General features: G+C 66.1%; 53 protein-coding genes (2 of these 53 running past the window's edge). 33 read left to right on the forward strand and 20 right to left on the reverse strand.

Annotation, left to right across the window (positions count from 1 at the left end; all coding sequences use genetic code 11):
* Positions 1-519, forward strand: partial view of a hypothetical protein gene (locus DNX69_RS18220; RefSeq protein WP_133256027.1) — the 3' portion only. 372 nt of this gene lie to the left of the window's left edge; the window shows 519 of its 891 coding nt (coding positions 373-891); its start codon lies off the left edge, out of view; it ends in the stop codon at positions 517-519.
* A gap of 629 nt (positions 520-1148) precedes the next feature.
* On the opposite strand, the gene DNX69_RS18225 is transcribed toward DNX69_RS18220, so the two are convergent.
* The 5 genes from DNX69_RS18225 to DNX69_RS18245 form a co-directional block, all read right to left on the reverse strand.
* Entirely contained in the window at positions 1149-2435 is a 1287-nt protein-coding gene (locus DNX69_RS18225) for an ArgE/DapE family deacylase (protein WP_110787327.1), read from the reverse strand.
* 69 nt (positions 2436-2504) lie between these two features.
* Positions 2505-3821 carry an aspartate aminotransferase family protein gene (locus tag DNX69_RS18230; protein WP_110787328.1) on the reverse strand — a complete coding sequence of 439 codons (1317 nt, stop codon included), beginning with the start codon at positions 3819-3821 and terminating at the stop codon, positions 2505-2507.
* Between the two features lie 5 nt (positions 3822-3826).
* Positions 3827-4885, reverse strand: a complete 1059-nt coding sequence (locus DNX69_RS18235) for a phosphotransferase (protein ID WP_110787329.1) — start codon at positions 4883-4885, stop codon at positions 3827-3829.
* A 329-nt stretch (positions 4886-5214) separates the two neighbouring features.
* Positions 5215-5910, reverse strand: coding sequence for a GntR family transcriptional regulator (locus DNX69_RS18240; RefSeq protein WP_110787330.1), 696 nt, complete (start codon positions 5908-5910; stop codon positions 5215-5217).
* A 329-nt stretch (positions 5911-6239) separates the two neighbouring features.
* Complete coding sequence (locus DNX69_RS18245) at positions 6240-7559, reverse strand: MFS transporter (protein ID WP_110787331.1); 1320 nt, start codon at positions 7557-7559, stop codon at positions 6240-6242.
* Between the two features lie 452 nt (positions 7560-8011).
* On the opposite strand from DNX69_RS18245, the gene DNX69_RS18250 reads away from it, so the two are divergent.
* The 21 genes from DNX69_RS18250 to DNX69_RS18350 all read left to right on the forward strand — a co-directional run bounded on the left by DNX69_RS18250 (position 8012) and on the right by DNX69_RS18350 (position 28323).
* On the forward strand, positions 8012-9013 hold the full coding sequence (locus DNX69_RS18250) for a HupU protein (protein ID WP_110787332.1): 1002 nt from the start codon (positions 8012-8014) through the stop codon (positions 9011-9013).
* Entirely contained in the window at positions 9010-10455 is a 1446-nt protein-coding gene (locus DNX69_RS18255; protein WP_110787333.1) for a nickel-dependent hydrogenase large subunit, read from the forward strand. Before DNX69_RS18250 ends, DNX69_RS18255 begins: the two co-directional genes overlap by 4 nt.
* A gap of 239 nt (positions 10456-10694) precedes the next feature.
* Entirely contained in the window at positions 10695-11816 is a 1122-nt protein-coding gene (locus tag DNX69_RS18260) for a hydrogenase small subunit (RefSeq protein ID WP_110787334.1), read from the forward strand.
* 18 nt (positions 11817-11834) lie between these two features.
* The gene (locus tag DNX69_RS18265) at positions 11835-13628 is read left to right on the forward strand and encodes a nickel-dependent hydrogenase large subunit (RefSeq protein ID WP_110787335.1); all 1794 of its coding nucleotides are present in this window, start codon (positions 11835-11837) and stop codon (positions 13626-13628) included.
* Between the two features lie 22 nt (positions 13629-13650).
* Positions 13651-14376 (forward strand): Ni/Fe-hydrogenase, b-type cytochrome subunit, encoded by a 726-nt coding sequence (gene cybH, locus DNX69_RS18270; protein ID WP_110787336.1) that lies wholly within the window; start codon positions 13651-13653, stop codon positions 14374-14376.
* Between the two features lie 240 nt (positions 14377-14616).
* The gene (locus DNX69_RS18275; RefSeq protein ID WP_207803159.1) at positions 14617-15228 is read left to right on the forward strand and encodes a HyaD/HybD family hydrogenase maturation endopeptidase; all 612 of its coding nucleotides are present in this window, start codon (positions 14617-14619) and stop codon (positions 15226-15228) included.
* Between the two features lie 13 nt (positions 15229-15241).
* A complete protein-coding gene (locus DNX69_RS18280) occupies positions 15242-15826 on the forward strand; it encodes a HupE/UreJ family protein (RefSeq protein ID WP_110787337.1) in 585 nt (194 codons plus the stop codon).
* Between the two features lie 16 nt (positions 15827-15842).
* Positions 15843-16145 (forward strand): HypC/HybG/HupF family hydrogenase formation chaperone, encoded by a 303-nt coding sequence (locus tag DNX69_RS18285; RefSeq protein WP_110787338.1) that lies wholly within the window; start codon positions 15843-15845, stop codon positions 16143-16145.
* A gap of 235 nt (positions 16146-16380) precedes the next feature.
* Positions 16381-16785, forward strand: coding sequence for a hydrogenase accessory protein (locus tag DNX69_RS18290; RefSeq protein ID WP_110787339.1), 405 nt, complete (start codon positions 16381-16383; stop codon positions 16783-16785).
* Positions 16782-17648, forward strand: a complete 867-nt coding sequence (locus tag DNX69_RS18295; protein WP_110787340.1) for a hydrogenase expression/formation protein — start codon at positions 16782-16784, stop codon at positions 17646-17648. The genes DNX69_RS18290 and DNX69_RS18295 overlap by 4 nt, the downstream gene beginning before the upstream one ends.
* The gene (locus DNX69_RS18300; RefSeq protein ID WP_110787341.1) at positions 17645-17857 is read left to right on the forward strand and encodes a rubredoxin; all 213 of its coding nucleotides are present in this window, start codon (positions 17645-17647) and stop codon (positions 17855-17857) included. Before DNX69_RS18295 ends, DNX69_RS18300 begins: the two co-directional genes overlap by 4 nt.
* Positions 17847-18368, forward strand: a complete 522-nt coding sequence (hybE, locus tag DNX69_RS18305) for a [NiFe]-hydrogenase assembly chaperone HybE (RefSeq protein ID WP_110787342.1) — start codon at positions 17847-17849, stop codon at positions 18366-18368. Before DNX69_RS18300 ends, hybE begins: the two co-directional genes overlap by 11 nt.
* Positions 18365-19552: a nickel-dependent hydrogenase large subunit gene (locus tag DNX69_RS18310; RefSeq protein ID WP_110787343.1), complete on the forward strand. Its 1188-nt coding sequence runs from the start codon at positions 18365-18367 to the stop codon at positions 19550-19552. Before hybE ends, DNX69_RS18310 begins: the two co-directional genes overlap by 4 nt.
* Positions 19545-19886: a hydrogenase maturation nickel metallochaperone HypA gene (hypA, locus tag DNX69_RS18315; RefSeq protein ID WP_110787698.1), complete on the forward strand. Its 342-nt coding sequence runs from the start codon at positions 19545-19547 to the stop codon at positions 19884-19886. The genes DNX69_RS18310 and hypA overlap by 8 nt, the downstream gene beginning before the upstream one ends.
* Positions 19886-20818, forward strand: a complete 933-nt coding sequence (gene hypB / locus DNX69_RS18320; RefSeq protein WP_110787344.1) for a hydrogenase nickel incorporation protein HypB — start codon at positions 19886-19888, stop codon at positions 20816-20818. The genes hypA and hypB overlap by 1 nt, the downstream gene beginning before the upstream one ends.
* A gap of 4 nt (positions 20819-20822) precedes the next feature.
* Complete coding sequence (gene hypF, locus DNX69_RS18325) at positions 20823-23069, forward strand: carbamoyltransferase HypF (RefSeq protein ID WP_110787699.1); 2247 nt, start codon at positions 20823-20825, stop codon at positions 23067-23069.
* 5 nt (positions 23070-23074) lie between these two features.
* A complete protein-coding gene (locus DNX69_RS18330) occupies positions 23075-23308 on the forward strand; it encodes a HypC/HybG/HupF family hydrogenase formation chaperone (protein ID WP_110787345.1) in 234 nt (77 codons plus the stop codon).
* Positions 23305-24447, forward strand: a complete 1143-nt coding sequence (gene hypD / locus DNX69_RS18335) for a hydrogenase formation protein HypD (RefSeq protein ID WP_110787346.1) — start codon at positions 23305-23307, stop codon at positions 24445-24447. Before DNX69_RS18330 ends, hypD begins: the two co-directional genes overlap by 4 nt.
* Positions 24444-25490 carry a hydrogenase expression/formation protein HypE gene (hypE, locus tag DNX69_RS18340; RefSeq protein WP_110787347.1) on the forward strand — a complete coding sequence of 349 codons (1047 nt, stop codon included), beginning with the start codon at positions 24444-24446 and terminating at the stop codon, positions 25488-25490. Before hypD ends, hypE begins: the two co-directional genes overlap by 4 nt.
* A gap of 39 nt (positions 25491-25529) precedes the next feature.
* Positions 25530-26978, forward strand: coding sequence for a sigma-54-dependent transcriptional regulator (locus DNX69_RS18345; RefSeq protein ID WP_110787348.1), 1449 nt, complete (start codon positions 25530-25532; stop codon positions 26976-26978).
* A complete protein-coding gene (locus DNX69_RS18350; protein WP_110787349.1) occupies positions 26971-28323 on the forward strand; it encodes a sensor histidine kinase in 1353 nt (450 codons plus the stop codon). Before DNX69_RS18345 ends, DNX69_RS18350 begins: the two co-directional genes overlap by 8 nt.
* A gap of 45 nt (positions 28324-28368) precedes the next feature.
* On the opposite strand, the gene DNX69_RS18355 is transcribed toward DNX69_RS18350, so the two are convergent.
* Complete coding sequence (locus tag DNX69_RS18355; protein ID WP_110787350.1) at positions 28369-29085, reverse strand: glutamine amidotransferase; 717 nt, start codon at positions 29083-29085, stop codon at positions 28369-28371.
* Between the two features lie 224 nt (positions 29086-29309).
* Here DNX69_RS18355 and DNX69_RS18360 point away from each other — a divergent pair, with 224 nt between their 5' ends.
* Both DNX69_RS18360 and DNX69_RS18365 read left to right on the forward strand, forming a co-directional pair.
* Entirely contained in the window at positions 29310-29849 is a 540-nt protein-coding gene (locus DNX69_RS18360; RefSeq protein ID WP_110787351.1) for an RBBP9/YdeN family alpha/beta hydrolase, read from the forward strand.
* A gap of 1 nt (position 29850) precedes the next feature.
* Entirely contained in the window at positions 29851-30498 is a 648-nt protein-coding gene (locus DNX69_RS18365) for a LysE family translocator (protein WP_110787352.1), read from the forward strand.
* Between the two features lie 17 nt (positions 30499-30515).
* Here DNX69_RS18365 and DNX69_RS18370 read toward each other — a convergent pair whose 3' ends face one another.
* A complete protein-coding gene (locus tag DNX69_RS18370; protein ID WP_110787353.1) occupies positions 30516-31889 on the reverse strand; it encodes a PLP-dependent aminotransferase family protein in 1374 nt (457 codons plus the stop codon).
* A 137-nt stretch (positions 31890-32026) separates the two neighbouring features.
* Between DNX69_RS18370 and DNX69_RS18375 the strand changes: the two genes are divergently transcribed.
* A complete protein-coding gene (locus DNX69_RS18375) occupies positions 32027-33109 on the forward strand; it encodes a LysR family transcriptional regulator (RefSeq protein ID WP_234826999.1) in 1083 nt (360 codons plus the stop codon).
* Between the two features lie 21 nt (positions 33110-33130).
* On the opposite strand, the gene DNX69_RS18380 is transcribed toward DNX69_RS18375, so the two are convergent.
* The 3 genes from DNX69_RS18380 to DNX69_RS18390 are packed head-to-tail and all read right to left on the reverse strand — an operon-like array spanning position 33131 to position 34444.
* Positions 33131-33421, reverse strand: coding sequence for a DUF1330 domain-containing protein (locus DNX69_RS18380; protein WP_110787701.1), 291 nt, complete (start codon positions 33419-33421; stop codon positions 33131-33133).
* Positions 33422-33473: 52 nt separating this feature from the next.
* Positions 33474-33866 (reverse strand): nuclear transport factor 2 family protein, encoded by a 393-nt coding sequence (locus DNX69_RS18385; RefSeq protein WP_110787354.1) that lies wholly within the window; start codon positions 33864-33866, stop codon positions 33474-33476.
* The gene (locus DNX69_RS18390) at positions 33863-34444 is read right to left on the reverse strand and encodes a LysE family translocator (protein WP_234827000.1); all 582 of its coding nucleotides are present in this window, start codon (positions 34442-34444) and stop codon (positions 33863-33865) included. Before DNX69_RS18390 ends, DNX69_RS18385 begins: the two co-directional genes overlap by 4 nt.
* 222 nt (positions 34445-34666) lie before the next feature.
* On the opposite strand from DNX69_RS18390, the gene DNX69_RS18395 reads away from it, so the two are divergent.
* Together DNX69_RS18395 and gltA are read left to right on the forward strand one after the other, a co-directional pair.
* Positions 34667-35137, forward strand: coding sequence for a PaaI family thioesterase (locus tag DNX69_RS18395; RefSeq protein ID WP_110787356.1), 471 nt, complete (start codon positions 34667-34669; stop codon positions 35135-35137).
* A gap of 300 nt (positions 35138-35437) precedes the next feature.
* Complete coding sequence (gene gltA / locus DNX69_RS18400) at positions 35438-38422, forward strand: NADPH-dependent glutamate synthase (protein WP_110787702.1); 2985 nt, start codon at positions 35438-35440, stop codon at positions 38420-38422.
* A gap of 23 nt (positions 38423-38445) precedes the next feature.
* On the opposite strand, the gene DNX69_RS18405 is transcribed toward gltA, so the two are convergent.
* Together DNX69_RS18405 and DNX69_RS18410 are read right to left on the reverse strand one after the other, a co-directional pair.
* Positions 38446-40479, reverse strand: coding sequence for a YgiQ family radical SAM protein (locus DNX69_RS18405; RefSeq protein WP_207803160.1), 2034 nt, complete (start codon positions 40477-40479; stop codon positions 38446-38448).
* 66 nt (positions 40480-40545) lie between these two features.
* Positions 40546-41148, reverse strand: coding sequence for a TetR/AcrR family transcriptional regulator (locus DNX69_RS18410; RefSeq protein ID WP_234827001.1), 603 nt, complete (start codon positions 41146-41148; stop codon positions 40546-40548).
* 161 nt (positions 41149-41309) lie between these two features.
* Here DNX69_RS18410 and DNX69_RS18415 point away from each other — a divergent pair, with 161 nt between their 5' ends.
* Genes DNX69_RS18415 through DNX69_RS18425 form a run of 3 tightly spaced genes read left to right on the forward strand, consistent with a single transcriptional unit; the run spans position 41310 to position 46182 of the window.
* Positions 41310-42341 (forward strand): HlyD family secretion protein, encoded by a 1032-nt coding sequence (locus DNX69_RS18415; protein WP_110787705.1) that lies wholly within the window; start codon positions 41310-41312, stop codon positions 42339-42341.
* A complete protein-coding gene (gene rbbA, locus DNX69_RS18420) occupies positions 42338-45052 on the forward strand; it encodes a ribosome-associated ATPase/putative transporter RbbA (protein ID WP_110787357.1) in 2715 nt (904 codons plus the stop codon). The genes DNX69_RS18415 and rbbA overlap by 4 nt, the downstream gene beginning before the upstream one ends.
* Positions 45053-45054: 2 nt before the next feature.
* The gene (locus DNX69_RS18425) at positions 45055-46182 is read left to right on the forward strand and encodes an ABC transporter permease (protein ID WP_110787358.1); all 1128 of its coding nucleotides are present in this window, start codon (positions 45055-45057) and stop codon (positions 46180-46182) included.
* Between the two features lie 6 nt (positions 46183-46188).
* Here the strand turns inward: DNX69_RS18425 and DNX69_RS18430 are convergent, their stop codons facing one another.
* Positions 46189-47478 (reverse strand): PepSY-associated TM helix domain-containing protein, encoded by a 1290-nt coding sequence (locus DNX69_RS18430; protein WP_110787359.1) that lies wholly within the window; start codon positions 47476-47478, stop codon positions 46189-46191.
* 171 nt (positions 47479-47649) lie between these two features.
* Complete coding sequence (locus DNX69_RS18435; RefSeq protein WP_110787706.1) at positions 47650-47832, reverse strand: hypothetical protein; 183 nt, start codon at positions 47830-47832, stop codon at positions 47650-47652.
* A 153-nt stretch (positions 47833-47985) separates the two neighbouring features.
* On the opposite strand from DNX69_RS18435, the gene DNX69_RS18440 reads away from it, so the two are divergent.
* The 3 genes from DNX69_RS18440 (at position 47986) to DNX69_RS18450 (ending at position 51279) form a co-directional block, all read left to right on the forward strand.
* Entirely contained in the window at positions 47986-48861 is an 876-nt protein-coding gene (locus DNX69_RS18440) for an IclR family transcriptional regulator (RefSeq protein ID WP_110787360.1), read from the forward strand.
* 163 nt (positions 48862-49024) lie between these two features.
* Entirely contained in the window at positions 49025-49999 is a 975-nt protein-coding gene (locus DNX69_RS18445) for a Bug family tripartite tricarboxylate transporter substrate binding protein (RefSeq protein ID WP_110787361.1), read from the forward strand.
* 59 nt (positions 50000-50058) lie between these two features.
* Positions 50059-51279, forward strand: coding sequence for an ABC transporter substrate-binding protein (locus tag DNX69_RS18450; protein ID WP_165825279.1), 1221 nt, complete (start codon positions 50059-50061; stop codon positions 51277-51279).
* A 193-nt stretch (positions 51280-51472) separates the two neighbouring features.
* Here DNX69_RS18450 and DNX69_RS18460 read toward each other — a convergent pair whose 3' ends face one another.
* The 6 genes in view from DNX69_RS18460 to DNX69_RS18485 are tightly spaced (at most 20 nt apart) and all read right to left on the reverse strand, a layout consistent with a single transcriptional unit that may run on beyond the window.
* Positions 51473-52120 carry a pyridoxamine 5'-phosphate oxidase family protein gene (locus DNX69_RS18460; protein ID WP_110787364.1) on the reverse strand — a complete coding sequence of 216 codons (648 nt, stop codon included), beginning with the start codon at positions 52118-52120 and terminating at the stop codon, positions 51473-51475.
* Complete coding sequence (gene phnN / locus DNX69_RS18465) at positions 52101-52685, reverse strand: phosphonate metabolism protein/1,5-bisphosphokinase (PRPP-forming) PhnN (RefSeq protein WP_110787365.1); 585 nt, start codon at positions 52683-52685, stop codon at positions 52101-52103. The genes DNX69_RS18460 and phnN overlap by 20 nt, the downstream gene beginning before the upstream one ends.
* A complete protein-coding gene (locus DNX69_RS18470; RefSeq protein WP_110787707.1) occupies positions 52682-53836 on the reverse strand; it encodes an alpha-D-ribose 1-methylphosphonate 5-triphosphate diphosphatase in 1155 nt (384 codons plus the stop codon). Before DNX69_RS18470 ends, phnN begins: the two co-directional genes overlap by 4 nt.
* A 20-nt stretch (positions 53837-53856) precedes the next feature.
* Complete coding sequence (gene phnL, locus DNX69_RS18475) at positions 53857-54561, reverse strand: phosphonate C-P lyase system protein PhnL (RefSeq protein WP_110787708.1); 705 nt, start codon at positions 54559-54561, stop codon at positions 53857-53859.
* A 5-nt stretch (positions 54562-54566) separates the two neighbouring features.
* Positions 54567-55385, reverse strand: a complete 819-nt coding sequence (gene phnK, locus DNX69_RS18480) for a phosphonate C-P lyase system protein PhnK (RefSeq protein ID WP_110787366.1) — start codon at positions 55383-55385, stop codon at positions 54567-54569.
* Positions 55378-55469: the end of an alpha-D-ribose 1-methylphosphonate 5-phosphate C-P-lyase PhnJ gene (locus tag DNX69_RS18485; protein ID WP_110787367.1), read on the reverse strand. 787 nt of this gene lie beyond the right edge of the window; the window shows 92 of its 879 coding nt (coding positions 788-879); its start codon lies off the right edge, out of view; it ends in the stop codon at positions 55378-55380. The genes phnK and DNX69_RS18485 overlap by 8 nt, the downstream gene beginning before the upstream one ends.

The following is a 55469-nucleotide window of genomic DNA, read 5'->3' on the forward strand; positions in this document are numbered from 1 at the left end:
TTCTCAATAGATGACGTCGTCAAGGTCCGCAGTGTTTTGGGCTATGAAGGCCAGCATGTTCCAGGAATGGATGGTGATGCCCTCATTGTCGGAGTGGGGTATGATCACGGACTGATGTCGCGCGTCATTCTGGAGAAGGAGAGTGCGCGGCTGATTCAGTTGCACTGCTTTCCCTCGCTTAGTGCAGACATGTATCACGAAAGCATATTGCGTCTCGATCGCGTCGCGTCCGCCAGTAAGGCTCGTGATCATGAGTATGTGATATTCAGCAGTGCAAACGACCCGTTTGTTACCGCGGCCGAATTGTCACGTGCATACGCGAAATTGAAGGGTGCCGGTCTCTCGAATCTGTATCTCAGCCCCCTCGCAACGAAGCCGCATACCTTGGGCTTTGGCTTGTTCTACCTGAGAGAGCTTGAAGGAACGGCGTCTAGCCTCATCTTCCCGTTTTCAGCCCGATACTCTCGGGAGACTGGAAAGGGACTCGGTCGATCTTGGGTTTATCCGATCATCTTTTGAGTGCCAGTCAGACAAGATAGGGCACAACGATTGAGTGCGACTGCGCTAAATCGAGGCGCTAGGGGCAACAGCACGAAGGCTACTCATGCTTGTCTACAAGAGGACAAAGCGCTCTGCGTACTGAGGCGATAGCTGCGCCGCCCTGTACCACGTCCGAAGGGCCAGCTTTCGAGCTTTCCGTGAGTTGCCCTGCCTTCGACCTGTTGCCCAGAGACCATATCCAGGATTCGTTGGCCGACCCGCGTCCATTCACGCAGACAGACCTTCGGTCGGCTCCCCACTGCCGCTGCAAGGCGCGGCCATCCATCTTCGGAGACCGTCGCAAATGAATGCCTGGAGAGCGTCATCCTCATGTATATCGGTTTGCAGGCCAAGAATGTGACACCACGGTGTCGCCGGTTTCCGGAGACACCGCCAATGGACGGCTTTGCGAGCTTCTGCCTCTTCACAACGAATCCATGCGTCGACGCAGGGTTCGTATCGAGCATATTCTTTCCTTGGCACCCGTGCAGCCGCGCGCTCTAGGACGTAGCGTCTCAAACGGGCCACTTTCGAAGCTATCGCCATCTCAGACGGGAGCTGGGGTCAGCGAGTTATCTGGTGCCGGCGTAGCTGACGGGTGCCGAGCTTCAGGGCTGCGCCGCTCGCGCTTCGAGGCCGCACCAATCGGCGACGAAGAGAGCCAGCGTCTTCGTCACCTTGCGGAGCGACTCCAGATCGACGCATTCGTCGAACGCGTGCGGATTCTTGCAATACGGCCCGTAGACCAGCGTCGGGCAATTGCCGTACAGGCCGAAGGCGCGCGCGTCGGTCGTCGCCGCAAAGGCGTGCTCTTCGAGCTGCTGGTCCCAGATCTCGGAGTGACACCGACGCAGGACCTCTTCCTGCGCATCGGCTCCGGTCAGATGGTAGCCTTCCTGCATGAAGCCCGGATAGCTGATCTTCGGCGGGTTGTGCTTGAGATAGGGATTGCGCGACGCCGCTTCCGCGACGTGCCGCTCGAAATCCTTGCACGCCTCCGCCGGCGACTGTCCCGGATAGACTGCGACACGGACCTCGAAGGTGCAGGCCGACGGCGCGCTCGACGTCCACTCTCCGCCCTGAATGCGACCGACGTTGAAGTTGATCGGATGCGGATGGTTCTGGAACGGCTGGTACTGCGTCTTGCGCGCATTCCACTGCTTCTCCAGCTCCCGCAGCGACTGGATCAGTTCGATGGCATTGGCGATCGCGTCCGCGCCGAGGCCGAAGTCGCCGGACGCATGTCCCGGGGCTCCGGAGACTTCGACCCTGATCCAGATCGGCCCGATCTGGCCGCGCAGCAGCTTCGGTTCGAGCGGCTCCGGAATGAAGGCCGCGTCGGCGGTGTAGCCGCGCACGACGGCCGCGAGCGCGCCGTTGCCGGTGCACTCCTCCTCGACGACGGACTGCACATACACGGTCGCCGACGGTTGCAGGCCGATGTGGTGCAGCGCCTTGAGCGCGTAGACGTTGGCGATCAGCCCGGCTTTCATGTCGCCGGCGCCGCGGCCGTACATCCAGCCGTCCTTGATCACCGGCTCATACGGACCATAGGTCCACGATTCGGCCTTCCCGACCGGGACGACATCGACGTGCCCGTTCAGAACCAGCGATCGCCCCCCCTGTTCGCGGGAACGATGCGTCCCCACCACGTTCCAGGAGTTCTCGTAGGAGATCGACACCGGGCAGAAGCCGGGATGATCCTTGATGGCCGCCTCGTCGATCACCCATTTGTCGACATCGAGGCCGATGCCGGCCATCAGCTCCGCCATGAACTCCTGCGCCGCGGCCTCCTCGCCGCGCTGCGAGGGAATACGCACCAGCTTCTGCAGGCATTCCAATTGCTCGTCGAACAGCGCATCGACCGCGGCGGCGATCTTCGATCTGGTTTCCATTGGTGCATTCATCGAATGTGAGTCCCGTTCAATGCGGAGTTCGTTGCAGGCGTCGTTTCGCGGCGGCCGTTACAAGGCCTTCAGGACGTCGTGGAGTCCCGTCAGGAACGTGTCGGCGTTGTCGCGCGAGAAGACCAGCGGCGGCCGGATCTTCAGGACATTCGCGCCCGGACCGGAGGCGCTGATCAGGATGCGGCGGTCGCGCAGGCCGTTGACGATCTTGGTGGTCACGGCGGCCGCCGGCGTTTTTGCCGCGCGGTCGGCGACGAGTTCGACGCCGATGAACAGACCGGCGCCGCGGACGTCGCCGATCTGCGCAAACTCCTTCGCAAGACGGCGCAGGCCGTCCTGAAGATAATTGCCGACGTCGCGGGCGTTCTCGACCAGCTTCTCGTCCTTGATGACGTTCAGCACCGCCATGCCGGCCGCAGCCGCCACCGGGTTGCCGCCGAACGTGTTGAAGTAGCGCGCGCGTGCGCCGAACTCCGCCACCACCTCGGGACGCAGGATCACGCCCGCCATCGGGTAGCCATTGCCCATCGGCTTTCCGATCGTGACGATATCGGGCTTCACGTCGTGGCGCAGGAAGCCCCACATCGCATCGCCGGTACGGCCGAAGCCGGGCTGGACTTCGTCGGCGACGAACAATCCGCCGGCCCGATGGATCGCATCGACAGCCTGCTTCAGAAAGCCCTGCGGGCCTGCGACGACGCCGTCGCTGGAGAAGATCGTGTCGACGATCAGCAGCGCCGGTTTGATGCCGCGGCGCTTCAGATCATCGATCGCCGCCTGGACGTCGTCGTGAAAGCGCTGGGCGACGGTCTCGGGCGGATTCCGATACGGGTCCGGCGCCGCGACGGTCCGCACATGGACACCGAGATCGACGAACTCGCCGAGCGACGGCGAGAACTCGGCGACCGCGCTGGTGAGGCCGTGATAGGCGAGCTTGGTGGCGATGATGCCGGTGCCGCCGGTCGCATGCCGGGCGATGCGCACCGCCAGATCGTTCGCTTCGCTTCCTGTGCAGGTGAACATGACCTGGCTGAGGTCGGACGGAAACGTCGCCGTCAGGTCTTCCGCATAGGCGATGATCGATTCATGCAGGTAGCGCGTGTGCGTGTTCAGCGTGCGGGTCTGCGCCACGATCGCGTCCACCACCTTGGGGTGGCAGTGGCCCATCGACGCGACGTTGTTGTAGACGTCGAGATAGCGATTGCCCTCGGCGTCTTTCAGCCAGACGCCTTCGCCGCTGACGATGTGCAGCGGTCGCTCGTAGAACAGCCGATAGGCGGGGCCGAGCACACGCTGGCGGCGCTCGATCAAGGCCTGCTCGGCGCTGGGCAGCCGCGCGAAGTCGTCCGCCGTGAAAGCATTGACCATCGCCATCTTGCTTAGTCCTTACAATGTGAGGAAACGAACCGTTCGAGCTCGGCGTCCGGCAGCGCCGCCAGGGTCTGCAGTCCGAGCCACGCGGCCCGATGATTGCGCATGATGTAGTGGCGGTTGTCGGGCCGGCTTGCCGCGCGATATTCCGGAATGATGATGCTGATCGCGAGCCGTGCCTTGAGCAGCACAGGGAGGAGAGCGACTTCCCGCTCCTCCAGCCGGGTGACTTCGCTGTAGCCCTTCAGCATCGCCCCGAGGAGGCTGCGCCAGTCGACGGTGTCGACGTGATAGGCCAAGGCGACCGCGAGATCGTTCACGCGCGGCGCGAACACCATGTCGCCGAAGTCGATCACGCCCGCGACGGCGCTCGGCGATGCGGGATCGATCAGGATGTTGTGCAGGTTGAAGTCGTTGTGGATGACCTGCCTGGGCAGCGCGTCCATCACCGGTGCAGCGCGACGCTCGAACTCGGCCAAGACGCCGAGCACGAGGTCGCGTCGGCCGGCGTCGACATGGTCGATCAGATTGGCAAGATCGAGCGTATGCGAAATATCCCACAGCAGCTTGCCGGAAGGCGGACGGCCGTCGAAACCGGCCAGCCCCTGTCCGAGCGTCGCCAGCGATCGGCCGATATTCCGGTTGCGATCGGCGCAGGGCCGAAGCCGATACGCCGGCTCGCCCGCCAGATAACTCAGCAACCGGACCGTTCGCACGCCGCCCTCGTCGGGCTCGAGATCGTAGTCGGTGTTGCCGTGCTTGGTTCTGACCAGACGCGGCAGCGGCACTGGCGAAGCGACCGTCTCCAGATGGGCCAGCGCGGCGTCCTGGAAGCGAAGCGATGCGACATCCTCGGACGGGTTGGCGATCTTGAGGATATAGGCGTCGCCCGAGCGCGCCGTGAACTTGAAAGTCTCGTCGCGTTCGCTCGACAGACGGGTGACGTTGCCCTGAATGCCGTACACCTGCGCGACGAGGTCCTCGACTTGCCCGAGCGGCAGCAGGGTCCAATGCGTCGAGAGTGCGTCACCGATTGGGGTCGCCGCGAGAGGTGCTGTTGCAGTCATTCAGTGTGATCTAACCCAAGCTCGAGAGCGATCAGTCGCGCCGGTTCGCTGTTCCTACTCAAAGGCCGAGCCCTGTCCCTTGACGGGGCTAAGGCCCTCGCTCAAATCGACGTGTCCCAGCGACCTTCACTCAATCTCTTGCCGCGATGTCGGCGGCATGTCCTCAAAATCATATTTTTTGATGCATCATGCGTCAAGTAGTTTTGCCCGATGCATGCGGCTGCAAGCGGCGCAAATCTCTCGGCGTCGCGCATGGATGTACCACGATGCTCACCGTCACCGTGGCGGCGCCATCGAATTCAAGAAGACGATCGAGTGTACCGAAGCGACTAACCGGCTTGAGCCTGCGGTTCGGCGTCCGCATCGGCGGATTTGAGAATCCCGGCAGCGAGGACGATCTTCGCGGTCGCGTTGATGTCGGCCTTGATGGCGGCCTCGGCGGCGGCGGCATCCTTGTTCTTGATGGCGTCGAGAATCTCGTAGTGGAACGAGATCATCGTCTGACCGCCCCTGACATACACGGCCGCGATGATCGGGCCCATGCGGAGCCACATATTCTCGACCAAGCCGCAGAGCACCGGCAGCCCGGAGCATTCGCCGATCTTCGAGTGAAACAGCCGATTGAGCTTGAGCGCGAGCGCGACATCGCCCTTGGTGCGGGCCTGTTCGTTCTGGCTGAGGATGTCGCCGAGCATATCGATGATCTCGGGGGTCGACTTCTCCGCGACCAGCCGCGCCGCCAGTCCCTCGAGCTCCAGACGAATGAGGCGGATTTCCTGAAACTGATCGACCTGCATGCGCGGGACACGGATGTCCTTGAGACCGCGCATCTCCAGCGCATGCTCTCGCACCAGGCGAAGCAGCGCATCGCGGACCGGCGTGACGCTGACGCCCAATTGTTCGGCGAGGGTACGGATACGCACCTTGTCGTCGGGCTGCAGCCGGCCTTCGACCAGCGCCAGTGAGATCTGCGAGTAGACAGTCTCGTAGAGGCTGCTCCTGTCCAACTGTTCGAAGATCTGCACGCGAAAGCCTCATCCCAGAGAGTATCGAACGTGTTCGATGCCACAACCCGACATCGACAGCAAACTGCGAAACCAGTCTGCCGTGCAATGGGGGTGGGATGATTGTTGTCGATGCTCCCGGCTGTCAAGAACTCCGACGGGCGATGGTCGGCTCAACCGAACAGGCGGCCGTCTTCGACGAGGAGAGGCTTTACGCACCTCCTCGCCCTACCACCAGGAGTGCGTGTGCCGGAACTCGCAGTGCCCGGCGCGCCTGTGACGATTTCCGCAATCGATCATCGGATAGTCCTGCCCCGCGACAGTGCAACGACATCGCAGGGCAGAACAGGTCAGCCGTTCAAGGCGTAGTTCGGCGCACCGACTGCGGCAGCAGTTTCGGCCGTCGCCTCTTCATCGTCGATCGGCAGGAAGTAGATGCTCGCGCATGCGCCGCCGGCGATCAGCGCAAACAGGCCGGCGAGCGGCGCCCACTGCAGGCCGTAGGTGTGCGCCAGCCAGACGCCGACGATCGGGGTCGTGCCACCGAAGATCGCACCGCAGAGCTGGAAGCTCAGCGAAATGCCGGTGTAACGCATCCGGACTGGGAACGCCCGCGGCAGATAGGCAGCGATCACCGCGTAGTACATGCCGATCAGGAACGTCGCCACCAGCACCGCGGTCGCGATCTTCGGGATTTCACCGGTGATCACGAGCATCATCATCGGAACCGACCACAGGAAGGCGCCGCCCGTGGCGATCAGCAGCAAGCGACGTTCGCCGATCTTGGAGGCGATGAACGAGCCGGTGACGGTCGCGAACAGTTGGACGACGCCGATCCACGAGATGACGTCGAGGATCTGGCTCTTCTGGACCTTGAGATAGGTGGTGGTGTAGCTGATCATGAAGGTGGTGATGAAGTAGAAGCCGGCGATGCCGAGCAGGCTCAATCCGATGCCGAGCACGACCGCCTTCTTCTTGGTCTTGAGCACCTCGCGCACCGGAACCATCTCGTGGCTCCGGTCCTTTTCGAGCTGCGCCACCATCTCCGGGCTCTCGTTCACGCCGGCGCGCACGATGAAGGCGACAATGACCAGCAGCCCGCTCAGGATAAAGGGAATGCGCCAGCCCCAAGACTGGAAATCTTCCTGCGGAAGCGACGAGACGGCCCGGAACGCCAGCGTCGAGAGAATGAGGCCGATCGGGCTGCCGTATTGCGGGGCGGCCGCGAGGAAGGTCCGCCATTTCTCGGGCGCGTGCTCGGTCGCGATCAGGACCGCGCCGCCCCACTCACCGCCGACCGCGACGCCTTGTGCGAGCCGGAGGATCACCAGAGCAACGGTGGCAGCGACACCGATCGAATGATAGCTCGGCAACAGGCCGATTAGCGTCGTCGCACTTCCCATCAGTAACAGCGTGATGACCAGGCTCTTCTTGCGACCGACCTTGTCGCCGAGATGCCCGAACACCAGCGCGCCGAACGGCCGTGCCACGAAGCCGACCGCGAAAGTGGCCAACGAAGCCAGCACGCCCATGAACGGGTCGTTGGTAGCGAAGAACACGTCGCCGAACACCAGCGCGGCGGCGGTGCCGTAAATATAATAGTCGTACCACTCGATGGCCGTTCCGAGGAACGCAGCCAGTGCCGCTCTAATGGGTTGAGCCTGAGCCATTTCCAATCGTCTCCCTGAATGTCGGGTACTTTCAGCCTGTGCCGCGTCCGACCGGGCGAACGTAAGGAGACGACGGACAAACCGTCAATAATTTTGATGCATCAAACATCATAAAGTGCAGGCATTTCGTGCTGAAACTGTGCGCGTCGTGATAGCTCCTTGATCAAAAAGGTGGTTGTTCATTGTTTGTTCGATGCGATGCACGCAGTGATGAGCGCTCTGATAGGGCGGCGCGTCCCCTTCGTCGGCCGTCTAGCGCAGCCGTTTCGCAACCAAGATGGGCTGCCTATCGACCGGCCTCATCGCCGAGCCGCGTCGTCAGCTCGCGGTCCAAACTGGATCATTTTCGTATCCGCCCCGGCGGTACGTTCGTCCGGCCTCGCTTGCCGGCTCGGTCGAACTTGGCTTAATTCGGTGATCGGGGTGGGGACGTTCAGCGGGAGGCTTCGGGCATGCAGCCGTTCAATGTGCTGTGGCTGCAGGGCGGGAGTTGCGGCGGGTGCACCATGGCGGCGCTCGACAACGGCACTTCCGGCTGGTTCGCCGAGCTGGCCCGGTTCGGCATCGATCTGCTGTGGCATCCGTCGCTGAGCGAAGCGACCGCGGACGAGGTGGTCGAGATCTTCGACCGGATCGCGGCCGGCGCGCTGCGGCTCGATGCGCTGGTGCTGGAAGGCTCGGTACTGCGTGGCCCTAACGGCACCGGCCGGTTCAACATGCTCGGCGGCACCGGCCGTTCAATGCTGCATTGGGTGAACGCGCTGGCGCCTTATGCGAATTACGTCGTCGCCGCTGGAAGCTGCGCGGCGTTCGGCGGCGTGCCGATGGCGGGGACCAACCCCACCGACGCCAGCGGCCTGCAATATGCGGGCGCCGAAGCCGGCGGCGCGCTCGGTGCCGGGTTCCGTTCCCGCGCCGGCCTGCCGGTGATCAACATCGCCGGCTGCGCGCCGCATCCGGGGTGGATCTCGGAGACGCTGGCGGCGCTGGCGCTCGGCGGGTTCGACGGCGAGGCCCTCGACGATTTCGGCCGGCCGCGGTTCTATGCCGATCACTTGGCGCATCACGGCTGCGCCCGCAACGAGTATTACGAGTTCAAGGCCAGCGCCGAAGAGCTGTCGCAGCAGGGCTGCATGATGGAGCACCTCGGCTGCAAGGCGACCCAGGCGGTCGGCGACTGCAACCAGCGCGGCTGGAACGGCAACGGCTCCTGCACCAGTGGCGGCATGGCCTGCATCGCCTGCACTTCGCCCGGTTTCGAAAGCGCGCAGAACTTCCTGGAGACCGCCAAGCTCGGCGGGATTCCGGTCGGGCTGCCGCTCGACATGCCGAAGGCCTGGTTCGTGGCGCTGGCGGCGCTGTCGAAATCGGCGACCCCGAAGCGGGTGCGCGCCAATGCCACCTCCGACCACGTCATCGTGCCGCCGCGCACCGACAGCGGACGCCGCAAATGACGCGGCGCGTCACCGTCGGGCCGTTCAACCGCGTCGAAGGCGATCTCGAAGTCCGGCTCGACATCGATGACGGCGTGGTGAGTTCGGCGGAAGTCACCGCGCCGTTGTATCGCGGCTTCGAGCAGATTTTGCGCGGCCGTCCCGCTCTGGATGCGCTCACCCTGGCGCCGCGGATCTGCGGCATCTGCTCGGTGTCGCAGTCGCTCGCCGCGGTGGCGGCGCTGCGCGCCGCCGAGGGCATTCGCGCGGCCGACAACGGCGTGCTGGCGGCCAATCTGTGCCACGCCGCGGAAAACGTGGCCGACCATCTGACCCACTTCTATCTGTTCTTCATGCCCGATTTCGCTCGCGACGCTTACGCGGCGCGGCCGTGGCACGGCGAGATCGCAGGCCGGTTCAAGGCGGTGCGCGGCAGCGCCGCGCAGGCGATGCTGCCGGCACGGGCGCGGCTGTTGCAGATCATGGGGCTGCTCGCCGGCAAATGGCCGCACTCGCTGGCGTTCCAGCCGGGCGGCACCACCCGCGCGATCGACCTCGGCGAGCGGGTGCAACTGCTCTCGGTCATCGGCGACGTTCGCGACTTCCTCGAACGCGATGTGTTCGCCGACAGTCTCGACAATGTGCTGGCGCTGGACAGCGCAGCGGCGCTGGCAACCTGGCGTGACGGCCGCGCCGGCGATTTCGCCCGCTTCCTCGGTGTCGCCGACGATCTGGCGCTGGACCGGCTCGGCCGCATCGCGCTGCCGCTGATGAGCTACGGCGCCTATCACGAGGAAAGTGCCTCGCTGTTTGCACGCGGCGTGTTCGATCCGGCTGCGGCGCAGCTTGCTGCGCTCGATCCGGATGAGATTTCCGAAGACGTCGCCCATGCCTGGATGCGCGACACCGCGCTGCGGCCGGCGGAGGCCGACACCGAGCCGGATGCCGACAAGCCCGCCGGCTATAGCTGGTGCAAGGCGCCGCGCTATGCCGGCGGCCCGGTCGAGGTCGGCGCGCTGGCGCGCCAGGCGGTTCACGGCGATGCGTTGATCCGCGATCTCGTCGCACGCAGCGGGCCGAACGTCACCAACCGGGTGATCGCCCGGCTGCTCGAGACTGCCAAGATCGTGCGCGCGATGCAGGGCTGGGCACGCCGGCTCGATCTGCGCGCGCCGTTCCTGGAACGCGCGGCGCGTCGCGGCGAAGGCGCCGGCATCGGGCTGGTCGAAGCGGCGCGCGGCAGTCTCGGCCATTGGATCGATCTGTCGGGCGACAAGATCCGCCGCTATCAGATCGTGGCGCCGACCACCTGGAATTTCTCGCCGCGCGATCAAGGCGGCGTTCCGGGGCCGCTCGAACAGGCGCTCGCGGGCACCGAGGTCGGCGACGACGGCGCCAGGTCGGTCGCCGTGCAGCACGTCGTGCGCTCGTTCGATCCCTGCATGGTGTGCACCGCACACTGAGTCCGATCGCGCCCATCGCCTGCGGTCACGCGCTTATCAGCATCGCAACCGGCTTATCACCTGAGGCGCTCGCGCGAGGTGATCGCGCGGCGCGTGAGCTTGGTATCTTTACCGGTGCTTTCAAACACTTGCGCGCTGACCAGAGCTGCTGAGCAGCGCTGGCATGGTTCTTGCGAACACCTCTCGAACAGCGAAGCCGACACAGACTTCGCACGCGGCGAGGACACCAAGGAGCCATCATGGGCGCAGCGACCGAAACCTTTTACGAGGTGATCAGGCGGCAGGGCATCACCCGCCGAAGCTTCATCAAGTTCTGCAGCCTGACGGCGACCAGCCTCGGCCTCGGTCCGATCGGCACCAGCCAGATCGCCAACGCGCTCGAAACCAAGCCGCGGATTCCGGTGATCTGGATGCACGGGCTGGAATGCACCTGCTGCTCGGAGAGCTTCATCCGCTCGGCGCATCCGCTGGTGAAGGATGCGGTGCTGTCGATGATCTCGCTCGATTACGACGACACCATCATGGCAGCCGCCGGCCATCAGGCCGATGCGATCCTGCAGGAGACCCGTCAGAAGTACAAAGGCCAGTACATCCTCGCGGTCGAAGGCAATCCGCCGCTCAACGAAGACGGCATGTTCTGTATCGACGGCGGCCGCCCCTTTGTCGAGAAGCTGAAGGAGATGGCCGAGGACTCGATGGCGGTGATCGCCTGGGGCGCCTGCGCCTCGTGGGGCTGCGTGCAGGCCGCCAAGCCGAACCCGACCCAGGCCACCCCGATCGACAAGGTGATCAAGAACAAGCCGATCATCAAGGTGCCGGGCTGTCCGCCGATCGCCGAAGTGATGACCGGCGTGGTCACCTTCGTCACCACGTTCGGCCGGCTGCCGGAGCTCGACCGCCAGGGCCGGCCGAAGATGTTCTACTCGCAGCGCATCCACGACAAATGCTACCGCCGGCCGCATTTCGATGCCGGCCAGTTCGTCGAGGAATGGGACGACGACGCTGCGCGCAAGGGCTACTGCCTGTACAAGATGGGCTGCAAGGGTCCGACGACCTACAACGCCTGCTCGACGGTGCGCTGGAACGGCGGCGTGTCGTTCCCGATCCAGTCCGGCCACGGCTGCATCGGCTGCTCCGAAGACGGCTTCTGGGATCAGGGCTCGTTCTACGACCGGCTCACCACCATCAATCAGTTCGGCATCGAAGCCAACGCCGACAAGATCGGCGCGACCGCGGCCGGCGTGGTCGGCGCCGCGATCGCGGCGCACGCCGCCGTGACGACCGTGCGCAACCTGTCGCGGCGCAAAGAGGTGCCGACCAACGGCGCGTCGAACGGTTCCTCCAACGGCGCCTCCGCGTAAGCCCGGGAAAGCACGATCATGACCAACGTCACCACTCCCAACGGCTTCAAACTCGACAATGCCGGCCGCCGCGTCGTGGTCGATCCGGTGACCCGGATCGAGGGCCACATGCGCGTCGAGGTCAATGTCGACAGCAACAACGTGATCCGCAACGCGGTGTCGACCGGCACGATGTGGCGCGGCATCGAGGTGATCCTGAAGAACCGCGACCCGCGCGACGCCTGGGCGTTCACCGAGCGGATCTGCGGCGTCTGCACCGGCACCCACGCGCTGACCTCGGTGCGCGCGGTCGAGAACGCGCTCGACATCAAGATCCCCGAGAACGCCAACACCATCCGCAACATCATGCAGCTCACGCTGCAGGTGCATGATCACGTCGTGCACTTCTATCATCTGCACGCGCTCGATTGGGTCGACATCGTGTCGGCGCTGTCGGCCGATCCGAAGGCGACCTCGACGCTGGCGCAGAGCATCTCGTCGTGGCCGCTGTCGAGCCCGGGCTACTTCAAGGATCTGCAGACCCGGCTGAAGAAATTCGTCGAGAGTGGTCAGCTCGGCCCGTTCAAGAACGGCTATTGGGGCCATGCGGCCTACAAGCTGCCGCCGGAAGCCAATCTGATGGCGGTGGCGCATTATCTCGAGGCGCTCGATTTCCAGAAGGAAATCGTCAAGATCCACACCATCTACGGCGGCAAGAATCCGCATCCGAACTGGCTGGTCGGCGGCGTGCCGTGCGCCATCAACATCGACGGCACCGGCGCGGTCGGCGCCATCAACATGGAACGGCTCAATCTGGTCTCCTCGATCATCGACCAGATGGTGACTTTCGTCGATCAGGTCTATCTGCCGGACGTGCAGGCGATCGCCTCGTTCTACAAGGACTGGACCTACGGCGGCGGCCTGTCGGGCAAATCGGTGATGAGCTACGGCGACATCCCCGAACACGCCAACGACTATTCGGATGCATCGCTGAAGCTGCCGCGCGGCGTGATCCTCAACGGCAATCTCAAAGAAGTGCTGCCGATCGATCTGGCCGATCCCAATCAGGTGCAGGAGTTCGTCACCCACTCCTGGTACAAATATCCGGACGAGACCAAGGGGCTGCACCCCTGGGACGGCGTCACCGTGCCGCATTACGAGCTCGGCCCGAAATCCAAGGGCACCAAGACCCGGATCGAAGCGCTCGACGAGGAGGCGAAATACTCCTGGATCAAGTCGCCGCGCTGGAAGGGCAACGCCGTCGAGGTCGGCCCGCTGGCGCGCTACATCATCGGCTACGCACAGAACAAAGCGGAGTTCAGGGAGCCGACCGAGAAGCTCTTGACCGATCTCGGCCTGCCGGTGACGGCGTTGTTCTCGACGCTGGGCCGCACCGCGGCGCGCGCGCTCGAGGCGCAATGGGCCGCGCATCAGCTGCGCTACTTCCAGGACAAGCTGATCGCGACGCTGAAGGCCGGCGACAGCTCGACCGCCAATGTCGACAAATGGAAGCCTGAGACCTGGGCCAAGGACGTCAAGGGCGTCGGCTTCACCGAGGCGCCGCGCGGCGCGCTTGGCCACTGGGTCAAGATCAAGGACGGCAAGATCGACAACTATCAGGCGGTGGTGCCGACCACCTGGAACGGCAGCCCGCGCGATCCCAAGGGCGGCATCGGCGCGTTCGAGGCGTCGCTGCTCGATACCCCGATGGCCGATCCGAACCAGCCGCTGGAAATCCTGCGGACGCTGCATTCGTTCGACCCGTGCCTGGCCTGTTCGACGCATGTGATGAGCGAAGACGGCCGCGAGATGAGCAAGGTCACCGTGCGCTGAGCGCCAGCCGGAGGAACAGACGATGACCACGGAGATTGCTCGGGTCCAGGGCGCGCTCGATTCGGCCGGCGAACGCGCGCGCTCGCTCCAGACCGTCTATGTCTACGAGGCGCCGGTGCGGCTGTGGCACTGGGTCAACGCGCTGTTAATCCTGGCGCTGTGCGTCACCGGTTATTTCATCGGCTCGCCGCCGCCCTCGGTGCCGGGCGAGGCGTCGGCCAACTTCCAGATGGGCTACATCCGCTTCGTGCATTTCGCCGCCGGGCAGTTGTTGATCGTGTTCTTCCTGATGCGGGTGTATTGGGCGTTCGTCGGCAACAAATACTCCCGGCAGCTGTTCATGCTGCCGCTCACCAACAAGACCTGGTGGTGGGGGATGCTGTACGAGTTCAAGTGGTATGCGTTCCTGGTCAAGGATCCGAAGAAGTACATCGGCCACAACCCGCTGGCGCACATGGCGATGTTCTCCTTCATGATATTCCTGGTGCTGATGATTATCAGCGGCATGGCGCTGTATTCCGAGGGGCAGGGCATCGACAGCTGGCAGTACGGGTTGTTCGGCTTCATGTTCTCCATCTTCACCAGCCAGACGCTGCACACGTTGCATCATCTCGGGATGTGGGCGATCGTGGTGTTCGTGATCATCCACATCTACGCCGCGGTGCGTGAGGACATCCTCAGCCGCCAGAGCATGATCTCGTCGATGGTCTCCGGCGAACGCCTGTTCCGCGACGACCTGCCGGATTGAGTAGAGAAATTGACGGTCACGCCGCGTGCCATCAGTTGTGAGTACTTCACCCTCCCCTGGAGGGGGAGGGTCGCTCGCTTTAGCGAGCGGGGTGGGGTGGCGAAGAGTTCATCCGCCGTGCCCGCAGCTCACCCCACCCCGTCACGCACTCCGCTTCGCGGACTGCGCGCCGACCCTCCCCCTCCAGGGGAGGGTGAACAGAGCTCCGCTGCAACAGCCTTCGCCGAGGACACCCACGACATGACCGAGCATCCGGCGATATCGCAGCCTCCCCGCATCCTGATCCTCGGCATCGGCAACATTCTGTGGGCCGACGAAGGGTTCGGCGTGCGTGCTGTGGAGGCGTTTCATCGCGCGTTCGAGGTGCCGGGCAACGTCACCGTGCTCGATGGCGGCACCCAGGGGCTGTATCTGGTGAACTTCCTGCAGGAGCACGATCATCTCCTGGTGTTCGACGCGATCGACTACGGCCTGCCGCCCGGAACGCTGAAGCGCATCGACGGCGACGAGGTGCCGAGATTCACCGGCGCCAAGAAGATGAGCCTGCACCAGACCGGCTTTCAGGAAGTGCTGAGCGCCGCCGATCTGCTCGGCGCGGCGCCGCAGCGGCTGACACTGATTGGCTGCCAGCCGCAGGATCTCGAGGATTGGGGCGGGGCGCTGACGCCGCCGGTGAAGGCACGGATCGCCGACGCGCTGGCATTGGCGTGCGAGGTTCTCGGCGAATGGGGCATCACTGTCGCGCCGCGCGCGGTCCCGCTCGATCCGGCACAGGGCCTGCTCGGCAACGATATCGATCACGACAGCTACGAGCGGCGCGCCGATCCGGCCAATGCCGCAGTCCAAGGATGAGGGAGGAGATGTCATGACCCGATTGATCCGCGCTGCCGCGCTTGCGAGCCTCGCTGTGTGCGTGCCCGGCCTCGCCGAAGCGCACACCGGAGTCCACCTGCTGAGTTCCGAGGGGGCGGCAGCCGGCTTTGCGCATCCGTTTCTCGGCCTCGATCATCTGCTGGCGATGGTTGCGGTCGGCCTGTGGGCCGCTTCGCTCGGGGGGCGGGCGCGCTGGCTGGTGCCCGGCAGTTTCATCGCGCTGATGACGCTCGGTGCGATCGGCGGCGCGAGCGGCATTACGCTCCCGGCAGTGGAGCCGATGATTGCGCTGTCGGTGATCGCGCTCGGCGTACTGGTGGCGCTGGCGGTGCGGGTGCCGACCGGCGCGGCTGCCGCGATGGTGGCGCTGTTCGGGGTCTTCCACGGCGCTGCGCACGGCGCCGAAATGCCGGCGATGGCCTCGCCGCTCGCCTACGGCCTCGGCTTCGTCGCCGCCACTGCGCTGCTGCACGGCGCGGGTGTGGCGCTCGGCGGACTGCGTTCGCGCCTGCCGACGTTCAGGCTGGCCGGCGGCGCGATTGCGCTCGCCGGGGTCGCGCTGGCGCTGCCGTTGTAACGCCGGACAAAGTACAATGTGCGTCGGCGTCCCGATGACCGTGATCCGTGCCGACGGCGCGACGGCGCTGTGCGAGCGCCGTGCCGAGCAACGTCTCGTCTCGACCGCGCTGATCGGCGAGGTCGTGATCGGCGACCGGCTGCTGGTGTTCATCGACAGCGCGATCAGGAAGCTCGATCCGGACGAGGCGCAGCAGATCGACGATGCGCTCGACGGCCTCGCTGCGGCGATCGAAGGACGTCCGTTCGAACATCTGTTCGCCGACCTGATCGACCGCGAGCCCGAACTCCCGCCGCACTTGCGGACCGAGCGGCACTGAGCACCGCCGACGGCGGTCGATCGCTCGCCGCTGGGCGCTTGGAAATTAAGCGTCCAGTTTCCGTGAAAAGTATGTTTCCATGTGGTTCTGACATCTCCGCCGGTTCGGTCGGAAATCGCCTGGTTTGACGGTAAATTCGACGCCGTTGCTTGGTGAGATCGATTGGCACGTGGCTTGCTGAATATCCGGTCAAGCAAGTCACGACCGATGAGAGAGATCGGGACTGGGAGGAAACATGGGCTCTTCGCTCGCGCCCGCCGCGGCGCACAGGAATGCGTTGCCGATCGTCGATCAGGCCACCGTCGACGATTTCATCGCCGCCGCATCGGACAAGATCACCGTGTTGTTCTTTCGCGGCGACACCGCGCGGTTTCCGGAAGCTACCGATATCGCGGTGGTGCTGCCGGAACTGATCACCGCGTTTGCCGGACGACTGGTCGGCGCCGAGATTGCTGCCGGCGATGAGGAAGCCTTGATGCCGCGGTTCGGCGTCAAGGTCTGTCCCGGCATCGCGCTGGCGCGGCCGGGCCGCAGCCTCGGTGCCATTTCCAAGATCCAGGACTGGTCGGTTTATCTGGCGCGCATCAACGTGCTGCTCGACGCCGACGCTCGCATCCTCGCGCAGGAGGCCTCGGCATGAGAGTGGGGTACACCAGCGTCGAGGGCGGCGACGATATCGAGATGCTCGTGCTGCCGGTCGGCCATGACGGCGGTGAACGGCGCGGCCTGACCGGGGCCGGCACGATCGCGGCGCTCGCCACCCGCAGCGGCGCCGAGCTGCTGGAGCAGTGCCCGCGGCTCGCCGATCTCCTTGCCCAGCTCCGCCAGGCGCTCGCTGTGCAGCGTGCCGATGCGGCGCCGACGCGGGTGCGGATCGATGGGCTCGACGGGGCCGAGCGCAAACTACTCGCCGACGTTCTCGGCGAGGGCGAAGTCTCCGGCATCGTTGCGCTGCCGGATCGCCGCGTCGCGCAGATCCAGGAGTCCGTGTTCGCCGGGCTGTGGCGGGTGCGGATCGAGGGCGAAGCCGGCCAGCGCGCCTACGACTATCTGGAGGTCGGTGCAGTCCCCGAGATCGCGGCGCGCGCTGCGCTGGACTTTCCAGCTGCCGAGATCGCCATCACCGAGCCGCCCGCGGGCGCGATGAACGTAATGCCGGTGCTCGCCGAAATCGGTGAACGCATGGCGGCGCATCGCGCCGGCCAGCCGCCGCACGTCATCAACTTCACGCTGCTGCCGATGAATCCGGCCGATATGGAGCATCTGGTGGCGACGCTCGGCAGCGGGCCGCTGCAGCTGTATTCGCGCGGCTACGGCAGTTGCCGCGTGCTCGCGACCGGCGCCCGTCACGTCTGGTCGGTGCAGTATCTCAACGCGATGGACACGCCGATCCTCGACACCATCGAGGTCGGCGACGTGCCGGCGGCCGTACGCGCCGCCGACGAAGATTTTCACGACTCCGCCGAGCGGCTAGGCGACATTATCGAGGCGTATTTCGCATGAGCAGCTTCGAGAATTTCGGGCGCGTCGAAGCCAGCTCACACGCCCGGATGGAATGCGGCGTGTGTTGGACGGTGTACGACCCGGCCGAAGGCGACAGCCGCGGCCGCGCCGAGCCCGGCACGCCGTTCGCCGCGCTGCCGGAGGATTGGTGCTGCCCGACCTGCGACGCACCGCCGAGCAAATTTCTCAAGGTGGATGATGACCGCTGAGCCCGCCCCCGATCGCGATGCCGAGGCGCGCGCGTCAGGCGAGGCGATCGCTGCGGTGTATCGCGTCGCCGATCGGGCGATGCAGGACCTGCCGATCTACAATCCTGTGCTCGAGGTCGCGACGATCGGCTTTCGCGCGGTGGGCGACGCCGCGCTCGGCGTGGTGGTGACGCCGTGGTTCATGAATCTGGTGCGGGTGCCCGCGGATCGCGGCACTGAGGTTAGCCAGGGTGCGACGGTGGCCCGGGCGATGCCGGCCGGCGTGATGGATTTCACCGTCGGTGTGCTCGACGGCTTCGGCGTGATCGAAAGCTGCTCGCTGGCGTCGCCGATGTTCGGCTTCGCCGATCAGCAGATCGCGGAGAGCACCGCTCTGGCGGCGCTTGCGGCGGTGCTCGATCCGGATTTTGTTGTCGATGCCGTGCCCGAAGCCGCCGCGGTCCCGCAGCCGGCCCCGGCGCTCGACCGTCGCCGCTTTCTGCGCGGCGTCCTGACGGAGCGGCGGCCATGAACGCCCTGCCGCGCGAGCATCGCATTGCCGTCAGCGTGGAGCTGGCGCAGGGCCGCGTCGCGCGGCTCGAGATCAGCGCGCGCCGTCCGGTCGGCGTCGGCCGATTGGCGTTCGGCAAGCCGGCCGACGGGGTCGTGGCGCTGGTGCCGCGGCTGTTCGCGCTGTGCGCCTCGGCGCAACGCGCCGCCGCAAGCTGCGCGCTCGCCGCCGCCCGCGGCGAAATCATGCCGCGGGAGCAGATGGCCGCGCAGGCCGGTGCCGTGCTCGCCGAACGGCTGATCGAGCTGCTCCGCGGCACCATCACCTCGTTCGCCGGTGATCGACTTCCGGCCTTCATGCCACAGCTCCGCGACCTGATCGCCGCCGCGCGCCGATTCGATGGTCGCAGCTTGCTGGAGGCCGAGGCGATCGCCGCCCTCGCGCAAGGCCTGGACGCGCTCGGCCTGCCGGCAGGTAGTTTCGACGATGCCGGCGCCTATCACACTTGGCTCAGATCCGTTTCTCCCCTCGCCCAACTGCATAGCGCCCGCGCTCCCTCTCCCCGCGTGCGGGGAGAGGGCCGGGGTGAGGGGGCGTCTCCCCAAAGCCGAGCATTCCCGATCCCAGCACCGGGCCAGCCCGATTTCGCCGCCATCGCCGTCGATCCACTCACCGCGGACGATGACAGTCTCGTCGGAGAACAACTCCTGAGGCACGGCGCCTGCTTCGCGACGCGGCCCGATCTTGCGGGTCGCATCCCCGAAACCGGCGCGCTGGCGCGGCTCGCGGATCATCCGCTGATATGCTCAGTCGGAACGGGCGTTGCCGGCCGCCAGCTCGCCCGGCTTGTCGAGGCGCAGGCCACTCCGCGGCTTCTGCACGCGCTGCGCCGTGGCGATGCCGATGCTGCCGCCATCCTGCAGGCGACGCGGCTCGGCGATGGCGTCGGGCTCGGCGCGGTCGAATGCGCGCGCGGGCGGCTGCATCATCTGATCGCGCTGGATTCGACTGGCCGCATCGCCCGTTACGAGATTCTCGCCCCGACCGAATGGAATTTCCATCCGCAGGGGCCGCTTGCCCGCGCGCTGATCGGCGCGCCGCTCTCCGCCACCGAGGCCGACCGGCAGCGCGTCGTGTCGCTGGTCGCGGCATTCGATCCTTGCGTCGGCTACGACGTTACGTTGCGTGAGGCCGCCGATGCATGAAATGTCGCTGTGCGAAGGGCTGATCGAGATCATCGAGCGCGAGGCCAAGGCGCAGAATTTTTCGCGGGTGCGGACGGTCTGGGTCGAGATCGGCGCGCTCAGCCATGTCGAGCCGGAGGCGATGCGGTTCTGCTTTTCCGCGGTCGCCCATGCCGGGATCGCCGCCGAGGCGCGGTTCGAGGTGGTTACCGTGCCGGGCGAAGCCTGGTGCATGAGCTGCGCCAAGACGGTGCCGCTGACGCAGCGGGCCGAGCCGTGTCCGGACTGCGGCGGCTATCAATTGCAGGTCACGGCGGGTGACGAGTTGCGGATCAAGGAATTGGAGGTCGATTGATGTGCACGGTTTGCGGATGCGGAGACGCCAGCGTGGCCCCTGGGCAAGCGCACGGCCATGCCCACCAGCATGGTCATGATCACAGCCACGACCATGATCATGCGCATGATCACGGTCATGGCCACAGCCACGCGCATCATCACCACGACGATCATCATCACCATGATGATCATGACCACGCGCATCCGGCCGAGGACGGCAGCATCGATTTCGGCGGAGGCATCGCCGGCGTCCATGTGCCGGGCCTGACGCAAGCGCGCGTGGTGCAGATCGAGCAGGATATTCTGTCCAAGAACGACGGCTATGCGGCCGAAAACCGCGCCCGCTTCGCCGCCGCCGGCACCTTCGTGCTCAATTTCGTGTCCAGTCCCGGCTCCGGCAAGACGACGCTGCTGGTGAATACCATCACCGATCTGAAGGATCAGCATCCGATTGCGGTGATCGAAGGCGATCAGCAGACCGCCAACGACGCCGAGCGGATCCGCGCAACCGGCGCGCCGGCGATCCAGATCAACACCGGCAAGGGCTGCCACCTCGACGCCCATATGGTCGGCCATGCCCTCGATCAGTTGCCGTCGGCGCAGGGCGGCCTGCTGTTCATCGAGAATGTCGGCAATCTGGTCTGTCCCGCCGCGTTCGATCTCGGCGAGGCGCACAAGGTGGCGGTGCTGTCGATCACCGAGGGCGAGGACAAGCCGCTGAAATATCCGCATATGTTCGCGGCGTCCGATCTGCTACTGCTGAACAAGATCGACCTGCTGCCGCATCTTGATTTCGACCTCGCGGCGACGATCGAATACGCCCGCCGGGTCAATCCGAAGATCGAGGTGCTGACGGTGTCGGCCAAGACCGGCGAGGGGATGCCGGCGTTCTACGCCTGGATCGCCAAGCGTGCCGCGGCTTCCCGCGCCGCCGCGAACGCGGCCGAGTAGTGCGATGCAGCCCGCCGTCGCCTTGTTTCCCGATGCCACTCGCGCGCGTGTGCGCGTGCGCGGCGCGGTGCAGGGCGTCGGCTTCCGCCCGTTCGTGTATCATCTGGCGCAGCGCTACCGGCTCGGCGGCTTCGTCGTCAACGACGCCGAAGGCGTGCTGATCGAGGTCGAAGGCGCATCGCTGCCGGAGTTCATCGCGGCGCTGCGCAACGAGGCGCCGCCGCTGGCGCGGGTCGACGCGATTGAGACCGAAACGCTCCGCGCCTGTGGCGAGCGCGATTTCGACATCGCCGAAACGCGCGGCGGCGCGGTGACGACGCGGATCGGCGCGGATGCGGCGACCTGCGAGGCGTGTCTCGACGATCTGTTCGATCCCGCCAGCCGCTTCCACCTCTATCCGTTCGTCAACTGCACCCATTGCGGCCCGCGCTACACGCTGACGCAGCGCCTGCCTTATGATCGTGACAACACCTCGATGGCGCGCTTTGCACTGTGTGCCGACTGCGGGCGTGATTATCGCGATCCCTCGAACCGTCGCTTCCACGCCGAGCCGGTCGCCTGCCCGGCCTGCGGGCCGCGGCTCGATCAGCCGATCGCCGAGATCGTCGCGCGGCTGCGCGCCGGCGGTATCGTCGCGCTGAAGAGCCTCGGCGGCTATCATCTGCTGTGCGACGCATCGAACGAATCCGCCGTTGCCGAGCTGCGCCGCCGCAAGGGCCGCGACGCCAAGCCGTTCGCCGTGATGGTGGCGTCGGAGGCCTCGCTCGATCGTATTGCCGATGCGAGCGCGGCCGAGCGGTCGCTGCTGAGCTCGGTTGCGCGGCCGATCGTGCTGCTACGGCATCTCGGCGCGCTGGCGCCGTCGATCGCGCCGGGCCTCGCGGCGCTCGGCGTGATGCTGCCCTACACGCCGCTGCATCATCTGATCTTCCATGCCGCCGCCGGCTCGCCGCCGGGGCGCGACTGGCAGCGCGCGCCGGTCGATCTGGTGCTGGTCGCGACCAGCGCTAATTGCGGCGGTTATCCGATCGTGATCGACGATGCCGAACGCAAGCTCGCCGGCGTCGCCGATCTCATCGTCGGGCATGACCGCGATATCGTGGTGCGCGCCGACGACAGCGTTGCGGCGGTCATCGACGGCGCGCCGTCCTTCGTGCGCCGGGCGCGCGGCTTCGCGCCGCAGCCGATCGTGCTGCCGCACGCGGTGCCGCCCGTGCTGGCGGTCGGCGCTTACTTGAAGACGACGGTCACGCTGACGCGCGGGCATGAAGCATTCGTGTCGCAGCACATCGGCGATCTGGCGAGTGCCGACACCGTGCGGTTCTTCGAACACACCATCGCGCATCTGACGCGCTTGGTCGGCGCCGCGCCGGTCGCGGTCGCGCATGATCTGCACGCCGATTTCGCTTCGACGCGTTTCGCGGAAAGTCTCGCTCTGCCGCTGGTCGCCGCGCAGCATCATCACGCCCATGTCGCCTCGATCGCCGCCGAGCACGGCGTTGCCGCGCCGCTGCTCGGGATCGTGCTCGACGGCCACGGCCAGGGCAGCGACGGCAGCGCCTGGGGCGGCGAATTGCTGCGAGTCGAGGGACCGCGCTTCACGCGGCTCGGCCATCTGGCGCCGCTGGCGCTGCCGGGCGGCGATGCGGCGGCGCGCGAGCCGTGGCGGATGGCGGCGGCAGCGTTGCAGGCGCTCGGACGCGGCACCGAGATCGCGGCGCGCTTTTCCGATCAGCCGCGCGCGGCGGCGCTGGCCGCAATGCTCGCCAGTCATGGTTGCGCGACGACCACCAGCGCCGGCCGGCTGTTCGATGCTGCCGCCGGCCTGCTCGGGGTTTGCGCGACACAGAGTTACGAAGGCCAGGCGGCCATGCAGCTCGAAGCGCTGGTGAGACACCCGCGCGTGCTGGGCGGCGGCTGGGAGATCGGCGCCGGCACGCTCGATCTCTCGCCGCTGCTCGCGCACCTTGCCGAACGACCCGATGCGCAGGACGGCGCCGAGCTGTTCCACGGCACGCTCGCCGCCGCGCTCGCCGAATGGGCCGTGCAGGCGGCGGAGCAGACCGGACTGACGACCGTCGCGCTCGGCGGCGGCTGTTTCCTCAATCGCGTGCTGAGCGAAGATCTCGCCGCGCGGCTGCGCGCGGCCGGGCTGACGCCGCTGCTGGCGCGGCAACTGCCGCCGAACGACGGTGGCCTCAGTCTCGGCCAGGCGTGGATCGCCGGTCAACTCATAGCCGAAACGGAGTAGCGCCGATGTGCCTCGCCATCCCCGCCGAAGTCGTCGAACTGCTGCCCGACCAGATGGCGCGGGTGTCGCTCGACGGCGTCAGCAAGGTGATCTCTGTCGCGCTGGTCGAGGGCGTCGCGGTTGGCGACTACGTCGTCGTCCATGTCGGTTTCGCGTTGACGCGGATCGATCCGGAGGAGGCCAAGCAGACGCTGGCGCTGCTCGCCGAGATGGGACAGCTCGCGGAGGCCGCGCAATGAAATACGTCGACGAATATCGCGACGGCGACGTCGCGCGGCGGATCGCGGCGGCGATCGGGCAGGCGGCCGATCCGGCGCGCAGCTACCACTTTATGGAGTTCTGCGGCGGTCATACGCACGCGATCTCGCGCTACGGCCTCGAAGACCTGCTGCCGGCGAACGTGCGCATGGTGCACGGCCCCGGTTGCCCGGTCTGCGTGCTGCCGGTCGGCCGCATCGACATGGCGATCCAGCTGGCGATGCGGCCGGAGGTGACGCTGTGCACCTATGGCGATCTGATGCGGGTGCCGGGTTCGCACAGTGCCTCGCTGCTACGCGCCAAGGCGGCCGGTGCCGACATCCGCATGGTGTATTCGACGCTGGATGCGCTCGCCATCGCGCAGGCCGAGCCGGAGCGCCAGGTGGTGTTCTTCGCCATCGGGTTCGAAACCACCACGCCGCCGACCGCACTGGCGATCAAGCTGGCAAGAGCGAGGGCGCTCGGCAATTTCACGGTGTTCTGCAATCATGTGCTGACGCCGCCGGCGATCCGCGGCATCCTCGAACACCCGGATCTCGACGGCCAGCCCGGCCCAAAGCTCGACGGCTTCGTCGGTCCGGCGCATGTCAGCGCGGTGATCGGCTCGGATGCATTCGCGCCGTTTGCCCGCGAGTTTGAAAAGCCGGTGGTGGTGGCCGGCTTCGAACCGCTCGACGTGATGCAGGCGATCCTGATGTTGATCCGCCAGGTCAATGACGGCCGTCACGAGGTCGAGAACCAGTACATCCGTGCGGTGACGCCGGAGGGCAATACGATCGCGCAGGCCGAAGTCGAGGCGATCTTCGAACTGCGCGACAGCTTCGAGTGGCGCGGCTTTGGCGCGGTGCCGCTCAGCGGGCTGCGGCTGCGCGACGCCTATCGTGACTTCGACGCCGAGCGGCGGTTTGCGATGGCGGAGATCTCCGCCGCCGACAATCCGGCCTGCGAATGCGGCACCATCCTGCGCGGCATCAAGCGGCCGACCGATTGCAAGCTGTTCGGCACGCTGTGCACGCCGGAGACGCCGATGGGCTCCTGCATGGTGTCGTCGGAAGGCGCCTGCGCGGCGCACTGGACCTATGGCCGCTTCCGCGACCATGCGCAGAGGAACGTGGCATGAGCAGCGAAATCCGGCGGCGCAAGCTCGACCTCAAGAACGGGCGGGTGGATCTGTCGCACGGCGCCGGCGGCCGGGCGATGGCGCATTTGATCGGCGAGATCTTCCACGCCGCGTTCGACAATCCGATGCTGCGCGCCGGCAACGATCAGGCGGCGTTCGAAGTCGGTAGCGGCCGGATGGTGATGACCACCGACGGCTATGTGGTGTCGCCCTTGTTCTTCCCCGGCGGCGACATCGGCTCGCTGGCGGTGCACGGCACCATCAACGACGTGGCGATGGCCGGCGCCAAGCCGCTGTATCTGTCGGCCGGCTTCATCATCGAGGAGGGCTTCGCGTTCGCCGATCTGAAGCGGATTGCCGACAGCATGGCGGCGGCGTCGCGCGCCGCCGGCGTGCCGATCGTCACCGGCGACACCAAGGTGGTCGAGCGCGGCAAGGCCGACGGCGTGTTCATCACCACCACCGGTGTCGGCATCGCGCCGCGCGAGCTGGTGCTGTCGTCCGAGCTGGCGCGGCCCGGCGACAAGGTGCTGCTGTCCGGCTTTATCGGCGACCACGGCGTCGCGGTGATGTCGCAGCGCCAGAACCTCGCCTTCGAGACCTCGATCCAGTCCGACAGCGCCGCGCTGCACGAACTGGTCGCCGCAATGGTGGCGGCTGCTCCGCAGGGGCTGCGGGTGATGCGCGATCCGACCCGCGGCGGGGTGGCGGCGACGCTGAACGAATTGGCGCAGCAATCCGGTGTCGGGTTCCGGCTCGACGAGGACGTGATGCCGGTCCGGCCCGAGGTGGCGGCCGCCTGCGAACTGCTCGGGCTCGATCCGCTTTATGTCGCCAATGAAGGCAAGCTGATCGCGATCGTCGCGCCCGAGGCGGCCGAGACGGTGCTGGCCGCGATGCGGGCGCATCCGCTCGGACGCGATGCGGCGCTGATCGGCGAGGTGATCGCCGACGATCATCACTTCGTGCAGATGACCACGTCGTTCGGCGGCGGACGGATCGTCGACTGGCTCTCGGGCGAGCAATTGCCGCGGATTTGCTGAAGGCGTTAGACTGGTGTTGTGAGTGATGGAACGAGGACGATGAGCGGTCAGGCGACGGTTTTGGTGGTCGACGACGAGATCCGCTCGCTGGAATCGCTGAAGCGCGTGCTGAGCGACGAGTTCGAGGTGATCTGCGCCAAGGATGCCGGCGAGGCGCGGCGCGTGCTGGAAAGCGAGATCGTCCACGCCATCCTGTGCGACCAGCGGATGCAGTACGAGACCGGTGTCGACTTCCTCAAGCACGTTCGCGAGACCTGGCCCGATCCGGTCCGGATGATCATCTCCGGCTATTCGGACTCCGAGGACATCATCGCCGGTATCAACGAGGCCGGGGTCTACCAATACATCGCCAAGCCGTGGCACCCGGACCGGCTGCTCGACATCGTGCGCGGCGCGGTCGAGCTGTTCCGGCTGCAGAAGGAAACCGAGACCGCCAATATCGACGTCAAGCTGACGCCGGAGCGGGTGCAGCGCGTCGTCACCGAAAAGCGCGGCGCAGCCCGCAAGCTGTACGATTTCGACCGCATCGTGCATGCGCCCGAAAGCCCGCTCGCCGACGTGATCGAGCTCGGCAAACGCGCCGCCGAATTCGACATTTCGGTGCTCATCACCGGCGAGAGCGGCACCGGCAAGGAACTGCTGGCCCGCGCGATCCATTACGGCTCGGCGCGCAACGGCAAGGCGTTCGTGGTCGAGAATTGCGGTGCGCTGCCGGACGAACTCTTGGAAAGCGAATTGTTCGGCTGCAAGAAGGGCGCCTTCACCGGTGCCTATCAGGACCGAGTCGGACTGTTCGAAGTCGCCGACGGCGGCACCATCTTCCTCGACGAGATCGGCGAGACCTCGCCAGCGTTCCAGGTCAAGCTGCTGCGGGTGCTGCAGGAGAGCGAGATCCGCCCGCTCGGCGCGCAGCGCGTCCGCAAGGTCGACGTCCGCATCGTCGCCGCCACCAACCGCGACCTCGAGGCTGAGGTCCGCGCCGGCCGTTTCCGCCGCGACCTGTTCTATCGGCTCGCCGCGTTCCCGCTGCACATGCCGGCGCTGCGCGAGCGGCCGATGGACGTGACGCTGATCGCCGCCAAGGTGCTGGCCGACGTCACCAAATCCTACGGCCGCGCGGTCAACGGCTTCACTCCCGGCGCGCTGGCGCGTATGCGGCATTACGACTGGCCCGGCAACGTCCGCGAATTGCAGAACGAAATCCAGCGGATGGTGGTGCTGACCAAGGACGGCTGGCTGCAGGAAGCGGATCTGTCGGCGCGGATCCGGCAGGGCAACGAGCCGATCCGGCTTCAGTCCTCGCATCACGGCAGTGCCACCCTGAAGACCAATATCGAGGCGCTGGAGCGGCACATGATCATCGAGGCACTGGATCGTCACGGCGGCAATATCAGCCGCGTCGCCGGCGAACTCGGCCTGTCGCGTGTCGGCCTGCGCAACAAGCTCGGCCGTTACGATCTGCGCAAGGGCTTCGACGACGATGCCTGATCGCATCGCACCCGGCGAACGATTGATCGAGCGCGTCGGTTCGCCTCTGCTGTCGCCGCTCGACGGCGACCAGGAGGCGGCGTGGATCGAAGTGATCCGCAAGATGGACGAGGTCTATGCCGATCTGCTCCGCTACGAGACCGACCTCGAAGAGAAGAACACCGCGCTGGAGGAAGCGCAGGCGTTCATCTCCAGCGTCATCGAATCGGTCTCCGACATCCTGATCGTCTGCGACCGCAACGGCATCGTGCTTCAGGTCAATCCGGCGGCAGTGCGGCTGTTGGCGACGCCTGCCGATGCGGTGGTCGAACGGCCGCTGGGCGATTTGGTCGATGCCGCGGACGGTGCCCGGATCGAGGAATTGCTGCGGGCGCCGTCGTCCTCGGAGATCGCGCTGGAAATCCGCTTCGTCACCGCGCACGGGCTGTCGGATCTCTACGCCATCAACGGAGCGACGCGATGTGATCAGGCCGGCCATCGCGTCGGCACGGTGCTGACCGGACGGCCGATCGGCGAGCTGCGCCGCGCCTACGAGGCGCTGCACACCGCGCACGGCGAATTGCAGCGCGCCCAGCGCCAGCTCGTCGAGCAGGAGAAGATGGCGAGCCTCGGCCGCCTGGTTGCAGGCGTGGCGCACGAACTCAACAATCCGATCAGCTTCATCTACGGCAACATCCATATGCTGGAGCGTTACCGCGAGCGGATGGCGGCGTATCTGACGGCGATCCACGGTGGCGCCGATCCGGCCGAGGTTGACGAGCTGCGCCGGCGATTGAAGATCGATGCGCTGCTCGCCGACTACGCGTCGCTGATCGAGGGCACGCTGGAAGGCGCGATGCGGGTGTCGGACGTGGTGAAGAACCTGCGTCGCCTGAGCTTCCCGCGCACCGGCGAGACCCAGCCGATCGACGTCGACCGCATCGTGCGCACCGCGGCGCGCTGGGCGGCGCGTGCCAAGCCCGGCCATGTCGAACTCGCTTTCGACATCGCGCCGGAGGCAACGGTGATCGGCAATGAAGGCCAGTTTCACCAGATCATGGTCAATCTGGTCGACAACGCGATCGATGCGCTGCGCGGCCACGCCGCGCCGCGGATCGAGATTTCGGCCAGACGGCAGGACGACGAGGTGGCGATCGCGGTCGCCGACAACGGCCCGGGTCTGCCGGACGGCATGATCGACAAGATCTTCGAACCCTTCTTCACGACCAAGCCGGTCGGCGAGGGCACCGGCCTCGGCCTGTGGATCAGCTACGGCATCGCCCGCGAGCACGGCGGCACGCTCGCGGCGGCCAACCGAAACGGCGGCGGCGCGGTGTTCACGCTGACGCTCAAGGCCGGGCCGTAGCGCCGCGCGCCGGATCGCTGCCGAACCGCGCGAGATCGTCGGGCGTCAGTCGAGCTGCGACAGCCATTCCTCGAACATCCGCTGCCCGGCGACGTGCGCGTCAGATGGGATGGCGTTCGCCTGCGCCCTCAGCGCGCGCGGATCGATGCCGGCTCCCGACAGCTCCGCCGCATGTCCGGTGAGCCAGCGTTCGATGCCATGATCGATTTCGACTTCCGGGTGAAACTGCAGGCCCAGAACATTGCGGCCGATCGCGAAGCCCTGCGTGGCGCACAGCGCGGTGGTGGCGAGGTTCTCGGCGCCGGCGGGAATCTGGAACGCGTCGCCGTGCCAGTGCAGCAGCGGGACTCCGTCGAGATGCCGGAGCGGTCCACGCCGTCCCGCGTCGGTCAGCGTCAACGGCCCGAATCCGATTTCCTTGTGACCCATCGGGGCGACATCGGCGCCGAGCGTTGCGGCGATCTGCTGGGCGCCGAGGCAGATGCCGAAGGTCGGCCGCTTCGCGGCGAGCCGCGCCGCCAGCATCCGGCGCTCCTCGAGCAGATACGGATAGGCCTCGACTTCGTAGACGCCGATCGGTCCGCCGAGCACGATCAACAGATCGGGCTGGTTGGGATCGATCGCGGAGAGCGATGCCTGATCGAGATCGATATAGTGGATGTCGTAGCCGGCCGCGGTGAGCACGGGCGCGAAGTGTCCGAGGTCTTCGAAGATGACGTGCCGAATGACGACGGCGGTTTTCGAGCCGGGAAGGTCGGTCATCGTGCGCTCCGCACGACGTCTCGATACGAGTGACGCGTGCCGATCGAATGAGCTGTCCGGAACGGACATATCGTCGCTCAGCATCACGCCATCGGTGGCCTCGCTGTCAAGTCGCGGCAGCCATCACGCTGCGCTCGCCGCGATGAGAAATGCTGCGGGTCGGATGAGATCGCTTCAGTTTCATCATAGGGTACCTTGCGTATGATCAACATCAGGCGGGCACCATGGCACCAGTGATCATCCTTCCGGGTATCAGCGGCTCCGGAGAGACGCATTGGCAAAGTCTGTGGCAGTCCGCCACCCCCTCGTTCGCGCGGTTTCGTCCGGCGGATTGGGACGCGCCCGATCTCGCCGACTGGACACGGGCGCTCGGCGCCGCGCTCGCCGATGCGCGGCAGCCTGCGGTGCTGGTCGCCCATAGTCTGGCCTGTCTGCTGGTCGCGCATGCGGCCGAGCAGATCCGGGACCGTGTGCGCGGCGCTTTCCTCGTGGCGGTGCCAGATCCGGATGCCGCGGCGTTTCCGGCCGAAGCGGCGAGCTTTGGTCATCCGCCGGTACGGCCGCTGCCGTTTCCGGCCCTGATCGTCGCCAGCAGCGACGATCCCTACGGCTCGCTCGACTACGCTCGGCGACGGGCGCGCGAATGGAACGCCGGTCTGGTGATCGCCGGCGCTCACGGCCACATCAACGGCGCAAGTGGTCTGGGGGAGTGGCAGCAAGGCCGCTTGCTGTTCGATGCGTTCTGCGCCGGCCTCGGAGGTTGAGATGGATTGGATGTCTGCGATCGCCACGTTCTCTGTCGCCGCTGCGCTGCTGACGATCACGCCGGGACTGGATACCGCGCTGGTGCTGCGCACCGCGACGGTCGAAGGCGGCGGTGCGGCGATGAAAGCCGGGGCCGGCGTCGTGAGCGGGGTGTTGGCGTGGGGACTATTGGCATCGGTCGGTCTCGGCGCCGTGCTCACGGTCTCCGAGATCGGCTATCGCATTCTGCAATATGTCGGTGCCGCCTATCTGGTCTGGCTCGGCGCCCAGATGGTCCGCGCCGCCTTCCGACCGGCGGTGCCGGAGCCGGCCGTGGACGCTGCGCTGCCTGAGCCGTCAGCTGCTCGTTCGGCCGGCTGGTTCGTGCGCGGCCTGATGACCAATCTGCTCAATCCGAAAGTCGGCGTGTTCTACGTCAGCTTCCTGCCGCAGTTCATTCCGCAGGACGCGCCGGTGGTCGCCTTCAGCGTCGGCCTCGCCGGCATTCACGCCGCGATGGGCTTGATCTGGTTCGCGGCGATTACCGCGGCGACCCGGCCGCTCGCGAGGCTGGTCCGCAATCCGGCGTTCACGCGGTCGATCGATGGCGTGACCGGTTCGGTGCTGGTCGCGTTCGGAGTGCGGCTGGCGTTCGATCAACGTAGTTAGGCGACTCGGCTTCGGTCTTAGCGGAGCGCCGACGAGGTATCGTCGCTGCGAGCGGCGATTCGCGCGATGATCGACTTGATCGCGCCGAGTGCTTTTTCGAGATCCGCCCGCGGCGGCGCGCCGATGCAGAGACGAATACCGGCGCTGATGCCGCCCACCGAGGTCGAAGACGGCGGCGTCACCAGAATGCCGAGCGCCTTGGTGGCGGCGTCGACTGCTTCGGCGTCGGCGGGCGAAAGCGGCAGCCAAACGTGATAGCCGATGTGAGCGGGGTGATGCATCGCGGCGCCGAGCAGTTCGGCCGCGACGATCCGGCGACGTCGGGCCTCTTCCTGGATCGCGACGCTCACCGCGTCGGCGGTGCCGTCCAGCAGCCATTGCTCCATCACCGAGCAGCTCAGCGGACTGATCATCAGCCCGCTGGCATGCAGCGCCGCCTCGGCGCGGGCGAACCAGGCGGCCGGCACCACCAGGCCGCCGATCCTTAGCGCCGGGTTCAACGTCTTCGACAGGCTGTTGATGTAGAACACCCGATCGGGCGCCAGAGTCGCGATCGGCGGATAGTCCGGGTCGGGACGCAGCGCGTAGACGTCGTCTTCGATCACCACGATGTCGTGGCGGCGGCAGACCTTAGCGATCGCCTCGCGCCGGCTTTTGCTCATCGAACCGGTGGTCGGGTTCTGCATCGTCGGCGTCAGGTAGACGGCGGCGGGGCGGAGCTGCTGCGTCGTCAACTCGCGGTCGAGCGCCTCCGGCAGCATGCCTTCCTGGTCCATTGCGACGGGGCTGAGCGTCACGCCGAGATGCCGGGCGAGGCCGATGATACCCGGATAGGTCTGCTGCTCGACGAACAGCGTGCCGGCCGGGCCGCACAGCGTCGACAGGCTGACGGCGAGCGCATGCTGGGCGCCGTTGGTCAGCAGCAGATGCGCCGGGTCGGCGTCCATCCCGAGCCGGCGAAACCACCGCGCCAACTCGCTGCGAAACCGGATGTGGCCGATCACCGGCGGATAGGCGTTGAACACGTCGGCATCGACGCGCTTGGCGATCGCGGTCAGCGACCGTGCGATCAGCCGCTCGCTCACCGCCGAAGGCGGGGCATTGCGCGACAGGTCGATGACGTCGCCGGTGCGGGATTCGGTCACCGCCACGAAGGTGCCGCGCCCGGTGACCGAGCGGACCAGACCTCGCCGCTCCAGAATTCCATACGCTTTGGTGACCGTGCCGAGGCCGATGCCGAGCTTCCAGGCGAGGTCGCGATGCGCCGGAAGCCGGGCGCCGACCTCCAGGCGGCCGATTCCGATGTCCTCGGACAACGCCGAGACCAGCCGGTCGCACGGCGACTCGGCGCCTTCGGCCAACCGCGGATGCCAGGGAGACTGCAGACGCATGCACTTGCCTCAGAGTGTAATGTGACGCTTTATATTTTGCGCAAAGTGTCACGTCCACTAGGATCAGGCCCGGGAGATCGAAAGTGGACAGAAACGAGAATCGATCAGATTGCGCATGCCCCGAACCGAGCGCTGCCATGGCAGCGCCGCTGTCAGTCGCCGCCGCGTTGTCGCCCAAGCGCGGCGCGGCGCGATTGAGCAAACGTCACGCTACGCTGAGATCGGTTGCGCCGGATCGCGGCGAGCCGGTCGTCGGCACCGATACGGTCGTTGCCGATCGGGAGGCGCATGGCCCCAATGAGGCGATGCGGCTCGGTGTGCCGCTGAATGCGCTTCGGGCGTTCGAGGCGGCGGCGCGCCACATGTCGATCAAGATGGCGGCGGCCGAGATCGGCGTGACGCCGTCGGCGGTCAGCCATCAACTTCGGATTCTCGAGGAGCTGCTGGGCGTCGAACTGATGCGCCGGGTCGGGCCGCGGTTGGAACTGACGGAGACCGGCAGGCTGCTGTCTCCGGAGCTCAGCGCCGGCTTTGCCCGCATCACCGGCGCGGTCGGGCGACTGAAGAACGATCGCAAGCTCGGGCCGTTGCGGCTGTCGATGCTACCGACTTTCGCGGTGCATTGGCTGTCGCCGCGCCTGACCTCCTATCCGTTCGCGCGGGCCGGATTTGAACTGTTGATCTCGACCACCCAATCGGTAGTCGACCTCGGCGCCGGTGTGGCCGATGCGGCGGTTCGGCAGGGCGGCGGATCGTGGCCGGGCGTCCGCTCCGAGCTGCTGTTCGACGAGAACGTCGCGCTGCTCGGGCGGCCGGCCGATTGGCCGTGGCGTGACGAAGCCGAGATGCGCAAGGCGATCGCGCGCGCGAATCTGTTTCTGTCGCAGCACCGGCAGGAGAATTTCAATCGCTGGAACGCCAGTCTGCCGGGCGGGCCGATCAAGCCGGCGGCGATCACGATCGTCGATACGTCCGGGCTCGGCCTGAAGGCAGCGATCGACGGGGCGGGCATCACCTTTGCCGGGATCGAGGTCGCAGCCTGCGACATCGCGGCGGACCGGCTGGTGCCGATCCTCGATCATCACGTCCCGGCCAATGCCGGCTACTATCTGTGCTACCCGCCAGCGCTGGAGCGTGACCGCCGGATCAGGAATGTCCGCGCCTGGATGATGAGCGAGGCGGCCAAGCCGGTCGTGTCGACGCCCGCCTCGCGGCGATGACGGCCCGCTCGCCGCCGCGCGTCAGCCGAGCCCTTGCACCAGCACGACGTGACCAGTGGTCGCGGCGCGGCGGTCGACCGCGATGGTCTCGTAGTCGGGCGAGGCCTCCCACGCCCGAAACGCCGCCTCGTCGGGAAACGCCAACAGGATCACTTTCTGGCAGGTCAGCGATCCTTCCACCGGCTGCGGCTTCTCGTCGGCGGCGAGCAGCCGCCCGCCATAGGGCTGCAGCGTCGGCAGGAACCGCGCGGCGTAACGCTCGTAACGGGGCCTGTCGTGGATCGTGATCTGGGCAATGGCGTAGACGGTCATCATGCAGTTCCTCTGCAGTCGGCGGGGCGGATGGTCGCTGCTTCGACCGCGCTCATGTCGACGCCTGCGACACGTCGGCGCCGTAGAATGCCTCGCCGTAAACCTGCCGGCCGTTCTCGAACCGCATCAATTCGCAGGCGCGCAGCGTGCGCCCACCGGCGTGCGACACGTAGTGGACCAGCACGGTCTGTGCGGCTTCGTCGCAGACTGCGGATTCGAATTTGAAGACGAGGTCCGGCACCGCGTCGAGCGCCTTGATCCAATAGGCGTGGAGCGCGTCGCGGCCGCGCACGGTGGCGTCGCCGGTCACCGTCGCGGCGCGCGGGCTGACGAACACCGCGTCGGTTGCGAACGGTTTGATCACCGCGCCGACGTCGTGACGATTCCAGGCCTCGATCCAGGTCGTCGCGTGATGCTCGAGGTCGCTGCGAGACAGACGTGTCATAGCCAGAACATTCCTGCTGTGATGGCCGAAAGGGCCGCCATGGTTCGGTTTATGAAGAGCAATTTCGCCGGATCGTGCAGGATCCGGCGCAAGCCGGCACCGAACGCCGCCCACACCGCAATGCAGGGTGTGCCGACGATCGCGAACACCGCGCAGACCAAGGCGATCCGGAGCGCATAACCGTCGCCGGGAGTCACGAAGGCGGCGATCACTGTGACGGCGATCAGCCAGGCCTTCGGGTTGACGAATTGGAACGCCGCAGCCTGAAAGAAGGTGATCGGCGCCGCCAGCGCCGTGCCGCGTAGCTCCGCTGCGCGCCACAATTTGCCGGCGAGCCAGAGCAGATACAGGGTGCCGATCAGTTTCAGTACGATCTGCAGCCGCGGTTCGAGGGCGAACACAGCGCCGAGGCCGGCGCCGACCGCGATCAATTGCGTCGCGGCGCCGAACGCAATGCCGAGGATGTGGGGACAGGTCCGCGCCATCCCGAAGGTCAGCCCGGAAGTGGTCAGCATCAGATTGTTAGGTCCCGGCGTGATGCACATCACGAAAGTGTAGAGCGCGAGCGCCGTCAGCATCCTGGTCTCCATCGCGCTGTCCGTCGTTCTGCGCGCGCTGTGCCAGACTTGGCACGGCGACAGCGGCGGCGCTGCTGAGATTTCATCAGGCGAGAATGAGTTCGGCTCGGGCGACGACAAGAATTTCTCAGCATGGTGCGGCAGTTTTTCACTCAGGCCCCAGGGTCGCCGCCCGTTAGACTCGGCCGCAGAGCAAACAGACAAGACGAATTGGGGGACACGATGAAGGGCAAGATTGGAGCCGCGGTCGATCCGGCACTGGAGCGACGGATCCGCGACAGCTTCGGCCGTCAGGGATTGATGCGGCATCTCGGTGCAGCGATTCACGAGGTGCGGCGGGGGCTGGTGACGATCCGGATGCCGTTCCGGCCGGAGCTGTCGCAGCAGCACGGTTACTTCCACGCCGGTGGCACGTCGGCGATCGCGGATTCGGCCGGAGGCTACGCCGCCTATACGATGTTTCCGGAGGACAGTTCGGTTCTCACCGTCGAGTTCAAGATCAATCTCTTGAACCCGGCGCGCGGCGACGCGCTGGAAGCAGTCGGCAAGGTGGTGAAGTCGGGCAAGACGCTGACGATCTGTCAGCTCGAAGTGTTCGCCGACGCCGCCGAAGGGCGCTCGCTGGTCGCGATCGGACAGGCGACGCTAATCTGTATGGCAGGCCGCCCGGATACGCCGGAGAGTGCGCGCTGACGTCCTGCCGATGCTGCAGGCCGCGACGAGCGATGGCTGAGATGTTCGATTAGTTTAGCACTACCAAACTCATTAGACCTTTGTCGAAGGCCGCCCGCCGCAAGCCGGGTGGCCTTCGCATGTCCGCCATGCGCGCGCGTCGCGAACGGGTCGTCAACGGACATTTCTCCGTGATCGGCGTGCGACGTTCGACCGGACATGACCGAGGTCAAATCAATTTGGCGCTCCTTGGCTATTTTGAGCCGCTTTCCCGTCATCTCGATGCCGCCTGCCGGCCTCGAACCAATCTGTGCTGACATCATGTATCGTATTGTGCGACGCGAGCAGTTCTCGGACGCGACCTTCTTGTGGGACGTCGAGGCGCCGGATATCGCCGCTTCTGCCGAGCCCGGCCATTTCGTGATGCTCCGTCTCTACGACGGCGCCGAGCGCATTCCGCTCACCGTCGCCGACTTCGATCGCGACAAGGGGCTGGTGACGGTCGTCGTCCAGGCGCTCGGCAAGACCACGCGCGAGATGCGCGACAAGTTCAAGGAAGGCGAGGCGTTCGAAGACTTCGTCGGTCCGCTCGGCCTGCCGCAGCATATCGACAAGGTCGATCACGTCGTGTTCGTCGGTGGCGGCCTCGGCGTCGCGCCGATCTTCCCGCAGCTTCGGGCGTTCAAGCAGTCCGGCGCGCGCACCACCGCGATCATGGGTTTCCGCACCAAGGATCTGGTGTTCTGGGAAGACAAGTTTCGCGAATTCGCCGACGAGCTGATCATCTGCACCGACGACGGCAGCTACGGCGAACCCGGCCTCGTCACCGCGGCGCTGGAGCGGGTGATCACGCAGCAGAAGCCGGACAAGGTGGTGGCGATCGGTCCGATGCCGATGATGCACGCCTGCGTCGAGACCACCCGCCCGCACGGCGTCAAGACCATGGTGTCGCTGAATACGATCATGGTCGACGGCACCGGCATGTGCGGCTCGTGCCGCGTCACGGTCGGTGGCGAAGTCAAATTCGCGTGCGTCGACGGCCCGGATTTCGACGGCCACAAGGTCGACTTCCACGAACTGCACGCCCGCCAGAAGCGGTTCAAGACCGAGGAAGACAAGGCGAACGAACACTTCGCCCATGTCTGCAATCTCGAAAAGCAGCTGATCGTCGAGGGCAAGCGCAACTACAAGAAGCTGGCGACGCTGCCGCCGCACCAGACGCCGATGCCGGAGCGCGACGCCCACGAGCGCGCCACCAACTTCAAGGAAGTCAATCTCGGCTATTCGGTCGAGGAAGCGCTGCAGGAGGCCGAGCGCTGCATCCAGTGCATCACGCCGACCTGCGTGGCGGGCTGCCCGGTCGGGATCGACATTCCGGTGTTCATCCGCAACATCCTGTTCCGCGATTTCGACGCGGCGCTGGAGACGATCTACCAGTCGAGCATCTTCCCATCGATCTGCGGCCGCGTCTGTCCCCAGGAGACCCAGTGCGAAGCCCAGTGCATCATCCGCAAGTACAAGAAGCACGAGCCGGTCGCGATCGGCCGGCTCGAGCGCTTCATCGGCGACAATGCGCGGGCGCCGAAGAGCAAGCCGATCGATCTGTCCAAGACGATCGGCAAGGTCGCGATCGTCGGCTCCGGCCCCGCGGGCCTGGCCGCAGCCGCCGATCTCACCCGCTACAATGTCGAGACCACGGTGTACGAGGCACTGCACGTGCTCGGCGGCGTGCTGCAATACGGCATCCCGTCGTTCCGGCTGCCGCGCGACATCATCGACCGAGAAATTCAGCGGCTGAAGGACATCGGCGTCAAGTTCGAAACCAACAAGGTCGTCGGCAAGACCTTCACCATCGAGCAGTTGATGAACGGCCGCGGCTTCGACGCGGTATTCGTCGCGGCCGGCGCCGGCGCGCCGACCTTCCTGGGCATCCCCGGTGAGTTCGCCGGACGGGTGTACTCGGCCAACGAATTCCTCACCCGCATCAACCTGATGGGCGGCGACCGCTTCCCGTATCTCGACACGCCGGTCAGCGTCGGCAACAGCGTGATCGTGATCGGCGCCGGCAACACCGCGATGGACTGCCTCCGCGTCGCCCGCCGTGTCGGCGCCGAGACGGTGCGCTGCGTCTATCGCCGCTCGGAGGCCGAGGCGCCGGCTCGGATCGAGGAGATCCGTCACGCCAAGGAGGAGGGCGTCGATTTCTTCTTCCTGCACTCGCCGGTGGAGATTCTCGTCACCGCGAGCGGCGACGTGCGTGCGGTGCGGCTGCAGAAGATGGAGCTCGGCGAGGCCGACGAGCGCGGCCGCCGCAAGCCGGTGCCGCTGGATGAGTTCATCGAGCTGGAATGCGACACGGTGATCTACGCGCTCGGCACCAAGCCCAATCCGATCATCGGTCAGGCGACGCCGGGTCTCGAGCTCAACAAGTGGGGCAACATTGCGGCCGACGACGACACCCAGTCGACCAACATGCCGGGCGTGTTCGCCGGCGGCGACATCGTCACCGGCGGTGCGACCGTGATCCTGGCGATGAGCGCGGGTCGCCGCGCCGCGAAGTCGATCGCCGCCTGGCTGCGGCTGAACAAGACCAAATGGCCCATTACGGCGCAGGACGCCGACGACTTCGTCGCCGGCAAGCTGGCGCCGCCGATCGAGGAGGATGGCGTGGCGCATTGCCCGAAGTGTCACCAGCCGCTGGAAGGCCCGGAGGAGTACATCTGCTGCGCCGGCTCCGAGCTGCAATGGCGCTGCGACGACTGCGCCAAGGTCAGCGAAGGCTTTGCCTTTCCCTACGGCATGTGCCCGCATTGCGGCGGCAAGCTGCAGCCGCTCGACCGCGCCGGCGTCAGCGACGAGGCCGGGCTGGCGGCGATCCGCACCGCGTTCGAGATCGAGCTCGGGGGACGCGCGTTCTATGCGCGCGCTGCCAAGGAAACCTCCGATCCGACGTTGCAGGAACTGTTCCTCAGCTTCGCCGAGATGGAAGAGGAACACATGACCACGCTGGCCAACCGCTATCACGTGGCGATTCCGCAGGCGACCGAGGGTTTCCACCTCGGCACTGCGGCGATCATGGCCGGCGTCAAAGGGCAGATCGGCGATCCGACCACGCTGTTCGAAGCCGCGATCGAGTTCGAGCGGCGCGCCGCCTCGTTCTTCAAGACCCGGGTCGGCGAGACGCCGGACGGTTCGGTCGAGCGTCAGCTGTATCGCGAGCTCGCCGCCGAAGAGGACGAGCACGTCTCGGTGCTGCAGACCGAGTTCGCGCGCTGGAAGGAAGGCAAGCGCGGACTGCTGACGTAAGCCCGCGGTCGCGACGGCGACGGTTACTTAGCCAGCCGCACACCCTTGGTGGTGAAGCGTTGCGGCTTCGGCCCGTCGCCGCGTAGCGGGCGGCGGGTACCCGCCGCCTTGCCGGTGCCGGGCGGCTGGTGCGCCGGCACAAGCTGATCGGGCCGTGAGCCGATCAGATCGGCGCGGCCCATCGCTTTCAACGCGTCGCGCAGCACCGGCCAGTTGTCCGGATCGTGATAGCGCAGGAACGCCTTGTGCAGCCGGCGCTGCCGCAGGCCCTTGATCGCCTCGACCGGCTCGCTGGCGCCGTGGCGGACGCCGCGCAGCGGGTTGACGCCGCTGTGATACATCGCGGTCGCGGTCGCCATTGGCGACGGCAGGAAGGTCTGCACCTGGTCGGCGCGGTAGCGATTGCGCTTCAGCCACAGCGCGAGGTTCATCATATCCTCGTCGGTCGTGCCCGGATGCGCCGCGATGAAATACGGGATCAGATAGTACTGCTTGCCGGCCTCTTTGGCGGCGGCCTCGAACATCTGCTTGAAGCGGTGATAGGCGCCGATGCCCGGCTTCATCATCTTGTCGAGCGGGCCGCGCTCGGTGTGTTCGGGCGCGATCTTCAAGTAACCGCCGACGTGATGGCTCACCAGCTCCTTGATATAGGCCGGGCTCTTCACCGCGAGGTCGTAGCGCACCCCGGACGCCACCATCACCTTCTTGACGCCCTTGACCTCGCGGACCTTGCGATACAGCCGGATCAGGTCGTCGTGTGACGTATTCAGGTTCGGGCAGATGTCGGGAAATACGCAGGACGGCCGCCGGCAGGCGGCTTCGACCTTCGGGTCCTTGCAGGCCATCCGGTACATGTTGGCGGTCGGGCCGCCGATATCTGAGATCACGCCCGTGAAGCCCGGCGTCGTGTCGCGGATCTTCTCGATCTCCTGCAGGATCGAGGCTTCCGAGCGGCTCTGGATGATGCGGCCCTCGTGCTCGGTGATCGAGCAGAAGGTGCAGCCGCCGAAGCAGCCGCGCATGATCGTCACCGAGGTCTTGATCATGTCCCACGCCGGGATCTTGGCGCTGCCGTAAGTCGGATGCGGCGCGCGGGCGTAGGGTAGGTCGTAGACCGAGTCCATTTCCTCGGTGGTCAGCGGGATCGGCGGCGGATTGAGCCACAGGTCGCGATCGCCATGGCGCTGCACCAGCGGCCGCGCGTTGCCCGGATTGCTCTCCCGGTGCAGTACGCGCGAGGCGCGGGCATAGGCTTCCTTGTCCTGCTCGACCTGTTCGCAGCTCGGCAGCCGGATCACCACGTCGCCGCGCTCTTGGCGCGCGCCTTCGTCGGCAGCGTCGAGATCGTCGGCGTGTAGTTCCGTGTAGTTCTCGGGCACGCGGCGGAACAGCGCGACGCCGCGAATGTCGTCGAGTTCGCGCGGTGCCTCGCCGGCAGCCAAGCGATGAGCGACCTCGACCACGGCGCGCTCGGCATTGCCATAGAGCAACAGATCGGCCTTGGCGTCGGCCAGCACCGAGCGGCGTACCTTGTCGGACCAGTAGTCGTAGTGCGCGATCCGCCGCAGCGAGGCTTCGATGCCGCCGAGGATGATCGGCACGTCCTTGAACGCCTCGCGGCAGCGCTGGGCGTAGACCAGCGTGCAGCGGTCCGGCCGCCTGCCGCCTTCGCCGTTCGGCGTGTAGGCGTCGTCGTGGCGCAGCCGGCGGTCCGCCGTGTAGCGATTGACCATCGAGTCCATGTTGCCGCCGGTGACGCCGAAGAACACGCGCGGCTTGCCGAGCGCGCGGAACGGCTCGGCCGACTGCCAATCCGGCTGCGAGATGATGCCGACGCGGAAGCCCTGCGACTCCAAGAGGCGGCCGATGATCGCCATGCCGAAGCTCGGATGGTCGACGTAAGCGTCGCCGGTCACCAAGACGATGTCGCACGCATCCCAGCCGAGCTTGTCCATCTCGGCCCGGCTCATGGGCAGAAACGGCGCGGGCTTGCCCGGCGCTGGAGCGGGGCGGAACCGGGTCATCAGCGGCGGGACGTTGGCGAGGTCGATCTGCATCGCCCAGCCATAAGACCCGGGGGCGGTAAGTTCAACGCTGCGTGGCGTTTCGTCTCGGCGCTGTGATCACTCGGGCAGCGGCGGCAGATCGCCGACCGCCAGGTTCCGCGCTTCCTCACGCGAGACGCCGAGGCCGACCAGGACCCATTCCACCGTTTCTGCCGCCGCTTCTGACCAGGTGCGGTGGCCATCGAGGATGGTGAAGATGGCGCCGAGCATCGCGCCCGAGATGAAATTGGCAGCCGAGGCGATCTGCGCCGGACCGAGGTGGTGGCCGCGCTGCGCAAGCCCGGTTGCGAGGTCGTCGAGCGGCCGTCCGTCCCATACCACCCGCAGCGTCGTCGGGCTCATACCGAACCGGCAGACGAACCGGCCGAGTCGCGGCTCTTCGTGGGCGTGACGGATCAGCAGCCGCATCCAGGTGGCGAGCCGCCGCACCGGCTCATGGCAATCCTCCAGGGCCAGGGTCAGCCGAGGATTCAGTTCGGTTGCCAGATTGCTAACCACGAGGTCGAACAGGCCGGTGAGGTCGCCGAGATTATTGTAAACTGTCCCTCGAGCGACACCTGCAGCCTGGGCCAGGTCGGTGACGCTGATCTGCGTCAGGCCGCGCTCGGCGAATAATTGCATCGCCGCCAGATAGATCTGCCGCTGCGCCGGGCTGGACACGTTCCTTGGACACACTTGATCTGATTTGAACAATTGTGTTCAATACCGCAAACAGGCTGCGCAGGCAATCTCGGTTCAATGCGGAATTGGCCTGGGCCGAACGGAGGGATAGCTGAGGCGGGGGCGCTCACTGGTTTGTCCGTGATTTCCGGAGCCGTATGATGACGAACTTCCACCCGACCCGCCGCGGTGTCCGGCTGTTCAGCGCCCTCTGCCTTGGGGCCGGCATTTTGGTCGGGCCGCTCCCGGCCCACGCCGACGACAAATTCGACAAGCTGATCCAGAAGCTGATGCCGAAGCGGCTGCCCGCGGGCTTCGCCTCGGCCAACGGCCGGCTCGAGTCCGAGCAGGTCGAGATCGCCACCAAGCTGGCCGGCCGGATCGCCGAAGTCCTGGTGAAGGAGGGTGACGAAGTCGAGAAGGGCCAGCTTCTGGTGAAGATGGACGTCTCCGACATTCAGGCTCAGCTCCTCGCCGCCGAGGCGCAGGAGCGCCGTGCGGTGCAAAGCAAGGCGGTGGCCGAGGCGATGGTGCTGCAACGCGAGAGCGAGCAGAAGCTGGCCGCACAGCAGCTCGGCCGCGCCGAGGCGTTGTTCGAAAAAGGCTTCTCCACTGCGGAAATCCGCGACCAGCGCCAGGCCGCGCAGAACGTCGCCGATGCGGCGCTGATTGCTGCGAAGGCCAGCCTCAGCGATGCGGCCGCCGCGATCGATGCTGCCCGGGCCGAGGTGGCGCGGATCAAGACCGTGCTCGACGACATGCAGCTGAAGGCGCCGCGCCGTGGCCGGATTCAATACAAGTTGGCGCAGGCCGGCGAGGTGCTCGGTGCAGGCTCGCGCGTGCTGACGCTGGTCGATCTCACCGACGTCTATATGACCGTGTTCGTGCCGGCGAGCGTCGCCGCCGCTTTGGCTTACGGCTCCGATGCCCGGCTGATTCTGGACGCGATCCCGCAATATGTGGTGCCGGCGAAGGTCACCTTCGTGGCCAGCGAGGCGCAGTTCACGCCGAAGGCGGTCGAGACCAAGGACGAGCGCGAGAAGCTGATGTTCCGCGTCAAGCTGACGCTGCCGCCGGACCTGCTGCGCAAATACGAGCGCGAGGTGAAGACCGGCGTGCGCGGCATGGCTTACTTGCGCACCGACAACGACAAGCCGTGGCCGGATAACCTCAAGGTCAAGCTGCCGCAATGAACGGCTTTGCCGCGCGTCTCACGCATGTCACTCACGTCTATGGCGCAACACATGCGCTGGACGATGTCACCTTGGAACTGCCCGCCGGCAAGATGGTCGGCCTGATTGGACCGGACGGCGTCGGCAAATCGACGATGCTGGCGCTGATCTCGGGCGTGCGCCGGATCCAGAGCGGCGACGTGCTGGCACTGGACGGCGACATGCGCGACGCCCGCCACCGCGCCGCAAGCGCGGCGCGGATCGCCTATATGCCGCAAGGCCTCGGACGTAATCTCTATCCGACGCTGTCGGTGTTCGAGAATCTCGACTTCTTCGGCCGACTGTTCGGCCAGGGCACGGCCGAGCGTAAAGCACGCATCGCCGAGCTGCTGCGCGCCACTGGGCTGTCGCCATTCGGCGACCGGCCCGCCGGCAAACTGTCCGGCGGCATGAAGCAGAAGCTGTCGCTGTGCTGCGCGCTGATCCACGATCCGGACCTGTTGATCCTCGACGAGCCGACCACCGGCGTCGATCCGCTGTCGCGCCGGCAGTTCTGGGAGCTCATCGATCGCATCCGCGGTCGCCGGCCGCAGATGAGCGTGCTGGTCGCCACCGCCTATATGGAAGAGGCGGAGCGATTCGATTGGCTCGCCGCCCTCAACGACGGCAAGATCATCGGTGCCGGCACGCCGGCCGAGCTGCGGGCACAGACCAAGCAGCCGACCCTCGACGCCGCTTTCATTGCGCTGCTGCCGGCCGAGATGCGCGCCGACTACGCCGAAGTGGTGCTGCCGCCACTGCCGGACAGTGACGACGGCTACGCGATCGAAGCCGAGAACCTGACTTGCCGGTTCGGCGATTTCACCGCGGTCGACCACGTCAACTTCCAGATCAAACGCGGCGAGATCTTCGGCTTCCTCGGCTCCAATGGCTGCGGCAAGTCGACCACGATGAAGATGCTGACGGGGCTCTTGACGCCGAGCGAAGGCGAAGCGCGGTTGTTCGGCGAGGTGCTCGATGCCTCCGACATGGCGACCCGCAAGCGCGTCGGCTACATGTCGCAGAGCTTCTCGCTGTATTCGGAACTGACGGTGCGGCAGAACCTGCTGCTGCACGCGCAATTGTTCGAGCTGCCGAGCGCCCAGATTCCGGGTCGCGTCGCCGAAATGCTGACGCGGTTCGATCTCGCGGACGCCGCCGATTCCCGGCCCGACAGCCTGCCGCTCGGCCTGCGTCAGCGACTGCAGCTCGCGGTCGCGGTGATCCATCGCCCCGAGGTGCTGATCCTCGACGAGCCGACCTCCGGCGTCGACCCAGTGGCGCGGGATTCGTTCTGGCGGATGCTGATCGCGCTGTCGCGCGACGACGGCGTCACCATCTTCATCTCGACCCATTTCATGAACGAGGCCGAGCGCTGCGACCGGATCTCGCTGATGCACGCCGGCAAGGTGCTGGCGGTCGGCGCGCCGCACGAACTGGTCGAGCGTCGCGGCGCCGCCGATCTCGAACAGACCTTCATCGCTTACCTCGAAGACGCGACCGGCGCGTCGCGCGACGGCGAGGAGACCAGCTTTGTAGCCCCGCGCGAGGTCGCCGCTCCTCGGCGGCGGTTCGATCCGGCGCGGCTGTGGGCATACGCCCGCCGCGAGACCATGGAGATCCTGCGGGACCGGCTACGGCTCGCCTTTGCGATTCTCGGTCCGCTGGTGCTGATGATGACGTTCGGCTTCGGCATCTCGTTCGACGTCGAGAACCTGACCTACGCGGTGTACGACCAGGACAACACGCTGGAGAGCCGAGAACTGCTCGAGAGCTTCTCCGGCTCGCGCTACTTCAAGCAGGCGCCCGACATCAAATCGGCGGCGGAAGTCGACCGGCGCCTCGCCAGCGGTGAATTGAAGCTGGCGATCGAAGTGCCGCACGGCTTTGGTCGCGACCTGCTCACCGGCAAATCGCCTGAAGTGGCGGTGTGGATCGACGGTTCGATGCCATTCCGCGCCGAAACCGTGCGCTCCTACGTCACCGGCTTGTCGCAGGCCTATCTGGCTGAGCAGTATCGGCGGCATGCAATGGCGTCGCCGACTCCGCCGATCAATATCGAGACCAGGTTTCGCTACAATCAGGCGTTCAAGAGTGTGTATTCGATCATCCCGGGCGTGATCACGCTGATCCTGATGTTGATCCCGGCGATGCTGACCGCGGTCGGCGTGGTCCGCGAGAAGGAGGTCGGCTCAATCACCAATTTTCGTTCGACGCCGGTGACCGCGACGGAATTCCTGCTCGGCAAGCAGATCCCCTATGCGCTGCTGTCTTTCTTGAGCTTCGTGCTCTTGCTGCTCGGCGCTATGGTGGTTTTCGGCGTGCCGGTGCGGGGATCAGCCTTGGCGCTGATCGGCGGTGCGCTGCTCTACGTGTTCTCCACCACCGCGCTCGGGGTGCTGTTCTCCTCGTTCCTGCGCACCCAGATCGCCGCCATCTTCATCGTCGCGATCATCTCGATCATTCCCGCGGTCAATTTCTCCGGACTGTTGGTGCCGGTATCGTCGCTGTCGCAGACCGGGCGCCTGTTCGGTGAGGCTTTTCCCGCAGCCTGGTTTCAGGAAGTCAGTATCGGCGCCTTCACCAAGGGCATGGGGTTCTGGATGTTGGCGCCGAATCTCGTGGTGCTGTTCGGCTTCGGTCTGGTCTATCTGATCGGTGCGATCTTGGCGCTGCGCAAGCAGGAGGCGTGACGATGGGCTCGATGCTGCGACACATCTATCGTCTGACCGGCAAGGAGTTGCGCAGCCTGTGGGCCGACCCGATCCTGCTCGGCTTCATCGTCTATGTGTTCAGCGTTGCCGTGTACACGATCGCGACGGGTGCGAAGTTCGAAGTCGAGGCTGCGCGCGTCGCGGTGGTCGACGAGGACCACTCCGAATTGTCGCGCCGGATTGCCGCCGCGATGCTGCCGCCGCTGTTCCGGGCCGCCGAGCAGATCAGCCCGTCGGAAATCGATTCGGCGATGGACAGCGGTCGCTATGTGTTCGTCGTCGAGATCCCGCCGCAGTTCGAGTCCGACGCGTTGTCGGGCAAGACCCCCACGGTCCAGATCAATGTCGACGCCACCGCGATGGCGATTGCCGGCAACGGCGCGGTCGACATCCAGAACATCGTACTACGCGAAACCGCGGCGTATTTGAGCAAGGACTCCGGGACCAGCGCCACGCCGATCAATCTGGTGACGCACGCCAAGTTCAATCCGAACCTGGACTCCGCGTGGTTCACTTCGGTGATGCAGGTGATCAACAACATCGCGACGCTGTCGATCATCCTGACCGGCGCCGCGCTGATCCGCGAGCGCGAGCGCGGCACCATTGAGCATCTGCTGGTGATGCCGGTGCGGCCGCTCGACATCATGCTGTCGAAGATCATCGCGAACGGCTCGGTTGTCGTCATCGCCGCGCTGCTGTCGCTGCAGTTCATGGTCAAGGGCGTGCTGGGCGTACCGATCGTCGGATCGGTGCTGCTGTTCACCATGGGGATGGTGCTGTTCATGTTCTCGGTGACGGCGCTCGGTCTGCTGCTGGCGACCTATGCCCGCACCATGCCGCAGTTCGGCCTGCTGGCCATTCCGGTGATCGTCATCCTGTATCTGCTGTCGGGCGCCACCACCCCGATCGAAACCATGCCGTCGTGGCTGCAGTTCGTGATGCAGTTCACGCCGAACACTCAGTTTGTCTCGTTCGCGCAAGGCGTGCTGTATCGTGGCGCCGGCATCGATCTCGTGTGGCCGCAAATGCTGGCGATGCTGGCGATCGGCGGCGTGACACTCGGCATCTGCCGGGTCCGTTTCGCCAAGACCATCTTGGCGCAGGACTGAGCGTCGTTACTCTGCCGGCGCCAGTCGAACGCCGGCAGCAGCCTGCCGGCTGCGTTTGGCCGCCAGCCGGGCCCGGCGCTTGCGCGCCCAGATCACCACGCCGGTGACCGACAACGCCGCCACCACCAATCCCATCGCCGAGATCAAGATGCGGCCGGGCAGGCCGAGAATGCGGCCGGAGTGCAGCGGAAGCTGCATCTGCACGAAAACGTCCGCTGCAGTTCCGGTCCAAGGCAGCCGTTCGCCGAGGAAGTGGCCGTCCTCGCTGTCGTAGTACAGCTGTGCCGGGCCGACGCCGGCGGCGCCGTGCTCTTCGCCAGGCTTGAAGAAAGCCGCGGCGAACACGCCGTGCGCCGGGCCATAGAACAGCGAGCCGAGCGGTTCGGCGAAGCCGCGCGCCTTGCCGTCGGCGCTGGCGCGCGCGGCGATATCGGCGAAGCTCATCTTCGGCTCGATGGGATCGTCCAGGCTGCGGAAGGGGCGCTGCTCGAACGGCGTCGGCGTATAGCTCGACACTGTCTTCATCAGCGGCGAGAACACCTCGAAATACAGGTTCAGCGAGAACGCCGTGAAGGCGACGACGAACAGCACCATCCAGGTCCACAGGCTGAAGGCGCGGTGGATGTCGAAATTGATCCGGTAGGCGCTGCCCGAGGCCTTGATCTTCCAGGCCGGCGCCCATCGTGCCCAGAACCCTTTGCCGAGCTCGCGCCGCACCGCCGGCGCCTGTCCGGTCCGCAGCAGCCGACGCGCCGGCAGCGTCAGATAGAAGCCGACGAAGCAATCGATCGTCCAAATGATCGCCACGATGCCGAGCAGCCGCGTCCCCCAGCGGTCGCTGCCCCAGAATTCGGGAATGTGCATGGTGTAGTGCAGTTTGTAGAGGAACGAGACGAAGTTCTCGCGCGTCACCGGCCACACCGCGCCCCAATAGCGCCGTCCGAGTTCGGCGCCGGTGGTGGGATCGAGGAACACCTGATTGTAGTCGAGCGCGTAGCGTTTGCTGGTGGCCGGATCGATCCGCGGCATCACGAAAAACGCCAGCGAGTGGCCGGGTTCTTCGGCCATCGGGAAATACACGACGCGGGCGCGCGGGTCGCGCTGCTCGATCTGCTTGGCAAGTTCGATCGCTGGAATTGCCGGTCCTGTCGGGACGGCATGGAACAGCTTGGTGTTGATGCTCTCGTCGATCTCGTGGTCCCACGAGATCACCGCGCCGGTGAGCCCGGAGAACAGCAGAAATGCCGCGGTGAGAAGGCCCGCCCAGCGGTGGAGTCGCCCGAATATCAGTCTCATGAACGTCGCTGTACCGCGTCGCGCATGTGGCGCCAGGGGGGCAACTTTGGAATCGTTCAAACTGAGCGCACACCGACGCGCAGGCCACGCCTTATCAGCATGTTTCTGAGCCCGATGCACCAATCCGCCTCGCGCGGGCTTCCGGTTCCATGCTGTTGGGTCGAACGAGTCTTACGCCGACCAGCAATCCTGCTGTTCGCGATCGGCCTGCTCATTGAGGCGGTCGGCAATGTCGTCGGCGAGCTTCTTGGTCTTCGCCTGGGCAATCGTCTCGCCGTCGGCTGTCTTCAGCGCCGAGCGCTCGGCCTCGATCGGAAAATCGTCCGGATGCAGCGTGTTGTCATGGTCAGCCATGGCGGAATCCTCCTGATGCGGCACAACTCGCGAACAGGATCCCGGTTGCGGACGATCGAGCACCGCAAGTGTCAATGTCCATATAATGGACGAGTTAGTGAGCAATTCGCAATTTATTGGACAACGGCGAACTTCTTCCCGCATACTTGGGTCATGACCGACGCTACTCGGATCCGTCCGACCTTCATGTCGAGCCCATCTGCCGAAGCCGTGCTGGCCGATAGCGCCGGCGATGCAGCGTTTGCCACCACGCTGGCCAAGGGGTTGGTGGTGCTCGAGGCCTTCGAGGGTGCGGCGCCGCTCGGCAACATGGAAATTTCGGTGCGCACCGGAATCCCGCGCCCGACAGTGGCGCGGCTGACGCACACGCTTGCCGAGCTCGGCTACCTGACCTACGACGGCCGCATCGCCAAATACACGGTTGGCGCCCGCGCGCTGCAGATGCTGCACCCGCTGCTTGCCGGCATGCCGTTTCGTCAGCTCGCGCGACCACTGATGCAGGATCTCGCCTACAGCGTGCGCGGCACGGTTTCGATCGGTCTGCTCGACGGTCCGGCGGTGGTCTATGTCGAGACTGCGCGCTCGGGGGATGTCGGCCCGCACACGCCGGATATCGGGATGCCGATTCCGGTGGTGCGCACCGCGATGGGGCGTGCTGCGGCGGCCACGCTGTCGGAGGCCGAAGCAGCCCGGTTCGAACGGCGACTCGAATCCGCCGACGGCGCGATGTGGGCGAGCTATCGCGATCTGTATCGCGACGGCCTGCGACAATGCGCCGAACGCCAGTTCTGTACCTGTTTCGGCGACTACATGCCGGCGATCCACGCCATCGCGGCGCCGCTGTTTCGGCTGCGCGATCGATCGTTCGCGATCAATTGCGGCATCCCGGCGTTTCGGTTGCAGCCGGGGCAGCTCGAAAACGAGATCGGCCCGCGCGTCCGCGCGTTGGCGGAGAGTATTCGCGCACTGGTCGTGCAGGCGGAGCCCGCCGCGCCGCCGTCGCGAGGGGCCAAGACACAGACGAGGTGAGACGCCGGTTCTGCCCGGCCGTTGCACACGCAGCGGCAGGCGCATCGGGGGACATCGCCTCGCAGGGAGTGAAACACCTGAACGCCGCCGCGCGCAAGCGCCGGTCGCGTTCGCGCTTGGATCGACGCCGCATCGCCAGCGTCGACGCACAGGGAGGGAAGCGATGCCGATCACCCGCCGCGCACTGCTCGCCGGTTCTGCTGCCGCTCTGACAACGCCCTTATGGCCGGCGATGGCCGCGACCGATTGGCCGTCCCGCGTCGTGAAGACGGTGTCACCCTACGGGGCTGGCGGCGCCAACGACATCTCGCTGCGGATTCTCAACGACTTCTTCGAGCGCGAACTCAAGCAGCAGTTCATCGTCGAGAACAAGCCCGGCGCCGGCACTCGCATTGCCAACGAGATGGTCGCGCATAGCCAACCGGACGGCTACACCTTGCTGTACGCGGCGGCGCCCTATGCCACCGCGGAAGCGCTGTTCGGGAAACTCAACTATCAACGCAGCGAGCTGCGGCCGGTGGCGATGGCGGCGTTCGCGCCGATTTTCCTGATCGTGAACGCCAAGTCCGAGTTCAAGACGCTGCCGGAGCTGATCGCCTACGGCAAGGCGAAGCCGGAAGGCCTGACCTTCGGCTCGCCCGGACCGGGTTCGCAGCCGCATCTCGCCGCCGAACTGTTGTTCAAGACCGCAGGCGTCAAGGGGCTCAACGTGCCGCTCCGCGGCGACGCGGCGGCCTACACTGAACTGCTTGCGGAGCGCGTCGATGCAACCTTCACGGCGATCAGCTCGGCGCTGCCGCATATCAAGGCCGGGAACTTCCGCGTCCTCGGCGCCGGCTCGGCCGAGCGTAGCGCAATCTATCCGGAGGCACCGACGCTGACCGAGCTCGGCTATCCGCAGGTCGTTGCCACCGGCTGGTACGGCTTCATGGCGCCGGCCGCAACGCCGTCGCCGATCGTCGAACGGTTGCAGGAGCTGGTGCTGCGCGCGCTCGCCGATGCCGAGGTGAAGAACAAGCTGCTCGCCCAGGGACTGGACGCCCACGGGCTGAGGGGGCCGGAATTCGCGGCCTTCATCGACGCCGAAACCACGAAGTGGAGCCGGGTGATCGAGGACGCCGGATTGAGAGAGAAATGATCGGTCCGGCTGCAGGCCGCCGACGTCGAAAAAATAACACTATCAAAGGAAGGAACGTCATGAGGAGAGTCGCAGCGAGCTTCGCCGTCTCGGCGCTGGCAATCGCATTGTCGGTGTCGGGCGCGCTGGCGCAGAAAAAATACGATACCGGCGCCAGCGACAGCGAAATCAAGGTGGGCCAGACCGCGCCGCTGTCGGGTCCGGCTTCGGCGTACTCCTCGATCGCCAAGACCCAGGCCGCCTATATGCGGATGGTGAACGAGCAGGGCGGCATCAACGGCCGCAAAATCAATCTGATCCAGTACGATGACGCGTATTCGCCGCCGAAGACCGTGGAGCAGGTGCGTAAGCTGGTCGAGAGCGACGAGGTGCTGCTGACGTTCCAGATCATCGGCACCGCGCCGAACGCCGCGGTGCAGAAATATCTCAACGTCAAGAAGTTGCCGCAGCTGTTCGCTGCGACCGGTGCGGCGCGCTTCACCGATCCGAAGACCTATCCGTGGACCATGGGCTTCAATCCCAGCTACTTTGTCGAAGGCCGGATCTACGGTCAGTTCATCCTGAAGCAGCATCCGAACGCCAAGGTCGGCGTGCTGTATCAGAACGACGACCTCGGCAAGGACTATCTCGCCGGCATCAAGGCCGGGCTCGGCGACAAAGCGGCGAAGATGATCGTGGCCGAGGCGTCTTACGAACTGTCCGAGCCGACGATCGATTCCCAATTGCTCAAGATCAGGGATTCCGGTGCCGACCTCTTGTTCAGCGCCGCGACGCCGAAGCAGGCCGCCCAGGCGATCAAGAAGCTGTACGAGATCGGCTGGCACCCGGTGCACATCATCGACATCAACGCCGGCTCGATCGGCGCGGTGCTGAAGCCGGCAGGGCTGGAGGCTTCCAAGGGCGTAATCAGTGTCGGCTACGTCAAGGAGCCGGACGATCCGCAGTGGGCGAGCGATCCCGGCAACAAGCGCTATCTCGACTTCATGGCGAAGTATTATCCCGATGGCGACCGCAATTCGAGCTTCAACGTCTATGGCTACATCACCGCGCAGCTTCTGGTCCACGTCTTGAAGGCTTGCGGCGACAATCTCACCCGCGACAACGTGATGCATCAGGCGACGCATATGACCAACGTGCCGCTCGACATGTTGCTCCCCGGCATCAGCGTCACCACCACGCCGACCGATTATCGCGTCAACAAGCAGTTCCAGATGGCGACGTTCGACGGCGAAAAGTGGGAGCGGTTCGGCGATATCATCACCGATCAGGCGAAGGAGTAGGCCGCGTCAGCGGCCTGGCAGGCCGGTCTCCGTTCGGTAGACCGAACGTCCGCCCGGTCCTTGCGAGCACCCGGGTCGGCGCTTCGCGCCGTCCGAGCACAGGCTCCGCGAAGCAATCCAGAGTCTCGCACATCGAGCTGGATTGCTTCGTCGCTTCGCTCCTCGCAATGACGGTGGACGTATGGGGGCGCAGCTACCACATCGACGCCTTGGCGCGTTCCGACCAGGCGCGGTCGTAGTCTTCGCCGCCGACGCGGCCTTCGGTCATCGCTGCGAGGATTTCGCCGGGAGTTGGCAGCGATTCCTGCGCGACCTGCTTGCTCGGATCCCACAGGCCGGAGCGGATCAGTGCGCGGCCGCACTGGAAGTAGATTTCCTCGACCTTCATCACGATCACGGTACGCGGCGCCTTGCCTTCGACGTCGAATGACAGCCGCAAGCTTTCGTCGGCCGTCACATAGCCGCGGCCGTTGATGCGCAGCGCGTTGATCGAGCCGGGGATCAGCAGCATCAGGGCGATGCGCGGATCGCGCACGACGTTGCGCAAGGAATCGATCCGGTTGTTGCCACGGCGATCCGGGATCAGCAGCGTGGTGTCGTCGTGGACGCGGATGAAACCCGGCACGTCGCCGCGCGGCGAGCAATCGAGTCCCTCAGGTCCGACGGTGGCGAGCGCTGCGAACGGCGATTTCTCGATCAGCGTGCGATACGGCGGCGTGATCCAGTGCGCCACCTTCTCGGTGGAGGCGTCGTTCGGCACGCCGTAGATCGCCTCCAGCGCTTCGACGGAATCGAGCGCAGGGAAGGCGGTGTTGCGGTCGTCAGGGCTGCGGGCGTCCATGGCGGATGATCTCCAACAAGTCTCGGGCGTGGGCGGCCGGGTCGCCGACATTGCTGATGGTGAAGTTCGGAGCTGCGTCGACGCTCCGCCCGACGCGCTCGGTGATGCTGCCGTCGCTGGCGCGGGCCCGCGCCGCGATTCTTGCCGCCAACACGTCGGCCGGCGCGGTGATCAGCACCACCACGACGTTCGCATAGGTACTGCGCGCGGTGTCGATCACCATGCGCGACACGTTCGCCACCACGGTGCGGCCGGCGCGAATGTCGTCGTCGAGGTTGCGCGGCAGGCCGTAGGCATGGCCGTGGGCGCGCCAGTGCAACCCGAAGCCGCCTTCGGTCGCGAGGCGGTCGAACTCCGCCGGTGTGACCTGCAGATTGTCTTCGGCCGCGGAGGCTTCGCGGGTGACGACGCGGCGCGCAAATACGATCGCCGGATCGTCGGCAACGAGCGTGCGGGCGGCATTGATCAGCGTGTCCTTGCCGGCGCCGGACGGGCCGACCACCAGCACCAGTCGTCCTGGGCCGATCAGCGTCGTCGCCTGCTCCGCCACCGCGATGTCGGTCATGCCACGCGCTGTCCTTCGCGCCAGACGCTGCGCACTGCGGGCACGTCATGCGCGACATGGACGCGGATCAGGTCGGCGCGCTTGCCCTTGGAGATCTCGCCGCGATCGTTGAGGCCGACCGCCTCGGCCGGCGCCTTGGTGACGGTGCGGATCGCGGCGGCAAGGTCGATCGCCGGCGCCCGCATCGGCAATTGTAGCGCCGCGATCAGCAGGCTCGACGGGATGTAGTCCGAAGACAGGATGTCGAGCAGGCCTTCGTGCGCCAGATCGATTGCCGCGATGTTGCCGGAATGCGAGCCGCCGCGCACCACGTTCGGGGCGCCCATCAGGATGTCGATGCCGGCCTGATGCAGCTCACGCGCCGCTTCCAGCGTGGTCGGGAATTCCGCGACCGCGACCCGGTCGCGGATCGCGTCGGCGACGTTCTCCGGCGTGGTGTCGTCGTGGCTTGCCAGCGGAATTTCGTAGCGATGCGCCAGCTCGACGATCGCCCGCATGTTGGCGTCGGCGTAATTCTCCTTGCAGTACACCCGGCGCGCGAACATCACGTCGAGATCCGCATCGGTCATGCCGGCGCCCTTGCCGCGGTAGTAGTCGCGCAGCTTCTCCTCGTCGCGGAACTGGCGCTGGCCCGGGGTGTGATCCATCAGCGACATCAGCCGGATGTCGGGGCGGTCGATCAGCTCCTTGGCCTCCGCCACCACGTTCGGCATCGGGATTTCGCAGCGCAGATGCAGGAAGTGATCGGCGCGCAGCAGCTGCGCGTCGCGCGCCGTCGAGATCGCACCGGCCAGCACGATCGCCTGACCATCGACCTCCTCGGCGCCTTCCTCGCGCCACACCCGGAGCGAGTCGAGCACCGTGGTGATGCCGCAGGTGGCGAGCTGGCCGTCATACGACACCACGGCGGCGACCGGATTCCACTGCACTTTGGGCCGCGGCGTGTAGTGCGCTTCGAGATGATCGGTGTGCAGCTCGACGAGGCCAGGCATCACCAGATCGCCGCGCATATCCTTGGCGCCCTTCGGCGCATCGCCTTCTCCAACTTCGGCGACCACACCGTCGGCAATCACGACCCAGCCGTGCTCGATCACCCGGTCGGCCAGCACCAGCCGGGCATTGCCCAGCACCATCTCCTGTGAATCGTTCATGGTCTCGTTCATTCTGTTGGTCATGCGGCGGCGGCAAACGATGTCACGTCGACGATGCGATCGGCGATGATCTCACGGATCTCGTCGTCGTGCACGATGGCGATGATCGCGGCGCCCTGCGCCTTGGTATCGGCGATCAGTTCGACCACTACGGCGCGATTCTTGGCGTCGAGCGACGCGGTCGGTTCGTCGAGCAGCAGGATCGGCGTGTGCGAGATGAAGCCGCGGGCGATGTTGACGCGCTGCTGTTCGCCGCCCGAGAAGGTCGCCGGCGGCAACGTCCATAGCCGCTCCGGAATGTTGAGCCGGCGCAGCAGCACGCCGGCCTGTTCGCGTGCCGCCTCGCGAGCGGTGCCCTGCACGATCAGCGGCTCGGCCACGACATCGAGCGCCGCGACGCGGGGGACGGCGCGCAGAAACTGGCTGACATAGCCGATGCTGCCGCGCCGTGCGGCGAGGATCTGGCGCGGCTGCGCGGTGGCGATATCGAGCGTATCACCCTCATGGGCGATCCGGATCGCGCCGGAGTCGCAGCGATAATTGCCGAAGATCATTTTCAGGATCGACGACTTCCCGGCGCCGGACGGGCCGGACAGCACGACGCATTCGCCGGGCTGGACCTGGAAGCTGACGCCGCGCACCACTGGCAGCGTGACGCCACCCTGCAGGTGCATGACGAAACTCTTCTGCGCATTGTCGACGACGAGAGCGGGAGCTTGGGTCATGGTGATCACGCCGGCAGGATCGAGGAAACGAGCAGTTGCGTGTAGGGCTCGCGCGGGTCGTCGAGCACCTGGTCGGTCAGGCCGGTTTCGATGACGCGGCCGGATTTCATCACCAGGATGCGGTGCGACAGCAGCCGCGCCACCGCGAGATCATGAGTCACCACGATTGCCGCGAGCCCGAGTTCAGCCACGAGGCTGCGGACCAGATCGAGCAGCCGCGCCTGCACCGAGACGTCGAGCCCGCCGGTCGGCTCGTCCATGAAGACGAGACGCGGATCGGTGACGAGGTTGCGGGCGATCTGCAGCCGCTGCCGCATGCCGCCGGAATAGGTGCGTGGTGCGTCGTCGATGCGGCCGGTGTCGATCTCGACCCGCTCCAGCCAGTCGCTCGCGACGCTGCGGATCTTGCCGTAGTGATTCCACCCCACCGCCATCAGCCGTTCGCCGACATTGGCGCCGGCCGAGACCGCCATGCGCAGGCCCTGCGCCGGGTCCTGATGCACGAAGCCCCAGTCGGTGCGCAGCAGCAGCCGGCGTTCGGCTTCGCCGAGTTCGGCGAGATCGCGCAGGATGCCGTCACGCATCCGATAGGACACGCGACCTGCGCTCGGCGTCATCTGTCCCGACAGCATCTGCAGCAGGGTCGATTTGCCGGAGCCGGATTCGCCGACGATCGCCAGCACTTCGCCGGGGAAGAGCTCGAACGACACGCCGCGGCAGGCATCGATCCGGCCGTAGCGTTTCGACAGGCCATCGGCGATCAGCAGCGGCTGATCGGCCACGGTAAAGTCGTCCGGTGCGGCGGATGAGACGCGATCAAGCATGGGCGCTCTCCATCGGAGCCGTCTCGCTGCCGGTGTGGCCTTGGGCGCGGCGGCCTTCGCAGTAATCGGTGTCGGAGCAGACGA

The sequence above is a fragment of the Rhodopseudomonas palustris genome (assembly GCF_003226555.1).
Lineage (GTDB): Bacteria > Pseudomonadota > Alphaproteobacteria > Rhizobiales > Xanthobacteraceae > Rhodopseudomonas > Rhodopseudomonas palustris_I.

What these genes read in the sequence shown, in the direction of transcription:
- DNX69_RS18385 (WP_110787354.1), bottom strand. Translation starts at nt 33,866, where the DNA reads ATGACACGTCTGTCTCGCAGCGACCTCGAGCATCACGCGACGACCTGG.
- DNX69_RS18415 (WP_110787705.1), top strand. Translation starts at nt 41,310, where the DNA reads ATGACGAACTTCCACCCGACCCGCCGCGGTGTCCGGCTGTTCAGCGCC.
- rbbA (WP_110787357.1), top strand. Translation starts at nt 42,338, where the DNA reads ATGAACGGCTTTGCCGCGCGTCTCACGCATGTCACTCACGTCTATGGC.
- DNX69_RS18245 (WP_110787331.1), bottom strand. Translation starts at nt 7,559, where the DNA reads ATGGCTCAGGCTCAACCCATTAGAGCGGCACTGGCTGCGTTCCTCGGA.
- DNX69_RS18345 (WP_110787348.1), top strand. Translation starts at nt 25,530, where the DNA reads ATGAGCGGTCAGGCGACGGTTTTGGTGGTCGACGACGAGATCCGCTCG.
- DNX69_RS18380 (WP_110787701.1), bottom strand. Translation starts at nt 33,421, where the DNA reads ATGACCGTCTACGCCATTGCCCAGATCACGATCCACGACAGGCCCCGT.
- hypA (WP_110787698.1), top strand. Translation starts at nt 19,545, where the DNA reads ATGCATGAAATGTCGCTGTGCGAAGGGCTGATCGAGATCATCGAGCGC.
- DNX69_RS18430 (WP_110787359.1), bottom strand. Translation starts at nt 47,478, where the DNA reads ATGAGACTGATATTCGGGCGACTCCACCGCTGGGCGGGCCTTCTCACC.
- DNX69_RS18460 (WP_110787364.1), bottom strand. Translation starts at nt 52,120, where the DNA reads ATGGACGCCCGCAGCCCTGACGACCGCAACACCGCCTTCCCTGCGCTC.
- DNX69_RS18435 (WP_110787706.1), bottom strand. Translation starts at nt 47,832, where the DNA reads ATGGCTGACCATGACAACACGCTGCATCCGGACGATTTTCCGATCGAG.
- DNX69_RS18265 (WP_110787335.1), top strand. Translation starts at nt 11,835, where the DNA reads ATGACCAACGTCACCACTCCCAACGGCTTCAAACTCGACAATGCCGGC.
- DNX69_RS18290 (WP_110787339.1), top strand. Translation starts at nt 16,381, where the DNA reads ATGGGCTCTTCGCTCGCGCCCGCCGCGGCGCACAGGAATGCGTTGCCG.
- phnL (WP_110787708.1), bottom strand. Translation starts at nt 54,561, where the DNA reads ATGACCCAAGCTCCCGCTCTCGTCGTCGACAATGCGCAGAAGAGTTTC.
- DNX69_RS18255 (WP_110787333.1), top strand. Translation starts at nt 9,010, where the DNA reads ATGACGCGGCGCGTCACCGTCGGGCCGTTCAACCGCGTCGAAGGCGAT.
- DNX69_RS18250 (WP_110787332.1), top strand. Translation starts at nt 8,012, where the DNA reads ATGCAGCCGTTCAATGTGCTGTGGCTGCAGGGCGGGAGTTGCGGCGGG.
- DNX69_RS18395 (WP_110787356.1), top strand. Translation starts at nt 34,667, where the DNA reads ATGAAGGGCAAGATTGGAGCCGCGGTCGATCCGGCACTGGAGCGACGG.
- DNX69_RS18225 (WP_110787327.1), bottom strand. Translation starts at nt 2,435, where the DNA reads ATGGAAACCAGATCGAAGATCGCCGCCGCGGTCGATGCGCTGTTCGAC.
- phnK (WP_110787366.1), bottom strand. Translation starts at nt 55,385, where the DNA reads ATGCTTGATCGCGTCTCATCCGCCGCACCGGACGACTTTACCGTGGCC.
- DNX69_RS18405 (WP_207803160.1), bottom strand. Translation starts at nt 40,479, where the DNA reads ATGCAGATCGACCTCGCCAACGTCCCGCCGCTGATGACCCGGTTCCGC.
- DNX69_RS18425 (WP_110787358.1), top strand. Translation starts at nt 45,055, where the DNA reads ATGGGCTCGATGCTGCGACACATCTATCGTCTGACCGGCAAGGAGTTG.
- DNX69_RS18440 (WP_110787360.1), top strand. Translation starts at nt 47,986, where the DNA reads ATGACCGACGCTACTCGGATCCGTCCGACCTTCATGTCGAGCCCATCT.
- DNX69_RS18445 (WP_110787361.1), top strand. Translation starts at nt 49,025, where the DNA reads ATGCCGATCACCCGCCGCGCACTGCTCGCCGGTTCTGCTGCCGCTCTG.
- DNX69_RS18285 (WP_110787338.1), top strand. Translation starts at nt 15,843, where the DNA reads ATGTGCGTCGGCGTCCCGATGACCGTGATCCGTGCCGACGGCGCGACG.
- DNX69_RS18280 (WP_110787337.1), top strand. Translation starts at nt 15,242, where the DNA reads ATGACCCGATTGATCCGCGCTGCCGCGCTTGCGAGCCTCGCTGTGTGC.
- hypF (WP_110787699.1), top strand. Translation starts at nt 20,823, where the DNA reads ATGCAGCCCGCCGTCGCCTTGTTTCCCGATGCCACTCGCGCGCGTGTG.
- DNX69_RS18300 (WP_110787341.1), top strand. Translation starts at nt 17,645, where the DNA reads ATGAGCAGCTTCGAGAATTTCGGGCGCGTCGAAGCCAGCTCACACGCC.
- DNX69_RS18350 (WP_110787349.1), top strand. Translation starts at nt 26,971, where the DNA reads ATGCCTGATCGCATCGCACCCGGCGAACGATTGATCGAGCGCGTCGGT.
- hypE (WP_110787347.1), top strand. Translation starts at nt 24,444, where the DNA reads ATGAGCAGCGAAATCCGGCGGCGCAAGCTCGACCTCAAGAACGGGCGG.
- hybE (WP_110787342.1), top strand. Translation starts at nt 17,847, where the DNA reads ATGACCGCTGAGCCCGCCCCCGATCGCGATGCCGAGGCGCGCGCGTCA.
- DNX69_RS18375 (WP_234826999.1), top strand. Translation starts at nt 32,027, where the DNA reads ATGGCAGCGCCGCTGTCAGTCGCCGCCGCGTTGTCGCCCAAGCGCGGC.
- DNX69_RS18310 (WP_110787343.1), top strand. Translation starts at nt 18,365, where the DNA reads ATGAACGCCCTGCCGCGCGAGCATCGCATTGCCGTCAGCGTGGAGCTG.
- DNX69_RS18330 (WP_110787345.1), top strand. Translation starts at nt 23,075, where the DNA reads ATGTGCCTCGCCATCCCCGCCGAAGTCGTCGAACTGCTGCCCGACCAG.
- phnN (WP_110787365.1), bottom strand. Translation starts at nt 52,685, where the DNA reads ATGACCGACATCGCGGTGGCGGAGCAGGCGACGACGCTGATCGGCCCA.
- DNX69_RS18470 (WP_110787707.1), bottom strand. Translation starts at nt 53,836, where the DNA reads ATGAACGATTCACAGGAGATGGTGCTGGGCAATGCCCGGCTGGTGCTG.
- DNX69_RS18390 (WP_234827000.1), bottom strand. Translation starts at nt 34,444, where the DNA reads ATGCTGACGGCGCTCGCGCTCTACACTTTCGTGATGTGCATCACGCCG.
- DNX69_RS18370 (WP_110787353.1), bottom strand. Translation starts at nt 31,889, where the DNA reads ATGCGTCTGCAGTCTCCCTGGCATCCGCGGTTGGCCGAAGGCGCCGAG.
- DNX69_RS18355 (WP_110787350.1), bottom strand. Translation starts at nt 29,085, where the DNA reads ATGACCGACCTTCCCGGCTCGAAAACCGCCGTCGTCATTCGGCACGTC.
- gltA (WP_110787702.1), top strand. Translation starts at nt 35,438, where the DNA reads ATGTATCGTATTGTGCGACGCGAGCAGTTCTCGGACGCGACCTTCTTG.
- hypD (WP_110787346.1), top strand. Translation starts at nt 23,305, where the DNA reads ATGAAATACGTCGACGAATATCGCGACGGCGACGTCGCGCGGCGGATC.
- DNX69_RS18450 (WP_165825279.1), top strand. Translation starts at nt 50,059, where the DNA reads ATGAGGAGAGTCGCAGCGAGCTTCGCCGTCTCGGCGCTGGCAATCGCA.
- DNX69_RS18275 (WP_207803159.1), top strand. Translation starts at nt 14,617, where the DNA reads ATGACCGAGCATCCGGCGATATCGCAGCCTCCCCGCATCCTGATCCTC.
- DNX69_RS18295 (WP_110787340.1), top strand. Translation starts at nt 16,782, where the DNA reads ATGAGAGTGGGGTACACCAGCGTCGAGGGCGGCGACGATATCGAGATG.
- hypB (WP_110787344.1), top strand. Translation starts at nt 19,886, where the DNA reads ATGTGCACGGTTTGCGGATGCGGAGACGCCAGCGTGGCCCCTGGGCAA.
- DNX69_RS18235 (WP_110787329.1), bottom strand. Translation starts at nt 4,885, where the DNA reads ATGACTGCAACAGCACCTCTCGCGGCGACCCCAATCGGTGACGCACTC.
- DNX69_RS18230 (WP_110787328.1), bottom strand. Translation starts at nt 3,821, where the DNA reads ATGGCGATGGTCAATGCTTTCACGGCGGACGACTTCGCGCGGCTGCCC.
- cybH (WP_110787336.1), top strand. Translation starts at nt 13,651, where the DNA reads ATGACCACGGAGATTGCTCGGGTCCAGGGCGCGCTCGATTCGGCCGGC.
- DNX69_RS18365 (WP_110787352.1), top strand. Translation starts at nt 29,851, where the DNA reads ATGGATTGGATGTCTGCGATCGCCACGTTCTCTGTCGCCGCTGCGCTG.
- DNX69_RS18360 (WP_110787351.1), top strand. Translation starts at nt 29,310, where the DNA reads ATGGCACCAGTGATCATCCTTCCGGGTATCAGCGGCTCCGGAGAGACG.
- DNX69_RS18260 (WP_110787334.1), top strand. Translation starts at nt 10,695, where the DNA reads ATGGGCGCAGCGACCGAAACCTTTTACGAGGTGATCAGGCGGCAGGGC.